This is a genomic window from Streptosporangium sp. NPDC023825, assembly GCF_040639575.1.
In the GTDB taxonomy this organism is placed as follows: Bacteria; Actinomycetota; Actinomycetes; order Streptosporangiales; family Streptosporangiaceae; genus Streptosporangium.
Window position 1 is genome coordinate 57,672 of sequence record NZ_JBFAAE010000015.1, and the last position, 56,888, is coordinate 114,559.

At 71.0% G+C, this 56,888-nt stretch carries 53 protein-coding genes (1 of these 53 only partly in view); 27 read left to right on the forward strand and 26 right to left on the reverse strand.

All coding sequences use genetic code 11. The annotated features are described in order from the left end of the window. From AB0G15_RS16040 to AB0G15_RS16055, 4 genes are all read left to right on the forward strand, one after another. A protein-coding gene (locus AB0G15_RS16040) for a hypothetical protein (RefSeq protein ID WP_362839796.1) crosses the window boundary here: on the forward strand, positions 1-293 show its 3' portion. The gene continues 244 nt to the left of window position 1, outside the view; 293 of the gene's 537 nt are visible here — the last part of the coding sequence; its start codon lies beyond the left edge, outside the window; its stop codon occupies positions 291-293. A 1,117-nt stretch (positions 294-1,410) separates the two neighbouring features. Further along, positions 1,411-2,232, forward strand: a complete 822-nt coding sequence (locus AB0G15_RS16045) for a helix-turn-helix transcriptional regulator (protein ID WP_362839798.1) — start codon at positions 1,411-1,413, stop codon at positions 2,230-2,232. Next, positions 2,223-2,435 carry a DUF397 domain-containing protein gene (locus AB0G15_RS16050; RefSeq protein WP_362839801.1) on the forward strand — a complete coding sequence of 71 codons (213 nt, stop codon included), beginning with the start codon at positions 2,223-2,225 and terminating at the stop codon, positions 2,433-2,435. Before AB0G15_RS16045 ends, AB0G15_RS16050 begins: the two co-directional genes overlap by 10 nt. A gap of 190 nt (positions 2,436-2,625) precedes the next feature. Next, positions 2,626-3,369 carry a MerR family transcriptional regulator gene (locus AB0G15_RS16055; RefSeq protein WP_362839803.1) on the forward strand — a complete coding sequence of 248 codons (744 nt, stop codon included), beginning with the start codon at positions 2,626-2,628 and terminating at the stop codon, positions 3,367-3,369. Positions 3,370-3,476: 107 nt separating this feature from the next. On the opposite strand, the gene AB0G15_RS16060 is transcribed toward AB0G15_RS16055, so the two are convergent. Together AB0G15_RS16060 and AB0G15_RS16065 are read right to left on the reverse strand one after the other, a co-directional pair. Beyond that, positions 3,477-5,168, reverse strand: coding sequence for a GMC family oxidoreductase (locus tag AB0G15_RS16060; RefSeq protein WP_362839806.1), 1,692 nt, complete (start codon positions 5,166-5,168; stop codon positions 3,477-3,479). A 91-nt stretch (positions 5,169-5,259) separates the two neighbouring features. Next, positions 5,260-6,840, reverse strand: coding sequence for a succinic semialdehyde dehydrogenase (locus AB0G15_RS16065; protein ID WP_362839809.1), 1,581 nt, complete (start codon positions 6,838-6,840; stop codon positions 5,260-5,262). 89 nt (positions 6,841-6,929) lie between these two features. Between AB0G15_RS16065 and AB0G15_RS16070 the strand changes: the two genes are divergently transcribed. Next, complete coding sequence (locus AB0G15_RS16070) at positions 6,930-9,185, forward strand: beta-propeller domain-containing protein (protein WP_362839812.1); 2,256 nt, start codon at positions 6,930-6,932, stop codon at positions 9,183-9,185. A 226-nt stretch (positions 9,186-9,411) separates the two neighbouring features. Continuing rightward, positions 9,412-12,324 carry a M36 family metallopeptidase gene (locus AB0G15_RS16075; RefSeq protein ID WP_362839814.1) on the forward strand — a complete coding sequence of 971 codons (2,913 nt, stop codon included), beginning with the start codon at positions 9,412-9,414 and terminating at the stop codon, positions 12,322-12,324. 191 nt (positions 12,325-12,515) lie between these two features. On the opposite strand, the gene AB0G15_RS16080 is transcribed toward AB0G15_RS16075, so the two are convergent. Both AB0G15_RS16080 and AB0G15_RS16085 read right to left on the reverse strand, forming a co-directional pair. Further along, entirely contained in the window at positions 12,516-14,258 is a 1,743-nt protein-coding gene (locus AB0G15_RS16080; RefSeq protein WP_362839817.1) for a glycerol-3-phosphate dehydrogenase/oxidase, read from the reverse strand. Positions 14,259-14,915: 657 nt separating this feature from the next. Then, entirely contained in the window at positions 14,916-15,431 is a 516-nt protein-coding gene (locus AB0G15_RS16085; RefSeq protein ID WP_362839820.1) for an ATP-binding protein, read from the reverse strand. 229 nt (positions 15,432-15,660) lie between these two features. On the opposite strand from AB0G15_RS16085, the gene AB0G15_RS16090 reads away from it, so the two are divergent. The 3 genes from AB0G15_RS16090 to nagA all read left to right on the forward strand — a co-directional run bounded on the left by AB0G15_RS16090 (position 15,661) and on the right by nagA (position 17,960). Next, on the forward strand, positions 15,661-16,494 hold the full coding sequence (locus AB0G15_RS16090; protein WP_362839822.1) for a helix-turn-helix transcriptional regulator: 834 nt from the start codon (positions 15,661-15,663) through the stop codon (positions 16,492-16,494). Beyond that, a complete protein-coding gene (locus tag AB0G15_RS16095; protein WP_362839825.1) occupies positions 16,482-16,694 on the forward strand; it encodes a DUF397 domain-containing protein in 213 nt (70 codons plus the stop codon). Before AB0G15_RS16090 ends, AB0G15_RS16095 begins: the two co-directional genes overlap by 13 nt. 129 nt (positions 16,695-16,823) lie before the next feature. Continuing rightward, positions 16,824-17,960, forward strand: coding sequence for an N-acetylglucosamine-6-phosphate deacetylase (gene nagA / locus AB0G15_RS16100; protein WP_362839827.1), 1,137 nt, complete (start codon positions 16,824-16,826; stop codon positions 17,958-17,960). Between the two features lie 22 nt (positions 17,961-17,982). Here nagA and AB0G15_RS16105 read toward each other — a convergent pair whose 3' ends face one another. From AB0G15_RS16105 to guaB, 3 genes are all read right to left on the reverse strand, one after another. After that, complete coding sequence (locus tag AB0G15_RS16105) at positions 17,983-18,915, reverse strand: hypothetical protein (RefSeq protein WP_362839830.1); 933 nt, start codon at positions 18,913-18,915, stop codon at positions 17,983-17,985. A gap of 102 nt (positions 18,916-19,017) precedes the next feature. Next, a complete protein-coding gene (locus AB0G15_RS16110; RefSeq protein WP_362839833.1) occupies positions 19,018-20,136 on the reverse strand; it encodes a GuaB3 family IMP dehydrogenase-related protein in 1,119 nt (372 codons plus the stop codon). Between the two features lie 155 nt (positions 20,137-20,291). Continuing rightward, a complete protein-coding gene (guaB, locus tag AB0G15_RS16115; protein WP_362839835.1) occupies positions 20,292-21,773 on the reverse strand; it encodes an IMP dehydrogenase in 1,482 nt (493 codons plus the stop codon). Positions 21,774-22,267: 494 nt separating this feature from the next. On the opposite strand from guaB, the gene AB0G15_RS16120 reads away from it, so the two are divergent. Together AB0G15_RS16120 and AB0G15_RS16125 are read left to right on the forward strand one after the other, a co-directional pair. Continuing rightward, the gene (locus AB0G15_RS16120; RefSeq protein ID WP_362839837.1) at positions 22,268-23,278 is read left to right on the forward strand and encodes a helix-turn-helix transcriptional regulator; all 1,011 of its coding nucleotides are present in this window, start codon (positions 22,268-22,270) and stop codon (positions 23,276-23,278) included. Positions 23,279-23,408: 130 nt separating this feature from the next. Beyond that, on the forward strand, positions 23,409-23,786 hold the full coding sequence (locus AB0G15_RS16125) for a DUF5319 family protein (RefSeq protein WP_326635634.1): 378 nt from the start codon (positions 23,409-23,411) through the stop codon (positions 23,784-23,786). On the opposite strand, the gene AB0G15_RS16130 is transcribed toward AB0G15_RS16125, so the two are convergent. The 4 genes from AB0G15_RS16130 to groES form a co-directional block, all read right to left on the reverse strand. Further along, a complete protein-coding gene (locus AB0G15_RS16130; protein ID WP_362678531.1) occupies positions 23,747-23,950 on the reverse strand; it encodes an anti-sigma-D factor RsdA in 204 nt (67 codons plus the stop codon). The two genes, AB0G15_RS16125 and AB0G15_RS16130, sit on opposite strands and share 40 nt — an antisense overlap. 82 nt (positions 23,951-24,032) lie before the next feature. After that, positions 24,033-24,671: a sigma-70 family RNA polymerase sigma factor gene (locus AB0G15_RS16135; RefSeq protein WP_329090055.1), complete on the reverse strand. Its 639-nt coding sequence runs from the start codon at positions 24,669-24,671 to the stop codon at positions 24,033-24,035. A gap of 303 nt (positions 24,672-24,974) precedes the next feature. Beyond that, complete coding sequence (groL, locus tag AB0G15_RS16140) at positions 24,975-26,597, reverse strand: chaperonin GroEL (RefSeq protein WP_362839840.1); 1,623 nt, start codon at positions 26,595-26,597, stop codon at positions 24,975-24,977. Positions 26,598-26,687: 90 nt separating this feature from the next. Then, complete coding sequence (gene groES / locus AB0G15_RS16145) at positions 26,688-26,999, reverse strand: co-chaperone GroES (protein ID WP_362678524.1); 312 nt, start codon at positions 26,997-26,999, stop codon at positions 26,688-26,690. Between the two features lie 243 nt (positions 27,000-27,242). Here groES and AB0G15_RS16150 point away from each other — a divergent pair, with 243 nt between their 5' ends. Both AB0G15_RS16150 and AB0G15_RS16155 read left to right on the forward strand, forming a co-directional pair. After that, positions 27,243-28,409, forward strand: coding sequence for a class I SAM-dependent methyltransferase (locus AB0G15_RS16150; protein ID WP_362839844.1), 1,167 nt, complete (start codon positions 27,243-27,245; stop codon positions 28,407-28,409). 239 nt (positions 28,410-28,648) lie between these two features. Then, positions 28,649-29,938 carry a hypothetical protein gene (locus AB0G15_RS16155; RefSeq protein ID WP_362839846.1) on the forward strand — a complete coding sequence of 430 codons (1,290 nt, stop codon included), beginning with the start codon at positions 28,649-28,651 and terminating at the stop codon, positions 29,936-29,938. An 81-nt stretch (positions 29,939-30,019) separates the two neighbouring features. Here the strand turns inward: AB0G15_RS16155 and AB0G15_RS16160 are convergent, their stop codons facing one another. Then, positions 30,020-30,613 carry a MarR family transcriptional regulator gene (locus tag AB0G15_RS16160; protein WP_362839849.1) on the reverse strand — a complete coding sequence of 198 codons (594 nt, stop codon included), beginning with the start codon at positions 30,611-30,613 and terminating at the stop codon, positions 30,020-30,022. Between the two features lie 108 nt (positions 30,614-30,721). Between AB0G15_RS16160 and AB0G15_RS16165 the strand changes: the two genes are divergently transcribed. Then, a complete protein-coding gene (locus AB0G15_RS16165) occupies positions 30,722-31,780 on the forward strand; it encodes an alkene reductase (protein ID WP_362839852.1) in 1,059 nt (352 codons plus the stop codon). 120 nt (positions 31,781-31,900) lie between these two features. Here AB0G15_RS16165 and tsaD read toward each other — a convergent pair whose 3' ends face one another. From tsaD to glmS, 12 genes are all read right to left on the reverse strand, one after another. Next, positions 31,901-32,932 (reverse strand): tRNA (adenosine(37)-N6)-threonylcarbamoyltransferase complex transferase subunit TsaD, encoded by a 1,032-nt coding sequence (tsaD, locus tag AB0G15_RS16170; protein ID WP_362839855.1) that lies wholly within the window; start codon positions 32,930-32,932, stop codon positions 31,901-31,903. Further along, a complete protein-coding gene (gene rimI, locus AB0G15_RS16175) occupies positions 32,925-33,377 on the reverse strand; it encodes a ribosomal protein S18-alanine N-acetyltransferase (RefSeq protein ID WP_362839858.1) in 453 nt (150 codons plus the stop codon). The genes tsaD and rimI overlap by 8 nt, the downstream gene beginning before the upstream one ends. Next, complete coding sequence (tsaB, locus tag AB0G15_RS16180; RefSeq protein WP_362678503.1) at positions 33,374-34,057, reverse strand: tRNA (adenosine(37)-N6)-threonylcarbamoyltransferase complex dimerization subunit type 1 TsaB; 684 nt, start codon at positions 34,055-34,057, stop codon at positions 33,374-33,376. Before tsaB ends, rimI begins: the two co-directional genes overlap by 4 nt. Positions 34,058-34,134: 77 nt before the next feature. After that, a complete protein-coding gene (locus AB0G15_RS16185) occupies positions 34,135-34,695 on the reverse strand; it encodes a class F sortase (protein ID WP_362839861.1) in 561 nt (186 codons plus the stop codon). Between the two features lie 6 nt (positions 34,696-34,701). Next, positions 34,702-35,367, reverse strand: a complete 666-nt coding sequence (locus tag AB0G15_RS16190) for a hypothetical protein (protein ID WP_362839864.1) — start codon at positions 35,365-35,367, stop codon at positions 34,702-34,704. A gap of 183 nt (positions 35,368-35,550) precedes the next feature. Further along, complete coding sequence (tsaE, locus tag AB0G15_RS16195; protein ID WP_362839867.1) at positions 35,551-36,003, reverse strand: tRNA (adenosine(37)-N6)-threonylcarbamoyltransferase complex ATPase subunit type 1 TsaE; 453 nt, start codon at positions 36,001-36,003, stop codon at positions 35,551-35,553. Between the two features lie 173 nt (positions 36,004-36,176). Next, entirely contained in the window at positions 36,177-37,268 is a 1,092-nt protein-coding gene (locus AB0G15_RS16200) for an alpha/beta hydrolase (RefSeq protein ID WP_362839869.1), read from the reverse strand. 20 nt (positions 37,269-37,288) lie between these two features. Then, positions 37,289-38,416, reverse strand: coding sequence for an alanine racemase (gene alr, locus AB0G15_RS16205; RefSeq protein WP_362839872.1), 1,128 nt, complete (start codon positions 38,414-38,416; stop codon positions 37,289-37,291). Continuing rightward, complete coding sequence (locus AB0G15_RS16210; RefSeq protein ID WP_362839875.1) at positions 38,413-39,933, reverse strand: NAD(P)H-hydrate dehydratase; 1,521 nt, start codon at positions 39,931-39,933, stop codon at positions 38,413-38,415. Before AB0G15_RS16210 ends, alr begins: the two co-directional genes overlap by 4 nt. A 10-nt stretch (positions 39,934-39,943) precedes the next feature. Next, entirely contained in the window at positions 39,944-40,294 is a 351-nt protein-coding gene (locus AB0G15_RS16215; protein ID WP_362678482.1) for a holo-ACP synthase, read from the reverse strand. A 46-nt stretch (positions 40,295-40,340) separates the two neighbouring features. Then, positions 40,341-41,756: an alkaline phosphatase PhoX gene (locus AB0G15_RS16220; RefSeq protein WP_362839878.1), complete on the reverse strand. Its 1,416-nt coding sequence runs from the start codon at positions 41,754-41,756 to the stop codon at positions 40,341-40,343. A gap of 189 nt (positions 41,757-41,945) precedes the next feature. Next, entirely contained in the window at positions 41,946-43,793 is a 1,848-nt protein-coding gene (gene glmS / locus AB0G15_RS16225; protein ID WP_362839881.1) for a glutamine--fructose-6-phosphate transaminase (isomerizing), read from the reverse strand. Positions 43,794-43,915: 122 nt separating this feature from the next. Here glmS and coaA point away from each other — a divergent pair, with 122 nt between their 5' ends. The 5 genes from coaA (at position 43,916) to AB0G15_RS16250 (ending at position 47,569) form a co-directional block, all read left to right on the forward strand. Further along, complete coding sequence (gene coaA / locus AB0G15_RS16230; protein WP_362839884.1) at positions 43,916-44,851, forward strand: type I pantothenate kinase; 936 nt, start codon at positions 43,916-43,918, stop codon at positions 44,849-44,851. A gap of 175 nt (positions 44,852-45,026) precedes the next feature. After that, a complete protein-coding gene (locus tag AB0G15_RS16235; protein ID WP_362839886.1) occupies positions 45,027-45,683 on the forward strand; it encodes a DUF2975 domain-containing protein in 657 nt (218 codons plus the stop codon). Continuing rightward, positions 45,683-45,916, forward strand: a complete 234-nt coding sequence (locus AB0G15_RS16240) for a helix-turn-helix transcriptional regulator (protein ID WP_362839888.1) — start codon at positions 45,683-45,685, stop codon at positions 45,914-45,916. Before AB0G15_RS16235 ends, AB0G15_RS16240 begins: the two co-directional genes overlap by 1 nt. A gap of 192 nt (positions 45,917-46,108) precedes the next feature. After that, positions 46,109-46,882, forward strand: a complete 774-nt coding sequence (locus AB0G15_RS16245; protein WP_362839890.1) for a MerR family transcriptional regulator — start codon at positions 46,109-46,111, stop codon at positions 46,880-46,882. Between the two features lie 108 nt (positions 46,883-46,990). Beyond that, positions 46,991-47,569 (forward strand): GNAT family N-acetyltransferase, encoded by a 579-nt coding sequence (locus AB0G15_RS16250; protein ID WP_362839893.1) that lies wholly within the window; start codon positions 46,991-46,993, stop codon positions 47,567-47,569. Here AB0G15_RS16250 and AB0G15_RS16255 read toward each other — a convergent pair. Together AB0G15_RS16255 and AB0G15_RS16260 are read right to left on the reverse strand one after the other, a co-directional pair. Beyond that, entirely contained in the window at positions 47,533-49,164 is a 1,632-nt protein-coding gene (locus AB0G15_RS16255; protein WP_362839896.1) for a hypothetical protein, read from the reverse strand. The genes AB0G15_RS16250 and AB0G15_RS16255 overlap by 37 nt on opposite strands. A 310-nt stretch (positions 49,165-49,474) precedes the next feature. Further along, positions 49,475-50,308 (reverse strand): NAD(P)H-binding protein, encoded by an 834-nt coding sequence (locus tag AB0G15_RS16260; RefSeq protein ID WP_362839899.1) that lies wholly within the window; start codon positions 50,306-50,308, stop codon positions 49,475-49,477. A gap of 86 nt (positions 50,309-50,394) precedes the next feature. Between AB0G15_RS16260 and AB0G15_RS16265 the strand changes: the two genes are divergently transcribed. From AB0G15_RS16265 to AB0G15_RS16300, 8 genes are all read left to right on the forward strand, one after another. Next, entirely contained in the window at positions 50,395-50,979 is a 585-nt protein-coding gene (locus AB0G15_RS16265; protein ID WP_362839902.1) for a TetR/AcrR family transcriptional regulator, read from the forward strand. Between the two features lie 175 nt (positions 50,980-51,154). Continuing rightward, a complete protein-coding gene (locus AB0G15_RS16270; protein WP_362839905.1) occupies positions 51,155-51,745 on the forward strand; it encodes a hypothetical protein in 591 nt (196 codons plus the stop codon). 159 nt (positions 51,746-51,904) lie between these two features. After that, positions 51,905-52,855 (forward strand): DUF389 domain-containing protein, encoded by a 951-nt coding sequence (locus AB0G15_RS16275; RefSeq protein WP_362839907.1) that lies wholly within the window; start codon positions 51,905-51,907, stop codon positions 52,853-52,855. Between the two features lie 84 nt (positions 52,856-52,939). Further along, the gene (locus AB0G15_RS16280; RefSeq protein WP_362678445.1) at positions 52,940-53,845 is read left to right on the forward strand and encodes an ABC transporter ATP-binding protein; all 906 of its coding nucleotides are present in this window, start codon (positions 52,940-52,942) and stop codon (positions 53,843-53,845) included. After that, on the forward strand, positions 53,838-54,716 hold the full coding sequence (locus AB0G15_RS16285) for an ABC transporter permease (RefSeq protein ID WP_362839910.1): 879 nt from the start codon (positions 53,838-53,840) through the stop codon (positions 54,714-54,716). Before AB0G15_RS16280 ends, AB0G15_RS16285 begins: the two co-directional genes overlap by 8 nt. After that, positions 54,713-55,627 (forward strand): ABC transporter ATP-binding protein, encoded by a 915-nt coding sequence (locus tag AB0G15_RS16290; RefSeq protein ID WP_362839913.1) that lies wholly within the window; start codon positions 54,713-54,715, stop codon positions 55,625-55,627. The genes AB0G15_RS16285 and AB0G15_RS16290 overlap by 4 nt, the downstream gene beginning before the upstream one ends. 2 nt (positions 55,628-55,629) lie before the next feature. Continuing rightward, positions 55,630-56,346, forward strand: coding sequence for an ABC transporter permease subunit (locus AB0G15_RS16295; protein WP_362839916.1), 717 nt, complete (start codon positions 55,630-55,632; stop codon positions 56,344-56,346). A 50-nt stretch (positions 56,347-56,396) separates the two neighbouring features. After that, positions 56,397-56,597 (forward strand): hypothetical protein, encoded by a 201-nt coding sequence (locus AB0G15_RS16300; RefSeq protein ID WP_362839919.1) that lies wholly within the window; start codon positions 56,397-56,399, stop codon positions 56,595-56,597. Positions 56,598-56,888: the final 291 nt, after the last annotated feature.

The following is a 56,888-nucleotide window of genomic DNA, read 5'->3' on the forward strand; positions in this document are numbered from 1 at the left end:
CCGAGATCGCCGACCGTACCGGCCGGGCCTTCGCCACGGCCGATCACTGGGCCGTCGGACGCCGCGGGCCGGGAGGCTTTCCCGAACCGAAGGTGCGGCGTCCCCGCGTGAGCCTGTGGTCGTGGGCGGAGGTGGCGACCTGGCTTCACAGGAATCGCCTCGCCGAGGTCTCGCCCATGGAGGTGGAGCTCGCCGAGGTGTGCGAGATCGCGGATTCGCTCATCCGCGCCCGACGCCTCCAGCAGCGGCTTCCGGAGAAGGACCGCGAGCGCCTCCACCATGCGGTGGCCTGACATCGGCCTTCGATCGTCGGCTCGCCACCCGCCTTCGCGTACCGTGTCGGACGAAGTACTTCCAAATGACGTGGACGACGGGAAGGCACTGGGCAGGTTCGAGCAGGTCGAGCTGCCGAGCGCGGGCCACGCTGGCCGCGTCCCAGCGCCGGGAAGCAGCCGGAGAGACGGGTGCGCCCCGCCGGTGCCGCCCGATCTGCCGCTCCCGACCTTCCCGCCCGCTCATACCGTCACCGGTGTGGTGCGGCTCGTGCTCACCGGACGCGAGCCTGAGAAGTTCGGCGGCCATCCGTGCCGGTGAGGAAAAGCCGCCGGTGTCACTGGCTGATCCTGTCGCCGGTGCCGCCCGGGTGAGTGAACCGGGAAATCGGGCCGCAGCGGAGGACGAACTGCACAGGGTTCGGCGTGCAGCAGCGGACGGGGGGCCGGAGGTTCGGGCCGAAGGACCGGTCGTGTCGATATGGCCATCGCCTGGGACCGACCGCCCAAGCCGAGACGCCTGCGCGCGGCCATCCGGGCGCGTACCTGCGCAGCGGTGGGCTGCTGCCAGTCGTGGGGGGTCCGGTGCGGCAGGCTCGTGGCCTCGTGGGCGTACGGAGGGTGCCCGCACCAGCGGCAACCGAGCAGCATCGGCGGTTGGTCGGCGTGCCAACGAACCCGGATCGGCCTGGGGTTCCCTCTAGGGTTGTACATCGGATCGGACCTCCTGAGTCCGGTCAAGGGGCTCGTCCTGGCGTGCGATGCCGCGACGGGCCCCGCTTTCGTCTGTCGTGGTGCGTGTTCCCGCCTCCGTTGGGGTGGCGAGAGAGTGACATGTCCATATCTCGCAGACGCAGGGATTCGCCGCCAGGAGATGCGGTTTCAATGGTTAAAAACCCATTCCCCACCCCTCTTTCTGGACATTTTCGGCGATTCAGAAGTTGGCTTCCGAGGGATCCCCTTGATGCGCACAAGAGAGCTTCTCCGATGGCGTTCCCTGCTCACGAAGTACTTCACCAGGTGCCCTCAAGAGGGCTACGTTGAGTAGCGAAACATCAGCACATTGCCAGGACAGTTTGTGCTCGACTGTGCTTTTCTGTGCTGTCAAAGTGGCCCCTCTTCGTGGGACGGAGATGAAATGACCGAATTCTCCGAGGCCAATCGAGCCGCGAAACCTCTGGTCGTCTTCGGCGCCGAAGTGCGCGAACATCGAAAGAAAGCCGGCCTGTCGCAAGATCGGCTGGCGGAGATCATCCAGTTCAGCCAGAGCTTGATCGGCTTCATCGAGAGGGGCGAGCGCACGCCCAGTCGCAATTTCGCCCAGCGCTGCGACGACGCCCTGGAAGCAGGCGGGAAGATCATCAACCTGTGGACGCGCGCCACCCGCGCGTCGAGCCCACAGTGGTTCCGAGGCTGGCTGGACATCGAGCAGCAGGCGCATGCCTTACATACCCGGCAACCGCTTGTCGTGCCCGGCCTCCTTCAAACGGAGCAGTACGCTCACGCGGTGATCAGCGGCGAGCCCGGCATAACAGGCGAGCAGATCGAGAAGGCAGTAAAGGCACGAATGGAACGAAAGGAGCTTTTTGCTCGATCAGTTCGCCCTATGCTCCGAGTCGTGTTAGACGAAACCATTCTGCTTCGCCCGATCGGTGGCAGGGATGTCATGCGCCGCCAACTCAAGCATCTTCTGGAAGCAGCCGATTCACCGCGTATCGGCATCCAAATTGTTCCCCTGGCACTCGGATCGACCACGGGAGCCTCGGGCGGTTTTGTCATCGCGCAACTTCAAGGAGGCGCGGACACGGCGTATATCGAGTCCGCCACCCATGGACATATAACAGAACGGGCAGAGGACGTTGAGGCGATCTATGCCCGATATGACGCTATTCGATCTGAGGCGCATCCTCAGCACGTCTCGATCGAGTTGATCAGAGAGGCAGAGAAGGCATGGACCTGAGCGACGAACTGAAGACGGCGGCCTGGCGCAAGGCCACAAAAAGTGCGTCCAACCAGGGCGACTGTCTTGAGGTGGCCCCGCTGTCCGGTGGCAGGGTCGGCCTACGTGACACCGAGGCCCCGGAGAAGGCGCCGTTCGTGGTGAGTGCCGGGGTATGGGACGCATTCGTCGACGGGGCCAAGAAAGGCGAGTTCGACTTCTAGCCCTGCCGGAAGGCACAAGAGCTCCCGGTCGTCGGCTGGGAGCCCATCGCATGAGACGAGCTGCGGTCTGCTCATGCGCGCTTGCCGGACGGGATCTCCTCGTTTCCGAGGCCCTATGACCGATGTCGGCTCGTACGGCGGCCCCAGCGGGCTTGACCTTGTCGCAAGGACAGGGGGTCTACTGTTCGCCATGTTGCTGATAAGCGAGATCGCCAAGCTCGCGGGCGTGACTCCGCGGACCGTACGTCACTATCACCGGATCGGGCTGCTCGCCGAGCCGGAGCGTACCGCCGGCGGTTATCGAAGTTACGGCATGAGCGCGTTGAGCCGCCTGCTCCAGATCCGCAAGCTCACCGCGCTCGGCATGGGACTCGGCGAGGTCGCCGACGCCCTGGCCGACACGGGCGGGGTGGACGTGAGGGAGATACTGACCGAGCTGGACACGGAGCTGGCCGGCAGGGAGTCGGAGATCCAGCGCCGCCGTGCCGTGATAGCGCGCCTCCTCGATCACGGGGACGATCCGACGCTGTCCCCCGAGCTCGCCGCGGCCGTCCGCGGCCTCGATCTGCCCCAGGACGAGATCGGCATCCTCCGGGCGGCGGAGGTGGCGCTGCCCGAACTCGTGGACTCCTACCTCGCCGGGGTCGGGCAGGACTCGCCGTGGCGGGCGTGGGACCTGAAGCTGGCCTCGCTGGCGGACGCCGGCGCGAACGACCCCCTCGTCGAGGAGATCGCGGGTGAGCTCTACGCGATGCTGCCGGGACTGCTGCCCACGGACATGCCCGCCGAGCTCACCGCGGACCAGACGGCCGCCGTCGCCGGCACGGCACGGTTCGGGCAGATGATGCTGACCGATATGAGCCCCGGCCAGCGGCGGGCTCTGGAACTCCTCGTCGAGTACGGGCGACGGGAGCCGGAGAAATGGGGACAGTGACCTCTTCCGCGACGGACCGGACCCGCTCGTGAACACCCCGCGACCGGCGGACGTACCCGCTCACCGGCGGCCGCCACGAGGAGATCGGCGGAACCCTGCGCCTGCCGTCAGGTGATCTCCACGATGGGCAGCCGCAGGGCCCCGGGGGCGGCGGCCGGGACGACGGGGTTGCGGGGGGCGACGGGCGCGAGGCGGGCGTACGGGGAGCCCGGGGCGGGGCGCGGGTCCGGCTCGCCCCGGTTGGGCCACAGCGCCATCGCCCGCTCGGCCTGGGCGGTGATGGTGAGGGAGGGGTTGACGCCCGGGTTGGCGGAGACCGCGGAGCCGTCGACGACGTGCAGGCCCTCGTGGCCGTGGACGCGGTGGTAGGGGTCGATCACCCCGGTGTCGTGCCCGGCGCCGATGGCGCATCCGCCCAGGAAGTGGGCGGTGGCCGGAATGTCGAACAGGTCGAGCCAGGAGCCGCCGGGGATGCCGCCGACCTCCTCTGCCGCGTGCCGGACGAACTCGTGACCGGCGGGCAGCCAGGTGGGGTTGGGCTCGCCGTGGCCCCGCTCCGAGCGCAGCCTCCGGCCGAACGGCCCCCTGCGCGCGGACAGGGTGATCGAGTTGTCCTTCGCCTGCATGACCAGCGCGATGATGCCGCGCTCGGACCAGCGGCGGTGGTTGAACATCCTCGCCACCCGGTGGGGCGCGCGCAGGGCCTCTCCGAGGAACTTCAGCCAGCGCGGGGCGCCGCCGCCGTCGACGAGCAGGGTGCGGAGCATGCCCATCGCGTTGGAACCGTCCCCGTAGCGGACCGGCTCGATGTGCGTGCGGGCGTCGGGGTGGATCGAGGAGGTGATCGCCACCCCCCGGTTGAGCTTCTCGCCCTCGGCCGACAGGCGCTCGAACCCGAGCAGCGCCTCGGAGTTGGTCCTGGTGAGGGTGCCCAGGCGGTCGGAGAGCCGGGGCAGCGTGCCCGCGGCCTTGAGCCGGTGCAGCAGGCGCTGGGTGCCGTACGTCCCCGCCGCGAAGATCACGTGCTCGGCGGTGAGCGCGCGGCGGCGCCAGGGCGTGCCCGTCCCGCGCGCCTCGACCCGGTAGCCGCCGTCCACCGGGACGACCGAGGTGACCGTGGTCTCGGGCAGGACCCTCGCCCCGGCCCTCTCCGCCAAATAGAGGTAGTTCTTGATCAGCATGTTCTTGGCCCCGTGGCGGCAGCCCGTCATGCACTCGCCGCACTCGGTGCAGCCCCGCCGGCGCGGCCCCGCGCCGCCGAAGTAGGGGTCGTCCACCTCCACGCCCGGGGTGCCGAAGAAGACGCCGACCGGCGCCAGGTGGAAGGTGTCGCCGACGCCCATCCGCTCGGCGACCGCGCGCACCACCTCGTCGGCCGGGGTGACCGTCGGGTTGAGCGTCACGCCCAGCATGCGCGAGGCCTGGTCGTAGTACGGGGCCAGCTCGGCCTTCCAGTCGGTGATGGACGACCACTGGGCGTCCTGGAAGAACGCGTCCGGCGGCTCGTAGAGGGTGTTGGCGTAGACCAGGGAGCCCCCGCCGACCCCTGCGCCCGCCAGGACCATCACGCCGGTGCCCTTCTCGCCCCGGAGCACGTGGATGCGCTGGATTCCCTTCAGGCCCAGCGCCGGGGCCCACAGGAAGTCGCGGACCCGCCAGGAGGTCTTCGGGAGCGTGGTCTCGTCGAAGCGGCGCCCGGCCTCCAGGACGGCGACCCGGTAGCCCTTCTCCGTCAGCCGCAGCGCCGAGACGCTCCCGCCGAACCCCGATCCGATCACCAGCACGTCGTAGTCGAACACGGCGGCTCCCTTCGAGCTCCCTTCGAGCGACCTTCGCCGACCCCGGCGGCCCCCGGTGACCTCGACGGCCTCCCGGCGGCCCCGGAGCCCCTCACTTCAGGTGGAGCGTCTTCATGACCTTGAAGGCGGTCGCGAGGGTGTCGGCGTACTTCTCGTACGCCATGCCGAGGATCGGCTCGAAGCCCAGCCAGGACGCCTGGCTGGAGACGGTCTGCCCCTCGGTGTACCTCAGCAGCCCCTCGGCCCCGTGGCGCCGGCCCAGGCCCGAGGCCTTCATGCCGCCCATGGGCGCGTCGTAGGAGGCGTAGGCCGAGCCGTACCCCTCGTTGATGTTGACCGAGCCCGCCCTGATCCGGGAGGCCAGCGCCCGCCCGCGCGGCACGTCGCGGGTCCACACGGAGGCGTTGAGGCCGTACGCGGTGTCGTTGGCCCGCTCGACCGCCTCGTCGTCGTCGCCGAAGCGGTAGATCGCGACGACGGGGCCGAAGGTCTCGGCCCGGCACATGTCCATGCTCTCGTCGACGTCGGCCAGGACGGTGGGCTCGTAGAACAGCGGGCCGAGGTCGGGGCGGGCCCGCCCCCCGGCGAGGACCCGGGCGCCCTTCGCGACGGCGTCGTCCACGTGGGCGGCGACCGCTTCCAGCTGCCTCTGGGAGGAGAGCGAGCCCATCTGCACGTTCCAGTCGAGCCCGGCGCCGAGCCTCATGTTCCCGACCTGCCGGACGAACCGCTCCAGGAAGGCGTCGTGCACGGAGTCGTGGACGTAGAGGCGCTCGACGGACAGGCACAGCTGCCCGGCGTTGGTGAAGCAGGCGCGCAGCGCGCCCTGGGTCGCCGCGTCCAGGTCGGCGTCGTCGAGCACGAGCATCGGGTTCTTGCCGCCGAGCTCCAGCGAGCAGCCGATCAGCCGCCGGGCCGCCTCCTCGGCGATCTTCCGGCCGGCCCGGGTGGAGCCGGTGAACGCCACGTAGTCGGCGCCGTCGAGCAGCGGTTCGCCCACCTCCGCGGGGTCGCCGAGGACCACCTGCCAGATCTCCCTGGGCATGCCGAGGGAGACCAGCAGGTCAATCGTCCACAGCGTGGACAGCGCGGTCTGGGTGTCGGGCTTGTGGACCACGGCGTTCCCCGCGAGCAGCGCGGGAACGGCGTCGGTGACGCCGAGCGAGAGCGGGTAGTTCCACGGCGAGATCAGGGCCACCGTCCCCCGGGGCCGGCGCGCCTCGACCGTCCTGGTGGCGACGGGCAGGATCCCGGCGCGCCTCCTCGGCTCCAGCAGGCCGGGGGCCCGCCGCGCGTGGTAGAGGGTGCAGCCGGCGACGTCGAGGACCTCCTCGAAGGCGTGCCTGCGGGCCTTGCCGGTCTCCCACTGGACCACGTCGAGGATCTCCTCGCGGCGGTCGAGGATGGCGTCGTGCAGGCGCAGGAAGGGCTCGGCACGCTCCCGCGCGGGCCGGGCCGCCCACGCCCGCTGCGCCTCCCGCGCCACGGCGTGGGCGGAGCGGACGTCGTCGGCGGTGGAGACGGGCATCTCGGCGAGGACCTCGCCGGTGAACGGCGCCGTGATCTCCCGCGTCTTGCCGTCGGAGGTCACGTGCCGCACGACGCGTTCGATCATGCGGGGAGCGAGGACCCGTGTCATCTCGGCCCGCGTCATTTCAGGGGGAACGGCCATGTTCGCAGCGTAATCGTGGGAGGCGTGCCGTGGCTACCGGCGGGTAGCGAGGTGTTGAACCGCACGTCCTCCCGATCCGTCGTAGGGGCATGAGGACATCGATTCGTACGGCCGGCGCGGTCACCCTCGCCGCCGCGCTGCTCGCCACGGCGTGCACTTCGACGGAGACGAGGACCGCCGCGGGCCGTACGACGGCGCCGGTCGACCTGGGGAACGTCAAGCTCGTCTCCTACGGCGGCTGCGACGACATGCTGGCCGGCCTGCGCGCGGCGACGGCGAGGAACGTCGGCCCCTGGGGCATCGGCGGCCCGGTCGTCATGTACGCGGAGACGCAGTCGGACGCCTCCGCCAAGCGCGCGTCCGGCGCGCCCGAGCACTCCACCACGAACACGCACGAGGCCGGGGTCGACGAGCCCGACCTGGTCAAGACCGACGGCAACCGGGTGATCACCGTGAACCGCGGCGTGCTGCGGGTGGTGGACACCGCGACCAGGAAGGTCACCGGCACGCTCAGGCTCGTGGACGCCGAGCAGGCGTGGGCCCCGGCCGACCTGCTGGTCAGCGGCGACCGGGCGCTGGTGCTGTTCTCCGGCGGCGGGATCATCCCGTACGGCGCGACGGCCAAGCGCGCGGCGAGCCCGGGACCGCGCTACGTCCTCGTCGACCTGTCGGGGAAGCCGGAGGTGATCGGCGCGCTCACCCCCGAAGGCGCCCACGTGGACGCCAGGATGGTCGGCTCGACCGTGCGGATCGTGGTCCGCAGCCAGCCGCGGATCGAGTTCCCCGACACCGGGACCCAAGGACTGTCGGACGAGGAGCGCACCCGGCGCAACGCGGAGGTCGTCGCCAAGGCGCCGATCGAGGCGTGGCTGCCGAAGTACGAGCTCACGACCGCGGACGGCGCGACCTCGGACCGCGCGGTCGACTGCGGGCAGGTCAGCCACCCCGCGCAGTACACCGGGACCTCGATGCTGACCGTGCACAGCCTCGACCTGTCGCGGGCGCTCGCCGAGACGGCCCCGATCGGCGTCGCGGCCGACGGCGACACCGTCTACGGGACGGGCACCAGCCTGTACGTGACCAGCAACCCGAGCTGGTGGTGGCCCCGGCCGATCGACCGGGTGATCGTCGAGGACGCCCCGGCTCCCACCCTCACCGCCACCACCACTCCCACTCCGGCGGCGCCCCCGCCGTCCGGGTCCGCGACCGTCACGCCCGCCCCCGGGACCTTGACGCCCACCCCCGCGGTCACCCCGGCGTCCGCCTCGGGGGCCGACCCGGCCCCGAGCCTGCTCCCGGAGCCGCCCGCCTCGCCGGTCCCGGACCCCACGACGACCGGCACCCCCGCCCCGACCTCCCCGACCGACACCCCCCTCCCGATGGAGACCGTCTCGCCGAGCGACACGACCTCACCGGCCCCGACGACCGTCCCGCCGACGGCCGCCCCGGAGCCGCCGCCGGAGGAGACCGAGATCCACCGGTTCGACATCACCGCGGCCGGGGCACCCCGCTACGTCGCCTCGGGCAAGGTCTCCGGCAGGCTGCTCAACCAGTACTCCCTGTCGGAGCACGAGGGGCACCTGCGGGTCGCCACCACCTCGACCGCCGCGCAGAACGCCCCCTCGACCCTCCCCCCGGCCGCCGCCCCGGACACCTCCAGCGCCGTCTACGTGCTCGACGCCGGCACCCTGGCCAAGACCGGCGAGGTCGGCGGGCTCGGACGGGGCGAGCGGATCTACTCGGTCCGCTTCATCGGCCCCGTCGGCTACGTGGTGACGTTCAGGCAGGTGGACCCGCTCTACACCCTCGACCTGCGTGACCCCGCGGCCCCGAGGAAGACGGGCGAGCTGAAGATCACCGGCTACTCGGCGTACCTGCACCCGGCGGGCGACGGGCGGTTGATCGGCGTGGGCCAGGAGGCCAGTGAGCAGGGCCGCACGCTCGGCACCCAGGTCTCCCTGTTCGACGTCGGTGACCCGGCCAACCCCCGCCGCCTGTCCCAGATGTTCCAGAAGGACTCGGGGTCGGAGGCCGAGTGGGACCCGCACGCCTTCCTGTACTGGGCCAAGACGGGGATGGCGGTCATCCCGGTGAGCTCGTGGACGGGAACCGAGCAGAGCAACGGGACCGCCCTGGTCCTCAAGATCGACGATTCCGCGGTCACCAGGACCGGCACGATCGTCCACCCCAGGCCCAAGCCGATGAAGCACGCCCGGATGGCCTACGACCCGGGCATCCGCCGCTCGGTCGTCGTCGGCGACAGCCTGTGGACGGTCTCCGACCTCGGCCTCAAGGTCAGCGACATGAAGGACCTGGCCGACCAGGCCTGGATCCCCTTCCCCTGACCCCTCGCGACCCGGCGAACCCCAAGAACCGGCGAACCTCGAGACCCGCGCCCCCGGCCCGACCGCCGGGGGCGCACCCGTTTGCACGGTCCAGACCGCCCTATAACACTGACATATACACCTTTACAAGATCTTGTCATGACACTTGAATCGGTGTTACCTCTTGCGCAACACACGTGATCCGCGTGTGCATGGCCGGCGACGGCCATCTTTCGCAGGAGGATCGGTGTCGACCAAACCCTGGTCACGCGTTACCGTCATCGCCGCCGCCACCGCGGCGCTCGTCATCCCCCTGCCGGGGGTCGCCCAGGGCGAACCCGGCGGCCGGCCCCCCAAGATCCACGACTTCCAGGCCGAACACGGCGCCAAGCCCGACCTGGACAACCGGCGCGGCAGCGTCGCACCCCCCACCTCGCTCTCCAGGTCGACGGCGGCGAGCGCCGCGACGATCCGGTGGAACGCCCTCGGCACCCCGGCCGTCGTCACCGGCTCCGCCCCCCTCGCCGAGGGTCTGGACGCCGACCCCGAGCGGGCCGCGCGGGCCTACCTCAAGGCGAACGAGAGCCTCTTCGGCCTCTCCGGCGAGGCCGTGGACGCGCTGGAGAAGATCGCCGCGAACCCCATCGGCGACGGGTACGCCGTGCTCCTGCGGCAGAGGTTCGGCAACCTGCCCGCGGGCGTGGACGGCCAGGTCGTGGTCGGCGTGAAGGGCGGCAAGGTCCTCCACGTCACCTCGACCCTCTCGCGCTCCTCCGAGGCGCCTCCCGCCGCCAGGCTCACCGAGCAGCAGGCGCTGGAGATCGCGGCCAGGGACGGCGGGATCGACCTGGCCACGGCCACCGTCAAGAAGGCCACCGCCACGGCGGTGCCCGCGCCCGACGGGACGCACAACGCGTTCCAGATCACCCTGATCGGCGGCGGTGAGGGCGAGCCCGCCGCGTACACGACGCACGTGGACGCGGTCAGCGGCGAGATCCTGACCCGCGAGAACCTGGTGGACCACCACAGCGCGCCGGACGACCCGCGCTGGGAGGCGTTCCCGGCCAATCCCCCGGCCGACTACTCCTCCACCGACACCCGCGCGACGTGGTGCGCCACGGCCGGGCCCGGCTGCGAGCTGGTCGGGGCCGACCCGGCCACCGGCAAGGCGTGGGACGTCGACCACGCCACGGACACCCCGACGAACACGAGCGTCGGCAACGCCGCCAAGACCGTGGAGAACCGCGCCAGCGGCGACGCGTTCTCCGTCGGCACCCGCAGCAACGTGGCCACGCCGAACCGCGAGTACGTCTACCCGTGGACCAACAAGTGGTACACGGCCAAGTGCGACCCGGCCGTCCTCGACCAGCCCGGTGAGGCCGACCTCGAGGCCGCCATCTCCAACCTGCACGTCATGCACAACCGCATGCACGACTGGTCCTACCGGCTCGGCTTCACCGAGACCGCCTGGAACATGCAGAACGACAACGGCGAGCGCGGCGGCCTCGGCGGCGACCCCGAGCAGGGCAACGCCCAGGCGGGCGCCCGGGTGCTCAGCGTGCGCGACAACGCCAACCAGATCACCGGCCCCGACGGGGTCGCGCCCATCACCAACATGTACATGTGGCAGCCGATCGCGGGCGCGTTCTACTCGCCCTGCGTGGACGGCGACTACGACATGTCGGTGATCGGGCACGAGTACACCCACGCGATCTCCGGCCGCATGATCGGCGGCCCGAACGCCGGGTGGAGCGGCGCCCAGGCCGGGGCGATGAACGAGAGCACCTCCGACCTGTTCGCGATGGAGTACCTCTCCGAGTACGGCTTCCGCCCCGCGGGCGACACCCCGTACGTCACCGGCGGCTACGTCACCGGCGACAAGAAGGCGGGCATCCGCAACTACGACATGTCCAACTCCCCGCTGAACTACAGCGACATCGCGTACGACATCGTCGGCCAGCAGGTGCACGCCGACGGTGAGATCTGGTCGGCGACCCAGTACGACGTGCGCAAGGCCTTCGTCCAGAAGTACGGCCAGGGCACCCCGGCCAGGCAGAAGGCGTGCGCCGACGGCAAGACCCCGCTTCAGGAGTGCCCCGGCAACCGCCGCTGGGCGCAGGTCTCCTTCGACGCGCTGCTGCTGATGGCCTCCGGCGCGGTCAGCTACGTCGACCACCGCGACGCGCTGCTCGCGGCCGACGCCATCCGCTTCGGCGGCGCGAACCAGGCCATCATGTGGCGCGCGTTCGCCGAGCACGGCCTCGGCCAGGGCGCGGCGAGCGCCGGGGCAGGCGACCCCGACCCGACGCCGAGCTTCGTCGACCCGGCCGGCAAGAACGGGAAGATCCAGCTCAAGCCGCTGCTCGAGGCCAAGGACGCCGCGCTGCGGCTGTACGTCGGCGACTACGAGGGCCGCGTCGTGCCGGTGGCCGACACCGACCCGGCGACCGAGCTCGGCGACACCGTCGAGATGACCCCGGGGATCTACGACTTCGTGGTCGCGGGCAACGGGTTCGGGCACACCCGGGTGAAGTTCGCGGTGCTGCCCGGCCTCAAGCTGCCGCTGCCGCTCGCGATCCCGAAGAACCTCGCCTCGGCAGCCCTGGGCGCCACCGCGACCGGCGACGGCGTCAACCACGCCAAGCTGATCGACGAGACGGAGGCCACGAACTGGGCCTCGCTCACCGGGCCGGTCAAGGGCAAGGCCGTCACCGTGGACCTGGCCGGGACCAAGCCGGAGAAGATCCGCCGCGTGCAGGTCAGCGCCATGCTCAGGCCCCCCGCCGCCACCGACCCGGCCGACCCCGGCACCCAGAACCGCTTCAGCGCCCTGCGCGCCTTCGAGGTCCTGGCCTGCGACGCCACCAAGAAGGACTGCTCCTCACCCGCGTCCTTCTCGGTCGTCTACACCAGCCCGTCCAACGCCTTCGAGACGCGCCGGCCGCGTCCTCGCGGCGCCGACCTGCTCATCGAGTCCTTCAAGATCCCCACGACCACCGCGACCCACCTGACCCTGCGGGCCGTCTCCACCCAGTGCACCGGCAACCCGGTCTACGCCGGCGAGCAGGACGCCGACCCCAACTCCGCCACCGACTGCGCCACCGCCAGCCCCGCCAGGGACCACCTGCGCGCGGCCGAGTTCCAGGCCTTCACCCGCTAGTCCCTCCGGAGTCCCGTCAGTCCCTCCGGAGGAGTCCCCGGGTCCCGAGTCTCTCGGGGCCCGGGGACCTTCCGCATCCGGCCCCGTACTCCGTGTCCGGCCCCGCACGGCGTGGAACGTCCGCGCGGCGTGAGGACACGATCCACACCGGCTCCACCGGCTCCACCGGCTCCGCCGACGGGCCGGCGGCGCTACACCGGGTTGGTCTCGGGACTGGCCACCGGCACGATCTCCGGGGCGCCGAGGCGGATGGCGTCGGCCTCCTGGTCGGTGTCCTGCTCCTGGGAGAGGCGCTCGGACTCGACGCGCTTGGTGTAGTACTCCACCTCGCGCTTGATCTGCTCGGCGTCCCAGCCCAGCGGCTCGGCGAGCAGCCGGGCCGTCTCCTCGACCACGCCCACACCCCGGTGGAAGGTCTCGATCGAGATGTGCGTACGCCGGGTCAGCACGTCGTTCACGTGCCGGGCGCCCTCGTGGGTCGCCGCGTAGACCACCTCCGCCCGGAGGTAGTCGTCGGCCCCCGTGAGCGGCTTGGCCAGCGACGGATCCTGCTCGATCAGCGCCAGAACCTCGTCGATCATCGACCCGTACCGCTGGAGCAGGTGTTCGATCCTGGCCACGTGCAGCCCGGAGGACTGGGCCAGCCGCTGCCGGGAGTTCCACATCGCCTGGTAGCCCTCGGCTCCGACCAGCGGGACCCGGTCGGTGCAGGAGGGCGGGACCCGCTGGTCCAGGCCGTGCGCCACGGCGTCGACCGCGTCCTTCGCCATAACGCGATATGTCGTGTACTTTCCCCCAGCCACCATGACCAGACCCGGGACCGGGTGGGCCACCACGTGCTCGCGGGAGAGCTTGGACGTCTCCTCCGACTCCCCCGACAGCAGCGGGCGGAGCCCGGCGTAGACGCCCTCGACGTCCTCGCGGGTGAGCGGGACCGAGAGCACCTCGTTCACGTGGTCGAGGACGTAGTCGATGTCCGACCGCGACGCCGCCGGGTGGGCCCGGTCCAGCTTCCACGCGGTGTCGGTGGTGCCGATGATCCAGTGACGGCCCCAGGGGATGACGAACAGCACCGACTTCTCGGTGCGCAGGATGATCCCGGTGAGCGAGTGGATCCTGTCGCGCGGTACCACCAGGTGGATCCCCTTGGAGGCGCGCACGTGGATCTGCCCGCGCCCGCCGACCATTTCCTGGATGTCGTCCGTCCACACCCCGGTGGCGTTCACCACCTGGCGGGCCCGCACCTCCAGTTCCCTGCCGCCCTCCAGGTCGCGCACCCGGACGCCGGTGACCCGCTCCCCCTCGCGCAGGAAACCCACCACCTGCGCCCGCGAGGCGACGTTGGCCCCGTACATGGCCGCCGTCCGCAGCGTGGTCATCACGTGGCGGGCGTCGTCGACCTGGGCGTCCCAGTACTGCACCGCGCCGGAGAACGCCGTCTTGCGCAGCGCGGGGGCGAGCCGCAGCGCCCTCGTGCGCGACAGGTGCCTGTGGCCCGGCACGCCCCGGGCGAGCCCGGTGGAGAAGCCCATCGTGTCGTACAGCACCAGTCCCGCGCCCACGTAGGGCCGCTCCCAGCCGACATGCGTCAGCGGGAACAGGAACGGCACCGGCCGCACCAGGTGCGGGGCGATCCGCTGCAGCAGCAGGGCCCGTTCCTGGAGCGCCTCCCTGACCAGCTCGAAGTTGAGCTGTTCCAGATAGCGCAGGCCGCCGTGGATCAGCTTGGACGACCTGGACGAGGTGCCCGAGGCGAAGTCGCGCGCCTCCAGCAGCCCGACGGACAGGCCTCGGGTCACCGCGTCCAGCGCGACTCCCGCTCCGACGACCCCGCCTCCGATCACCACCACGTCGAGTTCCTCGGCGCTCATCTGCGCCAGTGCGGCGGACCGCTCGGCAGGACCGAGCCGTCCGGTGCCCATTCGCGCCGTCATGTGCAACCCCCTGGGGTGCGGCTTGTCGCCTTACGTGAGGTATTTACCCATCTACCCTAGGCACCATTACCGACCAGTAGGAAACGGCGGCGGTGATTCACGCCATACCCCGGTGAACAGCGCGAAGACAACGATAGACCCACGGGAGGGCAACGCCGTGGGAACGCCTCGGCGCGACCGGTGAACCCCGGGTCCGGCACCCGCCAGCCGAGCACCCGAGGTAAGAAAAGTGAGCCTCGCTCATAGAGCACTCACCGGGCATGACCCTGCCCTCACCTCCGATGACCGAGCGGGCCCCCTGCCCCCGCGCCCGGCCGCCGAACCACCTCTCGAAGACGACTCCCCCTACCACCTTCCTCACCCTCGTGAACGCCGGCCGGTGGACGCCACCCGCAACCAGCGAACGCCCCAAGCCACCCCACCCACCCCTTTCGTCAAGCAGGTGGCCACACCTTCACAATGATTAAAGGGCCGTACGGCCGGCGAAAACACCCGCCGCCACGTAAATGATAGGGATAAATCCGCGACCGTTTTTGAACGGCGTTTTGATGGCCCCCGGCAGAGGCTCTCATTGTGGGGGGAGAGCGAGGACATGCGTCAACGGGGGAAGTTCGCATGCCACTTTCCTGCCGGGGGCGGTTCGGTGGTCGGCCCTTTTCACATGGATTTCGGTCGCCCGGTGGCCGCGACCGGGGTGGAAGGGCCCAGGAAAGGCCGATCGGTGGCGCCCGGCCCCTCGGGAAGCCCGGAAACCTTGGGGATCTCGGAGAAGGGGTCGGCGGGCAGCTCGCACCACACGGTCCGGCCACGGCCCCGGCCGTGGCCGCGGCTCCCCCAGTTGCCCTGTGACAACTCGTCGACGATCACCAGGCCGCGCCCGAACTCGGCCCTGGCGTTCTGGACCTCCGTAAAGGGAACCTCACGACGCGGCGCGTCGAATGCCGCCCCCTGGTCGGTGACCTCTATCCGGATGATCGGACCCCGCCGGAACAGGGCGAGCCGGATCGACTTGCCGACCCGGCCCCGGTCGGCGTGCTTGAAGGCGTTGGTGACCAGCTCGGAGACGACCAGCCTCACGGCCTCGTAGGCGTGGTGGTCGGCACCGAGCAGATCGCCCGCCACGCCACGGGCGCGGGAAACCGATTCGGCCGTACGCGGCAGGAAAACGTCCACGAGTTTCTTTGACTGCGATTGCACGATGGTGGCCTTTCACCCGATGTCCGCACCGGTCCGGCGGTTTCTCCTCGATGTGTCGACCGGGAATCCGCCGTCTGTTGACTCGCACATCGACCGTCCCAAACAATGACTACCGCGAGTAGCCGATTCGTCGCACAGCCGACACACGGATGCCGCACCACATCGCACACGCGCCGTGCATTTCCCGTGCAATGAAGGGAGGAGCATGACCGAGAGAACAGCGGACCAGGAGCCCCTGGTTCCACCCGACCTAAAATTCGGTGTAATACTTCGCGAGCACCGCAAAGCGGCTGGGATGCGACAAAAAGACCTGGCAGACAAACTGGGATGGTCGATTTCCCACGTCAGCATGGTCGAACGGGGCGAACGCCCCGCCAAGGAGGATTTCGCGAGCAGTGTCGACCCGGCCCTCAACGCCGGCGGCGCGCTGCTGGCGGCCTGGCGCAAGGCGCAGGAGCAGGCCGCCCGCCTGCCGCTGTGGTTCCGGCGCTGGGTGGAGATCGAGCAGAGTGCCGACGCGCTGCGGACCTGGCAACCGCTCATCATCCCCGGCCTGCTCCAGACGGTCGATTACGCGCGGGCGCTCCTCGGCGGCAAGCCGGGCGTCAACCTCGACAGGGTGGAAGCAAGTCTGGCCGCGCGGATAGACAGGCAGCACATCCTCGGCCGCGAGGACCCGCCTATGCTGTGGGTGATCCTGGACGAAGGCGTCCTCACCCGCCCCGTCGGCGACAAGGCGGTGATGGCCGGACAGATGGACCACCTTCTCGCGATGGCGGAGCGCCCGCGCATCGTCATCCGGGTGCTCCCCCGCGACTCGTGGAACACCACGGGGCTCCTGGGAGCGTTCGTGATCGCGAGGGGCCGCGACATGCCGGACATGGCCTACGTCGAGTCCGCCGCGCACGGCCAGGTCACCGGTGATCCGGACGACGTGACGGAGATCACGGCAAGATACGAGATGATCCACGGCGAGGCCCAGAGCCAGCGGGCCTCCTGCGACCTGATCAGGGAGGCAAGGAAACAGTGGACGACGTAACCAGGGAACTCGGCGCCGCGGTGTGGCACAAGTCCTCACTCTCCGGCGACAACGGCGGCGACTGCGTGGAGGTCGCCGAGCTGTCCGGCGGGCGCCGGGGCGTCCGCGACAGCAAGAACCCGACCGTCCCGGCACTGGTCTTCACCCCCGCCCAGTGGACCACCTTCACCAACGGCGTGAAGAACGGCGAATTCGGCTGACGCGCGAGACCCGACGAACGCGGACTCCTCGGTGACCGGGGAGCCCGCGCCTGTCCTGCCCTTGGGCGAACCCATGCCCCCGGGAGTGCCGGGAGCCGGTTCTCCCAGGAACCCGCGAGGATGGGGAGCATGAGCATCACACTCGCCGACGCCCGCGTCGTGACCCCCGAAGGTGTCCACGAAGGCTGGCTCACCATCGAAGACGGCCGCATCACCCACGTGGGCCAGGGCGCGGCCCCCGGCGCCGGGCTCGGGCTCGGCGGCCGGTACGTCGTGCCGGGCTTCGTCGACATCCACAACCACGGCGGGGCGGGCGGTTCCTTCCCCACCGGCGACCCGGACCAGGCGAGCCGGGCCGTCGACCTGCACGCCCGCCACGGCACCACCACGCTCATGGCCAGCCTGGTCACCGCGTCCCCGGACGACCTGGCCAGGGCCGCCGCCTCCCTCGCCGACCTGTGCGAGGACGGGCTGCTGGCCGGGATCCACTTCGAGGGCCCCTACATCTCCGCCGCCCGCTGCGGGGCGCACAACCCGGCGCTGCTGCGCGAGCCCTCACCCGGCGAGCTCGGCGCGCTGCTCAAGGCCGGACGCGGCCACGTACGGATGATCACCATCGCCGCCGAGCTGCCCGGCGCGCTGGACACCGTACGGGAGGCGACGGCCAACGGCGTGATCGCCGCCCTCGGCCACAGCGACGCCACCTACGAGCAGACGATCTCCGGCATCGAGGCGGGCGGCAGCGTCGCCACCCACCTCTACAACGCGATGCCGCCGCTGCACCACCGCGACCCCGGGCCGATCGCCGCGCTGCTCCAGGACGAGCGCGTCACGGTCGAGCTGATCAACGACGGCGTGCACCTGCACCCGGCCATGACGCGCCTGGCCTTCGAGGTCGCGGGTCCCGGCAGGACCGCGCTGATCACCGACGCCATGGCGGCCGCGGGCATGGGCGACGGCGTCTACGGGCTCGGCGCGATGTCGGTGAACGTCGTGGACGGGGTGGCCCGGCTGGCCGAGGGCGGCAGCATCGCGGGCAGCACCCTGACCATGGACGTCGCGTTCCGCCGCGCCGTGCGCGAGGTGGGCCTGTCGCTGGCCGAGGCGTCCGAGATCGCCTCCCTCACCCCCGCGAGGGTTCTCGGTCTCGCCGACAGCCTGGGGTCCGTCTCGGTCGGCAAGCGGGCCGACCTGGTGGTGCTCACCGACGACCTGGAGGTCTCCGGCGTCATGCGCGGGGGCACCTGGATCACCGAACCGCGCTGACGCGGAAACGGACGCGGGCGGCTCAGGACCAGTCCCAGCGGATGCCGACCAGGCCGGGTTCCAGCGACCCGGCCACCAGGTGCACGGCGTTGTGGGCGTTGAGGGAGAGCTCGCCGAGGTCCTGCTCGCCGGTGCCGGAGCCCTGCCGGGCGAACCGCCGGACGCGCGCCGGGAGGACTTCCGGCGCGAAGTTCACCCGGAGCACGTACTGCCCGGCCGGGTGCCGGAAGCCCCGCTCGTACTCGACGGTCTCCACGCCGCTCGGGTCGGCCAGCTCGTAGCGGATGATCTGCGTCTCGCCGGGCCGCAGCACCTGGTCGAACAGCAGTTCCGCCACGACCAGGGCGGTCGGCCCGTCGCGGCGGACCCGGCCGACCCGGCAGTCCTCCAGGGCCCGGACGCGCACGCGCTCCACGTCGCATCCCAGGTCGCCCCGGTAGACCATGATGTAGCGGTCGGTGGCCTCCTCGTGCGCCTGCACCACCTGGAGCGTCTCGCGCCGCACGGTGCTGCGGTCGGGACCGATCTGCAGCGCCTCGTACATCCCGGCGATGTGCAGGCGCCGGTCGTCGGCCACCCCGTTCAGGTCGTGGATCATCGCCGACAGCGTCCGCGAGGACTCCATGATCGCGGAGTAGGGCAGGGCGCCCACCGGCAGCTTCCCCGCGTCCCGCCCGCGCGGCCGGGGCGGGCCGAGAAGGGCCATGAGGGAGCGCGGCGGCAGGACGAGGATCTCCTCCAGGGCGCGCACGGCGCGCAGCGACTCGGGGCGCTCAGGGCGCCGCAACCCCTGTTGCCAGTAACTCAGGCTCGTCATCCCGACCCGGAGACCGCGTTCCCCGAGATGCCGGTGAAGCCCGTTCAGGGTCAGCCCGCGAGTCTCCACCGCGGCACGCAGCGCGACGTGGAAGGGCCCTTTCTTGAGGGCGACCCGGAGCTCCCGATCAGTTGGCACGTACGAATGCTCACAGATTTCTTCGAGCACGTCATTTCAGTTAACGGCCTCACGGGGGGGCGGCCCGGGCCGAGGTCCCGCCCCGCCCCGCCCCGCGAGATGTCAGCCGATCTGCGGAGCGACGACGACCTCGACCCGCTGGAACTCCTTGAGGTCGGAGTATCCGGCGGTGGCCATCGTGCGCCTGAGCGCGCCCATCAGGTTCATCGAGCCGTCGGCGACCGAGGAGGGGCCGTGCAGGATCTGCTCCAGCGTGCCGACCGTGCCGAACTCGACCCGCTTGCCCCTGGGCAGCTCGGGGTGCTGCGCCTCGGAGCCCCAGTGGAAGCCCCGGCCGGGAGCCTCGACGGCCCGCGCCAGCGGCGAACCGACCATGACCGCGTCCGCGCCCACGGCGATCGCCTTGGCGATGTCGCCGGAGGTGCCCATGCCTCCGTCGGCGATGACGTGGACGTAACGGCCACCGGACTCGTCCATGTAGTCGCGGCGGGCGGCGGCCACGTCGGAGATCGCGGTGGCCATCGGCACCACCACGCCCAGCACCGTGCGGGTGGTGTGCGAGGCGCCGCCGCCGAAGCCGACGAGCACCCCGGCCGCGCCGGTCCGCATCAGGTGCAGCGCCGCGGTGTAGGTGGCGCACCCCCCGACGACCACGGGGACGTCGAGCTCGTAGATGAACTGCTTGAGGTTGAGCGGCTCGGCCCTGCCGGAGACGTGCTCGGCGGAGACCGTGGTGCCGCGGATCACGAAGATGTCCACGCCCGCGTCGATGACGGCCTTGTGGTACTGGACCGTGCGCTGCGGGGACAGCCGCACGGCCGTCGCCACCCCGGCGGCGCGGATCTCCTCGATGCGGCGGCCGATCAGCTCCTCCTTGATCGGCGCGTCGTAGATCTGCTGCAGCCGCTTCGTGGCGGGCTCGCCCTTGAGCTCGGCCACCTCCTCCAGCAGCGGCATCGGGTCGTCGTACCGGGTCCACAGCCCTTCGAGGTCGAGCACGGCGAGACCGCCGAGCCTGCCGACCTCGATGGCGGTCTTCGGCGAGACCACGCTGTCCATCGGGCTCACCACGACGGGCAGCTCGAAGCGGTAGGCGTCGATCTGCCAGGCGATCGAGACCTCCTCCGGGTCGCGGGTGCGACGGGACGGAACGATGCCGATCTCGTCGAGCGCGTAGGCACGACGGCCGTTCTTGCCGCGGCCGATCTCCACCTGAGTCATATGTCTGTCTTTCCCGTTCCGTGCGTGCACAGCGCACGCCGCGTTCCATGCGTGCGCCATGCACGCCGCGTTCCATGCGGCACGGCCGTGCGCGCGGCGTCTCGCGCGTGCGCGGGCGCACGCCACGTCCGCCCGCGCGCCCGGCGCGGGCCGCCCTAGCGACCGTGGTAGTTGGGAGCCTCGACCGTCATCTGGATGTCGTGCGGGTGGCTCTCCTTGAGGCCCGCCGCCGTGATCGGCATCAGCTCGCACCGCACGTGCATCTCGGCGACCGTGCGGCACCCGGCGTACCACATGCCCTGGCGCAGGCCGCCGATGAGCTGGTGGGCCACCGCGGCGACCGGGCCGCGGTAGGGGACCTGCCCCTCGATGCCCTCGGGGATGAACTTGTCCTCGTTGCCGACGTCGCCCTGGGCGTAGCGGTCCTTGCTGAAGGAGGCGCCGCCGCGCTCGCGGTTGCGGACCGCGCCGAGCGAGCCCATGCCCCGGTACGACTTGAACTGCTTGCCGTTGATGAAGATCAGCTCACCCGGGGACTCCTCGCAGCCCGCCAGGAGGGAGCCGAGCATGACCGTGTCGGCCCCGGCCGCGATGGCCTTGACGATGTCGCCCGAATACTGCAGGCCGCCGTCGCCGATCACCGGGACCCCGGCGGGGCCGGCGGCCAGCGAGGCCTCGTGGATCGCCGTCACCTGCGGGGCGCCGACGCCGGCGACCACGCGGGTGGTGCAGATGGAGCCGGGCCCGACACCGACCTTGACCGCGTCGACCCCGGCGTCGACCAGCATCTGGGCCCCCGCGCGGGTGGCGATGTTGCCGCCGATCACGTCGACCCGGCTGTTGGACTTGATCTTGGCGATCATGTCGGCGAGGCCCTTGGAGTGGCCGTGCGCGACGTCCACCACGATCACGTCGACCCCGGCCTCGATCAGCGCGATCGCCCGCTTCTCCGCGTCGCCGCCGACGCCGACGGCCGCCCCCACGACGAGCCGGCCGTCGGCGTCCTTGGTGGCGAGGGGATACTGCTCGCTCTTGGTGAAGTCCTTGACGGTGATGAGCCCGCGCAGCCGCCCCCCGGCGTCGACCAGCGGAAGCTTCTCGATCTTGTTCTGCTTGAGCAGGGCGAACGCGTCGTCGGTGGAGACCCCGACCGGCGCGGTGACCAGCGGCATCGGGGTCATGACCTCGCGCACCGGACGGTTCTCGTCGGTCTCGAAGCGCATGTCGCGGTTGGTGACGATGCCGACGAGCACGCCGGTCTCGTCGGTCACCGGGACGCCGGAGATCCGGTACGTCGCGCAGAGGCGCTCGACGTCGGCCAGCGTCTCGTCCGGGGAGCAGGTGACCGGGTTGGTGACCATCCCGGCCTCGGAGCGCTTGACGAGGTCGGCCTGCTGGGCCTGGTCCTCGATCGACAGGTTGCGGTGCAGGACGCCGATGCCGCCCTGGCGGGCCATCGCCACCGCCATGCGGGCCTCGGTCACCGTGTCCATCGCCGCGGAGACCAGCGGGATCCGCAGGGTGATGCCCCGCGACAGCCGCGTGGTGGTGTCGGCCTGCCCCGGCTGCAGGTCCGAATACGCGGGAACCAGCAACACGTCGTCGAACGTGAGCCCCGGCTCGGTGAACTTGGCCATCTGCGATCCTCCTGCCGCGGCGCTCTCATGACGGGGAAAGGCGCCGACCCCCGGGTCACAGTTTAGAGTCTGGCGCCGAAGCCGGTGGACCCGGGGGAAAAGGCGCGGCGCGCAGGGCCCGGGGAGGCGGCGCGCAGGACCCGGGAGAGACGGGCCCCGGGGGGCCCGGAGGAAGGACGGGCCCCCGGAGGACCGGGGAAAAGCGGGGGACCGAGCGGTCGGTGACCCGCTCGGTCCCCCGGATCACCGGCATCGGCGCGGAGATGCCTTGACGCCAACCGAACCCCCCTCCGCATCCGGCTGGCGGCGTGATCCGCGCCTTCGCCGACGCTGCGTCAAGAGTGCGTCACGATGCGTTCGTCTCGCAATGTCCAAACGTGCAATTGCACGAAGCTGCACACGGCGGCATACCGGTAGGAGCAACGCCCGGACAGGGACTATTCGCCGGGTTATTCTCGCCAGACCCTCGTGTCACTTGCAGGAGTCCCTCGCCGATGAGTACCGACACACCCACACTGCCCGACCCGCTGGAGAGCCTGGGGCTCACCCCGGCCCAGACGGCCCTGTACAACGCGGTCCTGCGCCTGCACCGCGCCACCTGCGCCGAGCTCGCCCAGGCCACCAACCGCTCGCCCGAGCCGCTCGGCCACGAGCTGGCCACCCTGGTGCGGCTGGGCGTGGTCGACGAGCAGGGGGGCGAATACCTGGCCCGCCACCCGGCCGCGGCCCTCGGCCATCTGATCGCGGAGAGGCTGGACCGGCTGGCCGCCGAGAGCCGCCGGATCGACACCGTGCTCGGCTCGATCCGCGGCTTCATCCACCAGTACGACGCCGGCCGCGACTACCAGACCGGCCAGTTCCCGGTGGACCTGGTCGGAGGCGCCGACGAGCTCTACGAGAGCGTGATCGGCATGGCGGTCCAGGCCCCGCCGCTGAGGCTGCTGTCGAGCATCCCCGACCGGCGGACGATGAGCGACTTCGCGCACCGCTACGCCGACCAGTGGATCGGCGCCCAGCGCGCCGGCCTGCTCGCCTGCCGGGTCACCATCCCGGTGCACACCCTGGAGATCCCCGGCCTGCGCGACAAGCTGGACCAGTTCGAGCGGGCGGGGGCCGAGGTGCGCACCCTCGACACGGTGCCCAGCTGGTTCCTCGTCGCGGGGGACGACGCCGCGGGCATGCCCGCCCAGTGGGGCGGCGCGCTCGCCGAGAACGCCTACAACTTCCACCTGGTCAGGGCTCCGGTCGTGGTGGCCGCGCTGCGCTCGCTCTTCGAGGAGCTGTGGGCCCGCGGGGCCCGCCTGCCCGGGACCCACCGCGACGACGGGGTGGTCCGGGTGCTGCGGCTGGCCGGTCAGGGCGTCCCCGACGAGATGATCGCCCGGCAGCTGGGCGTCTCCGTCCGCACGGTGCGCGCCAGGTTCGCCGACGCCATGGCCGAGCTGGGGGCGCAGTCCCGGTTCCAGGCGGGGGTGGAGGCCTCCCGGCGCGGCTGGCTCGTCTAGGCCCTCTCGCCTCGGGCAGGCCCTCCGGGGCGCCGAGGGTCCGAGCCTCTGACCTGCCCGTACCGCCCCGGAGCGTCCTACTCGTGCAGTTCGGAACCTGTCTGTCACATCCAGGCCATAAGGTGGGATCGTGCTCGACGATGTCCCTCGCGACCCGTTCGCGGATGACCCCGACGACCCGGCGGCGGCGCTGGGCGATCCCGACGATCCCGAGCCGCTGACGACGGACGAGCGCGACGAGGCCATGACCGACCTCGCCGACGTGGAGGTCTTCCGCTCGTTGCTGGAGCCCCAGGGCGTGCTCGGCCTGGTGCTCGACTGCCCCGAATGCGGGGAGCAGCACTACTTCGACTGGGAGCTGCTGCGCGGCAACCTGCGCCAGATGATCGAGAACGGCCAGCCCCAGGTGCACGAGCCCGCCTACCAGCCCAATCCCACCGACTACGTGAGCTGGGAATACGCCCGTGGTTACGTGGACGGCGTGATCGACACCGAGGAACACCGCTGATCCACGTCGTCGATCAGGGCCGCCAGCAGGGCGACCGCGGCGTCTGAGCCGGAGACGGGCCTCCTGCCGGAGAGCGCCTCCAGGAGTTCGTCGGTCTCGGCGACCGCCGGGTCCTCGTCCGGCCCGTATCTCCGAGCCGGACGTCGCGGGTGAACCGTTGTCATGATCGTTCTCGCTCCGGGTCGTCGCGAGCCCCGCCCCGCGGTTCGGGCCTTCGCTCGCGCCCCCTGCTCGACGGCTCCGCGATCAAGCTATCGACTCCAGCTCCGCCATCGCTCGTAGCCGGGCCAGCGCCCTGTGCTGGGCCACACGAACCGCACCTGGTGACATGCCAAGTACATTACCGGTCTCCTCGGCGGAAAGGCCCGACACCACTCGAAGCATGAGCAGTTCGCGCTGGTTGTCCGGCAGCCTCGACAGCAGCCGGCGGGCGTGTTCGGCCTCGATGTAACGCACCACGGTCTCCTCCGGCCCCGGACCCTCGTCGGGCCCGTCAGGAAGGTCCTGGGTGGGCACGGCGGATCGTACGGAGCTGCGCAGCGCGTCGGCCACCTTGTGAGACGCGATGCCGAAGACGAAGGACGCGAACGGGCGTCCCATGTCACGGTAGCGGGGCAGTGCGGACAGCACCGCTATGCATACTTCCTGGGCCACGTCGTCCGCGATGTGATACTGACCGGAAACCCGGCCCAGACGACCACGGCAATATCGGACGACCATCGGCCGCAGTTGCGCGATCAGAGATTCGATCGCGGTGCGATCCCCCTGAACGGCGAGGCTCGTCAGATCCTTGAGATCATCCCTGTGGGCGACCCCATCAGACCTCGTCGCAAGCCTCACCCCATTTTTGGCGTCGGCGACGCATCCCTCGGTCACGTTAGGCATGATGCCCGCCCTGGTAGTGACTGTCGTCATCGCAAACGGCTACGGATTGGTCACATTGAGGCGGAGATAACGGCGCGTAATCAAACGGCGACCGCAACGACTACAGAATGTGCAAATATTCCATTCGATTGCCAAATACGTCGCCTATTCGCTAGAACCGCGTTTGGTCTTCTGTCCGGCGCGACGCTTGAGATCGTTTTTCGGTTTACCGCGAAACGCGAACGGCTCGCGCCTCCGGGGAGACGCGAGCCGTTCGGAACCGATGATCGGCCGGGGGCCGACCGGGGGTCGTTCAGTGACCGATCAGTGGCCGTGACCGTGGCCGTGACCCTGGCCGGCGGCGGCCGGGGCCTCCTCCTCGGGCTTGTCCACCACGAGGGCCTCGGTCGTCAGCAGCATGCCGGCGATGGAGGCGGCGTTCTGGACGGCCGAGCGGGTGACCTTGACCGGGTCGATGACGCCCTGGGCGATCAGGTCGCCGTACTCGCCGGTGGCGGCGTTGAAGCCCTGGCCGACGGGCAGCTCGGTGACCTTCGCCGTCACGACGTACCCCTCGAGGCCGGCGTTCTCGGCGATCCAGCGGGCCGGCTCGACGAGCGCCTTGCGGACGATGGAGACACCGGTCGCCTCGTCGCCGGTCAGGCCCAGGTCGTCGAGGACCTTGGAGACGTGGATGAGCGCGGAGCCACCGCCGGAGACGATGCCCTCCTCGATCGCCGCGCGCGTCGCCGAGATGGCGTCCTCAAGGCGGTGCTTCTTCTCCTTGAGCTCCACCTCGGTGGCCGCGCCGACCTTGAGCACGCAGACGCCGCCGGAGAGCTTGGCGAGGCGCTCCTGGAGCTTCTCGCGGTCCCAGTCGGAGTCGGACTGCTCGATGGCGAGCTTGATCTCCTTGACGCGGTCGGCGATCGCCGCGGCCTCACCGGCACCGTCGACGACGGTGGTGGAGTCCTTGGTGATGACGACGCGCCGGGCGGTGCCCAGCACCTCCAGGCCGACGTGCTCCAGCTTGAGGCCGATCTCCTCGCTGACGACCTGGCCACCGGTGAGGATGGCGATGTCCTGCAGCATGGCCTTGCGGCGGTCGCCGAAGCCCGGCGCCTTGACGGCGACGGAGGTGAAGGTGCCACGGATCTTGTTCGTGACGAGGACCGCGAGGGCCTCGCCCTCGACGTCCTCGGCGATGACCAGCAGGGCCTTCTTCGTCTGCGCGATCTTCTCGAGCAGCGGCAGGAAGTCCGCGACCGAGCCGATCTTGCCCTGGGTGATCAGGATGTAGGGGTCTTCCAGGATCGCCTCCATGCGCTCCTGGTCGGTCACCATGTAGGGCGACAGGTAACCCTTGTCGAACTGGAGGCCCTCGGTGAACTCGAGCTCCAGGCCCATGCTGTTGGACTCTTCGACGGTGATGACACCGTCCTTGCCCACCTTGTCGAACGCCTCGGCGATCAGCTCGCCGATCCTGGCGTCCTGCGCGGAGATCGTCGCGACGTTGGCGATCTCCTTCTTGTCCTCGACCGGGCGGGCCGACTCGATCAGCCGGTCGCTGACGGCCTTGGCCGCGATGTCGATGCCGCGCTTGAGGGAGAGCGGCTGCGCTCCGGCGGCCACGTTGCGCAGGCCCTCGCGGACCATGGCCTGGGCCAGGACGGTCGCGGTGGTGGTGCCGTCACCGGCGACGTCGTTGGTCTTGGTCGCCACTTCCTTGGCCAGCTGGGCGCCCAGGTTCTCGTACGGCGTCTCCAGCTCGACCTCGCGGGCGATGGTGACACCGTCGTTGGTGATGGTGGGCGCACCGAACTTCTTGTCGATGACGACATTGCGGCCACGCGGGCCCAGCGTCACCTTGACCGCGTCCGCGAGAGCGTTCACGCCGCGCTCGAGAGCTCGGCGCGCGTCCTCCTCGAACGACAGGATCTTCGGCATGACAATCCTCTCCATAAGTACGTCGGCGCATCAAAGCCCCGGGCGCTCTCGCGACCCGGGGCTCGATACGTCATCTTTGTGAAGCGAGAACTACTTCTCGATGATGGCGAGCACGTCACGAGCGGAGAGCACGAGATACTCCTCGCCGTTGTACTTCACCTCGGTGCCGCCGTACTTGCTGTAGAGGACCACGTCGCCCTCCTTGACGTCGAGCGGAATCCGCTTCTCGCCGTCCTCATCCCAGTTGCCGGGGCCCACCGCGAGGACCTTGCCCTCTTGCGGCTTCTCCTTGGCGGTGTCCGGGATGACCAGACCGGAAGCGGTGGTCTGCTCGGCCTCAAGCGGCTGGACCACAATGCGGTCGCCGAGCGGCTTAACGGGAACCTTGGTGGCGGTCGTCACGTCGGACCTCCCCTTCAGATTTGAATGATCTAGAAGAGGCGACCAGCGGTCTGCCGTCGCGGGTGTCAGACCTGCCTCGTCGCATGTATTTGGCACTCTCACCGGGAGAGTGCCAATACGGAACAGTATGCAAGGTGGCCTTGACAGTCAACACGAAGCACCCCTTCTGCGCTTCACGCGAACGTCAAGCCAGGTGGAAGCCCCTCGCGAAGCCCTGCGGCCGAGGCGGTAGCGTCGGCTGGTGTGAATCTCGACGCATTCCGGGAACTCCTGACCCCGCGCGGCCAGGAGGCCCTGGGCGCGGCGGCCGGGATCGTCGGCGACGACCCGGTGGCGGCGGTGACCAGGCTGAGGAAGACCTACGACGCGGACCTGACCTCGGCGGCGTTCACGCAGGCCACGCTCCGGCTGCGCGCCAGGGAGAAGTTCGGGGCCGACGCCGATCTCATGTACTTCACCAGGACGGGCCTGGAGCAGGCCACCCGCCGGGAGGTCGCCGACCATCGGGCGCGGCGCGTCCCCGCGGGCTCGCGGGTCGCCGACGTCTGCTGCGGCATCGGCGGCGACCTCCTCGCCCTGGCCAGGGCCGGGTGCTCGGTCGAGGCCGTCGACACCGACCCGCTCACCGCGGCGATCGCCCAGGCCAACGCGGACGCCCTGGGCTTCGGCGACCGGGTCTCGGTCCGCGCCGCCGACGCCTCCGCCCTGGACCCGGCCGCCTTCGACGTCCTGTTCGCCGACCCGGCGCGCCGTACGGCGCGGGGCAGGACCTTCGACCCGATGGGCTACTCGCCGCCCTGGCCCGCCGTGCTGGAGATGGTGGCCCGGGCCGGGGCCGCCTGCCTGAAGGTCGCCCCCGGGATCCCGTACGAGTTCGTCCCCGAGGGCGCGGAGGCCGAGTGGGTCTCCTACAAGGGCGACGTCAAGGAGGCCGTGATCTGGTGCGGCGCGCTGGCGGGCGAGACGGCGCGCAGGGCGACGATCCTGCCCTCGGGCGCCACGATGACGCCCGACCCGGCCCTCGGCGCCCCCGGCACCGGCCCCGCCGGCCGCTACATCTACGAGCCGGACGGCGCGGCCATCCGGGCCCACCTGGTGGCGGAGATCGCCGCGGCGGTCGGCGGGCGCCTGCTCGACCCGCAGATCGCCTACATCACCGGCGACGTCGCGACGCCGACGCCGTGGGCGTCCCGGTACGAGGTCCACGAGACGCTGCCGTTCTCGCTCAAGCGGCTGCGGGCGGCGCTCCGCGAGCGCGGCGCGGGCAATGTGACGATCAAGAAGCGCGGCTCCGCGGTGGACGTCGACCGCCTCAGGAAAGACCTCCGGCTTTCCGGTGAGGAATCCGCGGTCGTCATTCTCACCCGAATCGGCGAGCGGCCTTTCGCCTTCGTGTGCGGCCCCGGCTGACCGGCCGGATCGAACCCGTTCGACCAGCTGCGGTAAGCCCTGTTTGACCAGCCAAAATAGTCAATTCTTCCAGCCAACCGGCAATTCCTCTCTTTTAATCTCGCTGCCGGAAAACCTTGATCCAGAGGCTAAGGTTGCCAGGCGGGAGTTCTCTCTCGCCTGCGGTTTCATATCGTTCATCGGCAAATCCCATCAAATCCAACCGCGCGGCTGAGCGTCGGCGAGTGAAGGAGCTCTCGGTGGATCACTCCGACCACACCCTGCTCCAGGCAGGCAGCCAGACCGCCATCTCCGACCGGATGCGCGAGCTCCTCGCCCGCGCGGCGCAGGACCACGTCTACGAGCAGCGGACCCAGGGCGCGGTGCTCGACGAGATCCGGCAGCGCCTGGAGGGCATGGAGTGGCTGCTGCGCGAGGTCAGGGAGCGCGAGATCGGCGGGCTGAACGGCACGCTGGAGTCCGTCCACGGGCGCCTGGACGACATCGCCGCCAAACCGCCCTCCTGGGCCGAGGGCCTGGCCCAGCACGTCGAGGCGGTGCGTGACCACGTCGACGCCGTCGGCGAGCGGGTCGACTCCCTCGGCCGCCGGGTCGAGACCGTCCGCGACCGGGTCACCCCCCTCGGCGAGCTGCCGAGCCTGTGGACCGATCTCGGCACCGTGGGCGAGAGCATGGACGAGGCGCTCGCCCGCCTGCGGGCGATCTCGGAGGGCACCCTGGGCCTCGACGAGCAGGTGCGCCAGCTGGCCGAGCACCTCGGCAGGCTCCAGGCCGACATGGGCATCGCGGCGCACCGGTTCAGCCGCCTGGACAGGGCCCTGGCCGACCTCTCCCAGCGCACCGGGCGTATCGAGGCGGGGATGCTCGACCTGTCGGCGAGCGTCCAGCAGGCCGTCGGCACCGCCGCCGACCGGATGCTCGCCGCCGTCGAGCAGGTCAACGGCAAGGTGGACCTGGTGAGCGGCAGGGTCGAGCAGGTGGGCGCCAGGGTCGACCTGGTCGTGCCCAGGATCGACGAGCGCGCCGCCGCCGTCGAGAACCGCATCGACAGCCGCGTCGACCGGCTGGAGGGCCATCGCATGGCGGCCGGTGGCCGCTTCGACACCCTCGACGAGCGCCTCGACGACATCGAGGGCCGCCTCACCGGCCGGATGGACGTCATCGACTCCCGGCTGTCCACGCTGGACGGGCACGCGGAGAAGTCCGCCGAGCGCCTGGAGAGCCTGGACGAGCGCCTGGAGGTCCTGCCCGCCGTCCTCGGCGTCGGCGCGCTCATCGGCGTTCAGACCGACGAGCAGCGCGAGCGCTTCGACTCCCTGGACGAGCGCGTCATCCGGGCCGAGGCCGCGCTGGCCCCGCTGGCCGAGACGCTCCGCGCCCTGCCCGACCGCGACCAGCTCTCCGAGGCGCTGAGCGAGACCGTGGAGCCCGCGCACACCGACCTCACCCGCCGCCTGGGCGCCCTGGAGGAGACCATGCTGGCCCTCGCCGAGGCGCTGCTCCGCCCCACCAGGACCGACCAGGACTGACTCCCGGGCCGGGGCTTCGCCCCCGGGCGCGACCCGCCCCCGGCGGCTCTCAGCGGCCCGCCCGGTCCCGTACGGACGCCGTCAGCCGGCGCGCGCGACATCGGCCGGGTGACCCTCCAGGCTCTTCACGGCCCTCACCTCGGGGCACAGGTTGTTCCTGACCACGGAGAGCAGGACCAACAGCTCGTCGGTCTGCTCGGCCGTCAGCCCCCGGGTCATCCGGCGGTGCATCTCGGCGAGGACCCGGTCGACCTCGGGGCGGAGCGCGTGCCCCCTGGGCGTGACGTCGACGATGCTGATCCGCCGGTTGGCGGGATGGGGCCTGCGGCTGACGAACCCGCTGCGCTCCAGACGCTGCAGGGTCTTGGTCATGGTGGAGACGTCGACGCCGACGATTCTCGCCAGGCTGTTCTGCGACTGGGGGCCGTTGTCCCACAGGGCGCCCATCACGCGCTCCTGGCCCGGGTAGAGGTCGATCTCCCCGAGGAGGCTGGCCAGCAGCACGCGGTGGCCGCGGGTCGCGTTGGCCATCAGGCAGTTGAGATCGCTGTCGTACTCACCGCAGCCCGGGGTGGCGCCGCACGCCTCGGCCGGGTCCCCGTCCGCGGCGCCCTCACGGGCCGCGGCGCGCTCGCCGGTCGCGTCGCGCTCTTCGTCGATCAGCGGCTCCGCCATGTCAGGTCCTTCCGTTCTCCCCCGACACTACCGCTTGCATGTTGGCCGACCAAGTTGTAGAACTGCTTATTGGCTAGCCAAGTTGGCCAGCCAACAAAGGAGGTCGTCATGCCTTTCTCACCGTTCTCGCTCGCCGGTCTCCAGCTGCCCAACCGGCTGGTGATGGCGCCCATGACCCGGTCACGGTCCTACGTCGACGGGATCCCCTCGTCGCTGACCGCCCTCTACTACGCGCAGCGGGCCTCCGCGGGCTTGATCATCACCGAGGGGGTGCAGCCCAGCCAGGCGGGGAAGGGCTACATGAACACCCCCGGGCTGCACAGCGACGAGCAGGTGGCCGGGTGGCGCGAGGTCACCGACTCCGTCCACGCGGCGGGCGGCAGGATCTTCGCCCAGATCATGCACTCCGGCCGGATCGGCCACCCCGACAACACCGGCGCGCTGCCCGTCGGACCGTCCGCCGTACGACCGGCGGGCCAGATCTTCACCCCGTCGGGCCTGCAGGACTACCGGACCCCGATCGAGCTGACGACCGCCCAGGTGGAGGCGACCGTCCAGGACTTCGCCGACGCCGCCGAGCGCGCCGTAAACGCGGGCTTCGACGGGATCGAGCTGCACGGCGCCAACGGCTATCTCATCCACCAGTTCCTGTCGCGGAACGCCAACCTGCGCGAGGACCACTTCGGCGGTTCGGTGGCCAACAGGATCCGCTTCGGCGTGGAGGTCGCGCGGGCGGCCGCCGACCGGATCGGCGCCTCCAGGGTCGGCATCCGGCTCTCGCCCGGCAACGGCGCGGGGGACCTGGTCGAGGACGACCTGCACGAGGTCTACCCGGCGCTGGTCTCCGAGCTCGCCGGGCTCGACCTCGCCTACCTGCACCTGGTGGCCGGTCCCTCCGACGACGTCAACCAGGAGATCCTCAAGTCCTGGCCGAACGCCCTGATCGTCAACGACCCGTCGATCGGCGACCCGTCGGCCCGGACCGCGCACTGGCTGGAGCGCGGCGCCCACCTGGTCTCGCTGGGCCAGTCGTTCCTCGCCAACCCCGACCTGCCGCTCCGCCTGCGCCTCGGCGCCGAGCTCAACCAGGCCGACCTCAGCTCGGCCTTCGGCGGCGACCACCGCGGCTACACCGACTACCCGGTGCTGGCCCTGCACTCCGCCTAGGGCACCCCGCGGGGAAGGGCCCGCACCGCCGCCGCCCGACGGGGGCGCGACGGCCGGGCGGGCACGCGTGAGCGGCGCACCCCCCGGTCCGGCGACACCCGCGGGCGCGGGCCGGGTCCGTCAGACGTGGACGGTGGTGATGGGCATCGAGGAGTCGGCGGGGATGTCCAGCCCCGACGGCGTGATGCCGGCCGCCACCAGGTCGGAGCCCAGGGCCGCCACCATGGCGCCGTTGTCCGTGCACAGCCCGGGGCTGGGGACCCGCAGCCGAACCCCGGCCGCGTCACAGCGCTCCTGGGCCAGCGCGCGCAGCCGGGAGTTGGCCGCCACCCCGCCGCCGATCAGCAGGTCCTGGACGCCGTACTTGGCGCACGCGCGCAGCGCCTTGCGGGTCAGCACGTCGACGACGGCCTCCTGGAACGACGCCGCCACGTCGGGCACGTGGACCCGCTCGCCCGCCTTCTCCCTGGCCTCCACCCACCGGGCCACGGCCGTCTTCAGGCCGGAGAAGGAGAAGTCGAGCGTCCCGTCGTCGTACTTGCCGCGCGGGAACGCGATGGCCGCGCCGGAACCCTCACGGGCCGCCCTGTCGATGTGCGGCCCGCCGGGGAACGGCAGGCCGAGCACCCTGGCGACCTTGTCGAACGCCTCGCCCGCGGCGTCGTCCACCGTGGAACCCAGCGAGACGACGTCCCTGGCGACGTCGGGCACCAGCAGCAGGGACGAGTGCCCGCCGGAGACCAGCAGGGCGATGCAGGGCTTGGGCAGGGCCCCGTGCTCCAGCTGGTCGACCGCGACGTGGGCGGCCAGGTGGTTGACGCCGTACAGCGGCACGCCCAGGCCCAGCGAGTACGCCTTGGCCGCGGCGACGCCGACCAGCAGCGCCCCGGACAGGCCGGGCCCGGCCGTGACCGCGATCGCGTCGACGTCGGCGAGGCGCAGCCCCGCCCGCCCCAGTGCCAGCTCGACGGTCGGGGTCATCGCCTCCAGGTGCGCCCGGGAGGCGACCTCGGGCACCACCCCGCCGAAGCGGGCGTGCTGCTCGACGCTGGAGGCGATGGCGTTGGCCAGCATGGTGTGCCCCCTGACGATGCCGATCCCCGTCTCGTCGCAGGAGGTCTCGATTCCCAGGACCACCGGTTCGTCACGCATGGAGATCCTTCCTCATCATGATCGCGTCAGTGCCGTCCTCGTAGTAGCGGCGGCGCAGGCCGATCCGCTCGAACCCGAACCTGTCGTAGACGGCCTGCGCGCCCGGGTTGTCGGCGCGCACCTCCAGGAAGACCGACACCGCGCCCCGGCGGGCGGCCTCGGCCAGCAGCTCGGCCAGCATGGCGCCGCCGACGCCGGTCCGGCGCCACTCGGCCAGCACGGCGATGGTCTGCACGTCGGCCTGGTCCCCCGCCGCGGCGAGGCCCGCGTAGCCGACGATCACGCCGTCGGCCAGGGCCACCACGTAGTGCCTCGTCCTCGGCTGGTCGTCGAGCTCGCCACGGAGCATGCCCTCGCTCCAGGCGTCGGCCGGAAAGGTCTTCCGCTCCACCTCCATGACCGCGGGCAGGTCGTCGACGGTCATCCGGCGCAGCACGACGGTCATGCCGTGACCCTCTTGGGCGCCGAGGGTTCCTTGGCGTCGGGGCGGCGCAGGTAGATCGGGCGGGGCGGGCCGAGCACGGGATGGGTGCCGCTCTCCACGGCCTCGCGGACGCCCGGCTCGCCGAGCAGCCCGGCGGCGAGCGCCGCCATCGCGCCCGCGTGGGGGTACTCCGGCACGTCGAGAAGCCGGGAGGCGCCGACGACCTCGGCGTACATCCGCGCGCCCGCGCCGGCCAGCGGGAGCTCCCCGGGCAGGTCTTGAGGCCGGTCCACGGCGGGACCCGACAGCCGGGTGCGCGCGTCCCGGTAGTGGCCCCAGAACACCTCCTTGCGCCGGGCGTCGGTGGCCACCAGGAACGGCTCGGCCAGCTCACTGCCGTACGCGAGCGCGTCGAGGGTGCACACGCCGTACGCCGGGACCCCCAGCGTCGTCGCGAGGGCCTGGGCGGTCACCAGACCGACCCGGAGCCCGGTGTAGGGGCCGGGGCCCGAGCCCGCGACGACGGCGGTGACGTCGCCGAGCGAGGCTCCGGCCTCCCGGAGGACCGTCTCAATCGTGGGGACGAGCAGCTCGCCGTGACGGCGCGCGTCGACCGTCGTCGACTCGGCGAGGACCCTCTCACCGTCGTGCAGAGCTGCGGTGACGGCGGGGGTGGCAGTGTCAAAGGCCAGGACCAGCACGAACAGTTAGCCTATCCCGTCCCGCGAGGGCTCAGGGGCACTCCCCCCGAGTGAGCCGCGCGGAAAGGCGGGACGACTCAGGTCTTGACCAGGGTGGCGTAGACGATGAGGTTGTCCTCGTACTCGTTGCTGTCCCAGTCGAAGTCCCCGCCGCAGGTGATCAGCCGCAGGCCGTCCTCGAGATAGACCTTGTCGGCGGGGAACCGGTGCTTGCTGATCTGCTCGATCGTGTCCACCCGGTACTGGGCCACCTTGCCGTCGCTGCGCACGACCTTGATGACCTGCCCCTCCCGCATGTCCTTGAGCTTGTAGAAGACCGCGGGCGCGGTCTTGGTGTCCACGTGCCCGAGGATCACCGCGGAACCCTCGTCGCCGGGGACCGCGCTGTCCTTGACCCACCCCGCGACGTTCGGCTTCTCGTACGGCGGCAGGTCGACCCGGCCGCCCGTCACGCCGAGCTTCATCAGGGGCGCCTTGATCCCCAGGGACGGGATGTCGATGCGGCTGGGCACGATCGAGGTGCGGGCGGGCGCCTTCTCCTTCTCGACGTCGCCGCCCCTGTTGCCGAACGCGACCATGACGACACCGGTGATCACTCCGGCCAGGACGATCCTGGACCAGCGGGTGGAATCGGCCATCGGGGACTACGAACGGCGGCGACGCACGACCGCGATGCCGATGCCGCCCGCCAGGGCGAGGGCGAGCAGGACACCCGTCGTGCCGATCGGGGCACTCGAGTCGTCAGGACCTCCGGCCGCGGTGCCGCCACCGCCCGTACCCGGCGCCTCGGTACTGATGATCGTCCGGGTCGGCCTGGAGGTGGGGTCGGTGGGGGTGGGGCTCGGCTCGGTGTCGGGCACGATCCTGAGGTTGGCGCTGCCGGTGTCGTTGGTCCCCTCGCACCTGGCGTTGACCTCGTGGACCCCGGCGGCGGTGCCCTCGGCGACGGTGGCCTGGCCACGAACCCACGGGCGCGGCGTCGGGGTCGCGGTCGAGGCGGGGTCGGGCGTGGGCGTCGCGAGGATCGGGTCGAGGGTCACCGGGGTGCGGAAGATCCGGGAGGACGCGGTACCGCGATGCTCGGGACCGCCCTGCGGGATCGGGCAGTTCGCCAGGACCCACACCTTCTGCCCGGCCTTGGCGCGGGCCGGCTGGAGCTGGACCTCGATGTCCTGCCGGCTGATGCCGGAATCAGGCAGGGTTGGGGTGGGAGTGCCCGTGGGGTTGCCCGAGTCGGCGTCAGCCGAGCACCCGAGCAGTCCGAAAAGGACGATGGCTCCCAGAACCGCGACACGCTTGACGCTTGGCACCGTCGAACTCCACTTCGCCCTCCGGCCGACGACCCTCGCCCGGCACGATTTCCCACCTGTTCCCCATTAAACATGGGCAAACCCGCCAGAGTCGATCATCAGGCCTGACGATCTAGACCAATGGTGCGTAGTGCCAGCGTGCCAGGATTTCCCCGGCTTCGTAGGCACATCAGTGGACACCGTTCAGATGACGCCGTGCCAGCGCGGCCCGACCCCCCGGAGGGTCACGGTCCGCTCCTCGCCCGGCTCGCCGGACGCGCCCCTGCCGATGAGGATCTCCAGCCGGTCGTCGGCGAGCCCTTCCACCAGGCCCTCGCCCCACTCCACCACCGTCACCGACTCCTCCAGCGAGGCGTCTAGGTCCAGGTCGTCGACCTCCAGGTCGCCCCCGAGGCGGTAGGCGTCGACGTGGACCAGCGGCGGGCCCCCCGAGAGCGAGGGATGCACCCGGGCGATGACGAAGGTCGGCGAGGTGATCGGGCCGCGCACCTTGAGCCCTTCGGCCATCCCCTGCACCAGGGTCGTCTTGCCCGCGCCGAGCGGGCCCGACAGCACCGCCAGGTCTCCGGGGCGCAGCAGCGCCGCCAGCTCCTCGCCCAGCTCCCGCATCTCCTCGGCGGTCGCCACGATTCTCACCGCTTCGTCACTCCTGTCGATGCCTCTCGGTGTCCCACCGCGCTTTTCGGGTGTCCCACCGCGCTTCTCGGGGTCCGTCGACCCCCCATGGCGCCGTGCGGCGCCCTCTCGAACCCCGGGTCCCGGTTCGGCCGGACCTCGGGCTCACCGTACGCCGTGCGCGTGCCCCCGGCTCACCCGCCCATGTCACCGGCGTCGGCGGCGTCGGCGTCGTCGCCCGCGTCCACCCGCTTGAGCAGCTCGTGCAGGGCTTCGTTGACCACGGTAGGCCGCTCCAGCTGGACCAGGTGCGAACTTTCCGAGACCTCGGTGAACCGGGCACTCGGCAGTGCCGCCGCCATCGCCCTGCTGTGCTCGACGGGCGTCAGCCAGTCCTTGTCGCCGACCACGATGGAGGTCGGGACCTCGTCCAGCACGCGCAGCGCGCTCAGCTTGTCGTGCGACATCAGCGCCGGGTAGAACTCGGCGATCACCTCGAAGGGGGTGGACCGGATCATCGACTCGGCGAAGTCGACGACCGTGGGGCTAACGTTCCTGGAGTCGCCGAAACCCAGGTGGCGCAGGGCCAGGAAGGCCACGTCGTTGCCGACCTGGCGGCTCTTGTCGACCAGCGAGCCGCCGCGCCTCAGGATCGACACCGTGCCCGGCGTGACCTTGTGCACCGCCTTCGACAGCAGCGCGGGCAGGCCCAGGGAGATCTCGCCGAGCTTGCCGGTGGAGGTGGAGATCAGCGCGACGCCCCTGATCTTGTCGCCGAACAGCTCCGGGTGCCGGTCGGCCAGCGCCATGACCGTCATGCCGCCCATGGAGTGGCCGACGAGCACGCACGGGCCGGGGACCAGCGCCTCGATGACCTCGGCCAGGTCGTCGCCGAGCCGGTCGATCGAGCAGTCCTTCATCGGGATGCGCGGCGAGCGGCCGTGGGAGCGCTGGTCCCACAGGACCAGGCGGTGCGTGCCGCCCAGGTCGCGCCGCTGGTAGTGCCAGGAGTCGAGGTTGAGCGTGTAGCCGTGGCAGAACACCACGGTCAGCGGGGCCTCCTCCTGCCCGTCGACCTCGGCGTACAGGGGAACGCCGTCGGAGGTGGTGACCGTGGTGGGGCGGCCGCGCAGCTCTCCGAGCGGCTCGCTCGCCTCCAGGTCCGGACGGAGCCTGATGCGTCCGACGGCGTACCGCTTGGCGAGGGCCCCGGCGGCCACTCCCGCCGACGCGACACCGACGATCGCGCCCGCGATACCGACCCTGCGCCGTCTGGTACTACTCATGCGACCCCCTGAGCTGCCTTTCACCGGTAAACGCGCGGGACCCGCGAACCGATCCTGGTCACGATCTCATGCGTGATCGTGCCGAGGGAATCCGCCCACTCCTGAGCGGTGGGCTCGCCTCGCGATCCGTCACCGAACAGGATCACCTCGTCACCTTCCGCCAACGGGTCGTCCCCTACGTCGATCATGAACTGGTCCATGCAGACCCTGCCCGCGATCCGCCGCCTGCGGCCACCGGCCAGCACCTCCGCCAGGTTGGTGGCGTGCCGCAGAACCCCGTCCGCATACCCGAGCGGGACGAGGCCAAGCGTCGTTTCCCGATCCGTGACGTACAGGTGCCCGTAGGACACGCCCGTTCCGGCGGGAACCCGCTTGACCAGCGCGATCCGCGCGGTGAGCGTCATCGCCGGGCGCAGCCCGAAGTCTCCGAGCCCGGGCACCGGGCTCAGCCCGAAGGCCGCGATCCCCGGGCGGACCAGGTCGTAGCGCGCCTGCGGCAGCGTCAGGATGGCCGCCGAGTTGGCGATGTGCCTGATGACGTGGGAGCCGCCCGCGCCCGCCTTCTCCGCGATGAGCAGCGCCTCCTCGAAGGCGGCCAGCTGGGCCGCGATGGACGGGTCTCCCGGGATGTCGGCGCAGGCGAAGTGGGACCAGAGCCCGACGATCTCGATCGTGCCCTCGGCCCGGTGCCGCAGCGCCCGCTCGACCAGGGCCGACCAGTCCGCCGCCGCCGCGCCGCCGCGCGACATGCCGGTGTCGGCCTTCAGGTGCACCCCGGCCGTGCGGCCGGCCCCGGCGGCGGCGCCGGCGATCGCGTCGACCGTCGCGACGGAGCCCGCCGACAGCTCGACGCCGTGCCCGACGGCCTGCTCCAGCGGCTCGCCGGGCGGGATGATCCACGCCAGGACCGGCGCGGTGATCCCGGCGGCCCGCAGCTCCAGGGCCTCGCGGACGTAGGCGGTGCCCAGCCGCCCCGCCCCGGCCTCCAGGCAGGCGCGCGCGACGGGGACCAGCCCGTGCCCGTAGGCGTCGGCCTTGACCGCGACCATCATCTCGGCGCCGCGCGCGTGGCTCGCGAGAAGCGCCAGGTTCTCACGGATCGCCGAGAGGTCCACCCGTGCCTCGGCGGGAGTCATCGGGAAACTCATGACCCCAGTTTGGCAGGTGAGCCGGTGTGCCGGGGGCCGTTGACCAGGGAACGAACCGTCTCCGGCAGCGCCTCGGCGACGTCCCAGGCGGTGAGAGGGCCTTCCCCGCCGGCGATCCCGTGCAGGTAGGCGGCGCAGGAGGCCGCGTCGTACCCGCTCAGCCCGGCGGCCAGCAGCGCGCCCGCCAGGCCGGCCAGCACGTCGCCGGTGCCGCCGGTCGCGAGCCAGGGGCTGCCGGTGGGGTTGATCCTGACCGGCCGCCCCTCCTCGGCGACCAGCGTGGTCGAGCCCTTGAGCAGCACCGTCACGCCCAGCTCCGTCACCGCCCTGCGCACGTTCTCCAGGCGCCGCGCCTCGATCCGCTCCCTCGGCACGCCGATCAGGCGGGAGAGCTCGCCCGCGTGCGGGGTGATCAGCACCGGCGCGCCCCGGCGGAGCAGGGACCTGTCCTGGGCCGCCAGGGTCAGCGCGTCGGCGTCGACGAGCACGGGTACCTCGCTCGACAGCACCGAGCGGGCGATGGCGCGCGCCTCGTCGCCGGTGCCGAGGCCGGGGCCGAGCACCCACGCCTGTACGCGGCCCGCCTCCTCGACCCCCTCGCCCGGCGCGAGCGTGGTGATCACGGCCTCGGGCCAGCGGGCCCGCACCTGGGCCACCGGCTCCGCGAGCCCCGCGTAGCGGACCATGCCCACCCCGGCCCGCAGCGCCCCGGCCACGGCCAGCACCGCGGCGCCGGTGTAGCGCTCGCTGCCGGCCGCGATCCCGACGACGCCCCTGCGGTACTTGTCGGACGACGCGCCGGGCCTGGGCAGCAGCGCGGCCACGTCGGGGTCGGTGAGCACGGCCGCGTCGGGGTCGGGCAGGTGGGGGCCGAGGCCGATGTCGACGAGTTCCGTCCGGCCCGCGTGCCCGGAGCCGGGATCGACGAGCAGCCCGATCTTCCACGCCCCGAACGTGACGGTGGCGTCCGCGAGGATCGCGGGGCCCTCCACCCGGCCGCTGCTCGCGTCCACGCCGCTCGGCACGTCCACCGCGAGGACCTCGCCGGGCGCGTCGTTCGCGAGCCCGGCCAGGGTCGCGTACGGCTCCCTGAGCGCTCCGGTCCCGCCGATCCCGAGCATCCCGTCCACGATCAGGTCCGCCGCGCCGAGCAGGCCGCGGACGCGCGCTCCCGCCGGGTCTTCGGCGGGGCCGTGCTCGGGGCGCAGGCCGGTCACCCGGCCGCCCGCGCGGCGCAGGGCCGCCAGGCCCGCAGCGTGGACGCGCGTCCCGGCGAGGAGCGCGTCGACCCTGGCCCCCCTGGCCGCCAGGCGGGCCCCGGCGTACAGGGCGTCGCCGCCGTTGTCGCCGCCGCCGACGAGCAGCACGACGCGGGAGCCGTACACGGCGCCGAGCATCCTGGCGCAGACCACCGCGAGCCCGGTGGCGGCCCGCTCCATCAGGGCGCCCTCGGGCAGCGTCGCCATCAGCGCCGCCTCGGCCGCCCTGATCTGGTCGGAGGTGTACGCGATCCGCATTCCACCGAATCTATCCCTCGGCGATCACGTAGGCGATGGCGACGCCCCCGTCATGGCTCAGGGAGATGTGCCACCGGGTCACGCCCAGCGCCCCGGCGACCTCCGCCGCCCGCCCGGTCACCCGCAGTTCGGGCCGCCCGTGCTCCCCGCCGATCACCTCGGCGTCCAGGTGCCGCAGCCCGGGAGGCGCGCCCAGGGCCTTGGCGACGGCCTCCTTGGCCGCGAACCTGGCGGCCAGGGAGGCCGTGCCCAGCGCGCTCTCCCCCTCGGTGAACAGCCGGCCCCGCAGCGCGGGCGTCCGCGCCAGCGTCGCCTCGAACCTGGCCGTGTCCACGACGTCGACGCCGATACCAACGATCACTTTTCCAGGCTAGCGGCGTCACACCACCGGCCCGCGATCCCGCGGGTCAGAAGCCGCCGCGCTGCCAGGGGCCCCAGATGGCGAAGCTCATCCCCTTGGCCGACTGGACGTTGACGTAGAGGGTGTGGCCGCCGGGGCCGAACGTCGAGCCGGCGAACTCGGCGCCGGAGTCGCCGTCGACGGGGACCAGCCGGGAGAAGTCGAAGATCTCGCCCCGGCGGGTGAGGCCGCGCAGGTAGTTGTCGCCCGAGCCGTCCTCGCAGAGGACCAGGGTGCCCCGGGGGCTGGCGGTGACGTTGTCGGGCAGGTCGAGGGTGACCGCGCCCGGCGACTCGTAGACGAGCCTGAGCCGCCCGCTCCACGTCTCGTACGCCCACACCTGGCCGCGCCCCTTGCCGAAGCCGCTGGGCGGGGTGTCGCCGGACGCGGTCGCGCCGCCCTGGGTGGAGACGAAGTAGATCGTGCCGTGGTGGTTGATCGCCCCCTCCAGCCGGGAGAAGAGCGCCGCCCCCTTGGCCCTGCCCTGGTTGCCGACGGCCTGGACGGCGACGTCGTTGGCGGGGGTGCCGATGAAGGCGGGGTCGGGGTCGTCGATGTCCACCCAGGTGGTCGCGTACGAGGCTCCCCTGGGCTGGCCGAGCGAGAGGTCCTTGCCCGGGGCGCCGCGCACGGCCAGCATCTGGAGCCTGCCGCCGTCGAGGATGCGGCGGGCCTCCAGCGGGTTCTTCGGGGGCAGGTAGCGGTAGAAGCCGGAGGCGAAGCCGAAGTTGTCCTCGGTGAGGTAGATCGCGCCGGTGAAGCCGTCGAACGCGGCCGACTCGTGGGCGAACCGCCCGGCGTTCCTGATCGGCCCTCCGGCCTTGCCGTCGAGCGGGACCTCGAAGATGTAGCCGTGCTTCTGCGTGAGCTTGCCGTTGTCCTGGCCGGTGAAGTCGTTGCCCACGTCCGGCCCGTTCACGGTCTCCTCGCAGGTCACCCAGGCGCCCCAGGGCATCGGGCCGCCGGAGCAGTTCATCTGGGTGCCGGTCAGGCTGGGGGCGGACTTGAGCACCTTGCCGTAGCGGGTGACCCGGAGGGTCGAGGTGCCGCCGCCCGCCGCCGGGTCGTAGGCCCTGTCCGGGTCGCCGAACGCGCCGACCGGGCCGTTTACCTCGTGGTTGCGGATGAGGATCGCGCTGCCGGCCGGTCCCCGGAACGCGGCCATCCCGTCGTGCCGGGAGGGGACGACGGACCCGTCGCTGAACTTGTCGCCGGCGGCGTTGAAGGACCGGTAGTGGAAGCCGCCGGGCAGGTGGAGCCGCACCACGCCGTCCCGCTCGTCCTTGACCGGCTTCAGCGGCCCGTACCCGGCGCCCGGGAGGATCTCCCCGTTCGCTCCCGCCCGTGCGACACCGGCGAACGGCCCGGCCACCCCCAGTGCGGCCAGCGCACCACCTCGGGCGAGGAAACGACGACGATCCATCTTGCGGCTCCCTTGGGTCCGGTGGATTGTCCGGTGGATTCACGCCACGTTAATCCGTCCCAGTAAACCGCTATATGGCATATATCGACAATTAATCAGGCAATGAGGCGGGCACCCCCTATACCCACTTCCGGCCGTGGATAATCCATAGACTTTGTCCACAGGCTGTGGAGAACCCCCTGGCCGGGCTTACTCCACCGTGACCGACTTGGCGAGGTTGCGGGGCTGGTCGACGTCGTGCCCCTTGGCCGTGGCCAGCTCGCAGGCGAAGACCTGGAGCGGCACCGTGGCGACCAGCGGCTGGAGCAGGGTCGGCACGGCCGGGATGTGGATCAGCGTGTCGGCGTACCGCGCGACCGCGACGTCCCCCTCCTCGGCGATGACGAGGGTCCTCGCGCCCCTGGCCCGGATCTCCTGGATGTTGGACACGATCTTGTCGTGGATCACCCGCTGGCCGGACGGCGAGGGGACGACGACCACCACCGGAAGCCCCTTGTCGATCAGCGCGATCGGGCCGTGCTTCAGCTCCCCCGCCGCGAAGCCCTCGGCGTGCATGTACGCCAGCTCCTTGAGCTTCAGCGCCCCCTCGAGCGCGACGGGGAAGCCCACGTGCCGCCCCAGGAAGAGCACGCACCGCTCGCCGGCCAGCGACCTGGCCAGCGCGCGGACCGGCTCGACGGTCGCGAGGACCTCGCTCACCTTGGACGGCATCTGCGCCAGCCGCTCGACGATCTGGGTGATCTCGTCGCCGAACTTCACCCCCCTGACCTGGGCGAGATAGAGCGCCACCAGATAGCACGCCACCAGCTGGGTGAGGAACGCCTTGGTGGAGGCCACCGCGACCTCGGGGCCCGCGTGCGTGTAGAGGACGGCGTCGGACTCGCGGGAGATCGTGGAACCGTTGACATTGCAGACCGCCAGCACCCGCGACCGCTGCCCGCGCGCGTGCCGTACCGCCATGAGGGTGTCCATGGTCTCGCCCGACTGGCTGATCACGATCACCAGCGTGTCGCGGTTGAGGATCGGGTCGCGGTAGCGGAACTCGCTGGCCAGCTCGACCTCGCAGGGCAGCTGGGCCCAGTGCTCGATGGCGTACTTGGCGATGAGCCCGGCGTGGTACGAGGTCCCGCAGGCGACCAGAATGATCTTGTTGATGTCGCGCATCTCCTGGTCGGACAGCCGCATCTCGTCCAGCGCCAGCCGCCCGTCCTGGCCGATCCTGCCGAGCAGCGTGTCGGCGACGGCCCGGGGCTGCTCGGCGATCTCCTTGAGCATGAAGTGGTCGTAGCCGTCCTTCTCGGCGGCGGAGGCGTCCCAGTCGACGTGGTAGTCACGCGTCACGGCCGGGAGGCCCTGGAAGTCGACGACCGTGATCTTCGAGGGGCGCAGCTCGACCACCTGGTCCTGGCCCAGCTCCACCGCCTCGCGCGTGTACGCGATGAACGCCGCCACGTCCGAGCCGAGGAAGTTCTCCCCGTCCCCCCTGCCGACCACCAGGGGCGAGTTGCGCCGCGCCCCCACCACCACGTCGGGCTCGTCGGCCGAGACCGCGAGCAGGGTGAACGCCCCCTCCAGCCGCAGGCATACCCTGCGCATCGCCTCCATGAGCCCCCCGGCGGCGAACTCCTCCAGCAGGTGCGCCACCACCTCCGTGTCGGTCTCGGAGACGATCCGGTGCCCCGCGCCCTCCAGCTCGGTCCTGAGCGCGGCGAAGTTCTCGATGATCCCGTTGTGGATGACCGCGATCCGACCGTCGCAGTCGGTGTGCGGGTGGGCGTTGCGGTCGGTCGGGGCCCCGTGGGTGGCCCACCGGGTGTGCCCGATCCCCGTCGTCGCGTCGGACGGCGGCACGGGCCGCGAGACCAGCGCCGAGCGGAGGTTGGCCAGCTTCCCCGCCCGCTTCTCCACGGCGAGGCCGTCCGCCCCCACCAGGGCGATCCCCGCCGAGTCGTACCCCCGGTACTCCAGCCGGCCCAGCCCCTCGACCGCGACCTCGACCGCCGACCGCTGTCCTGTATATCCCACTATTCCGCACATTGTCCTACCTCCTCCCTGAGAGATCGTCCGGCGCGTCTATGGAGAACCCCCCGGACAGCCCAAGAATCCCGCCCGGCACCCGGAGAGGGCCCGTTCCCCGCGGATCAGTAGGCTCTCTGAGCATGGCCAACGGTTTGGACACCGCGACACCGTACGTGCAGCTGAGCCGGGCACAGTGGAGCGAACTCCGGAAGAACACCCCCCTCACGCTCACCGTGGACGAACTGGAGGAGCTGCGCGGCGTCGACGATCCGATCGACCTGGCCGAGGTCACCGACATCTACCTGCCGCTCACCCGGCTGCTCAACCTCCACTTCACCGGGGCCAGGCAGCGCAGCGCGGCGCTCAACACCTTCCTCGGCGGCGGGAGGCGGGAAGCGCCGTACGTGCTGGGCATCGCCGGAAGCGTCGCGGTCGGCAAGTCGACCACGGCCAGGCTGCTGCACACCCTGCTGGCCCGCTGGCCCGAGCACCCCCGGGTGGACCTGATCACCACCGACAGCTTCCTCCTTCCCAACGAGGTCCTCACCGCCAGGGACATCATGCACAGGAAGGGCTTCCCCGAGAGCTACGACCGGCGGGCCCTGGTCAGGTTCGTCGCCGACGTCAAGGCGGGCCTGCCGGAGGTGACGGCCCCGGTCTACAGCCACCTGGAGTACGACATCGTGCCCGGCGCGACCCAGACCGTGCGCCGCCCCGACATCCTCATCGTCGAGGGCCTCAACGTCCTGCAGCCCGCCCCGCCCACCGCCCTGGCGATCAACGACTACTTCGACTTCTCCATCTACGTGGACGCCAAGGTCGAGCACATCCGCGACTGGTACGTCGACCGCTTCCACAAGCTCCGGCGCACGGCCTTCGAGGACCCGAAGTCCTACTTCAGGTATCTCGCCGACCTGTCGGAGGAGGAGGCGACCGACTTCGCCAAGAACGTCTGGCGCGACATCAACGAGCGCAACCTCGTGGAGAACATCGCCCCCACCAGGGGCCGGGCCGACCTGGTGCTGCACAAGGGCGCCAACCACTCCATCCAGCGCGTCCGCCTCCGCCGCATCTGACCCTCCTCGCCCCGGCAACGCGGCGGCTCGCCGACTCTCACGGAGAAACGCCGGGAACCGGCGAACGGCGCGGGGCTCGAACGCGCCTCGTGCCGGGAGAACCTCGGGGGTTGTCCCGGACCCCACGGCGAGTTATCGTTTTTCGATAATATCGATATTCGATAGGGAGGTTGGTATGGAACCACCCACGTCCACCCCCGAATCAGAGCCGGCACCCCTGGGGACACGCCGCAACTTCTGGCTGAAGTGGCTGTACGGGGCACTTCTCCTGGCGGTTCTCGCCGTCGCTCTCCTGTCGATACGGCAACTCGTCGTCAGCGTCATGCTGGCGCTCGGCCAGGGAGGGACGGTTCCCGTGTCGATCCCGGCCGACAGCGTCGACCTCGGCACCTCACTGCCCCCGGGCGTCGAGCTCGCCGGCGATCATCTGCGGGCCACGGTCCGCGTGGCGAGTGGAGGCCTCACCGCGGGGCTCTACCATCTGCTGACCTGGCTTCCCCTGGCCGTGGTGAACCTTCTGTCCTTCTGGTGGATGGCGCGGCTTCTCGCCGGCGGGCTCAGGAGCGACCGCTCCCTGTTCTCCGTCCGGACGACCCGCAACCTCCGCCTGATCGGCGTGACCCAGCTCGTCGGCACGCTGGTGATCTGGCTCACCGCGGGCATGGTCCAGAGCACGCTCTCGATCCATGTGCTCGGCACCGGCGCTTACTACGACGAGCTGTCCCCACCCGCTTTCACCGGTGCCGCTCTCATCGGCCTCTGCGCGCTGGCCGTGTCCGAGGTCGTTCGGAAGGGGCGGCACATGCTTGAGGACCTTGAGGGAACCGTGTGATGAAGGACGAGGTCCTGGAGCACGGCATCGAGGTCGCGCTCGGCGAGATACTCGCCGAGCGCGGCATCACTCTCACGGATCTGTCTCTCCGGGTGGGGATAACGCTGGCGAACCTGTCGATCCTCAAGAACGGGCACGCGAAGGCGATCCGCTTCAGCACGCTCTCCCGGATATGCGAGGAACTCGACTGCCAGCCCGGCGAACTGCTGCGGTACAGACCTTCACCGTCCTGACGACACGGATGTCCCGCACCGTCCGGGCCACCGCCTTCCCCGCCGTTTCGGGCGAGGCCGCGCGGATGGTTCCCGGTACGGGAGCCGGTGAGGAAGGCGGGTGCCGTGGGCGGCCGGGGAGCCTTGTCCCGCGCGTCGCCACGCCTCCAGGGGCTTGAACCTGCCGCGACGGCAGGTCCTAACGTGGCGGACGTGATCGGGAAAGACGACACCGGACGCCGGTGGAGCATCGGCGAGGTGGCGCGGGCGAGCGGGGTGACCGTGCGCGCGCTGCACCACTACGACGAGATCGGCCTGCTGCGCGCGAGCGAACGCACCGCGTCGGGGCACCGCCGCTACACCGGGGGCGACGTGCGGCGGCTGTATCGGGTGCGGGCTCTGCGAACGCTCGGGCTGTCCCTGGAGGAGATCGCGGACGTGCTCGCGAACTCCACGGACGATCTGGCGGCGATGCGCGACCTGCTGACGGCCCAGCTCCGCGAGCTGGAGGCGCACGGCGCACGGATCCAGCGGCTCACACAGCGGCTGCACGGCCTGCTGGGACAGATCGACAGCGCGTCGATGCCCGATCCTGACCAGTTCATGACGACCCTGGAGATGATCTCTATGTTCGAGAGCTCGTTCACGACGGAGCAGCGGGAGCGACTGGCCCGGCGCAGGGCCGGCCTTGGCCCGGAGGCCGTCGAGACGGCCAGGACCGAATGGGCCGGGCTCGTCGAGGAGCTCCTGCGGCACGTACGGGACGACACCCCCGTCGACGACCCCCGGGTGCGGGCCCTGGTCCAGCGCTGGGACGCATTGGGGAACCTGTTCCACGACGACGGCGACGACGGAGAACCGACCAAGGCCGCGGCGCGGCGGATGTGGCGGGAGAACAGCGAGGAGATCGGCCGGAGCCTGCCCTGGCCCGCGGACCGGATGCGCGACCTGGTCCTCTACCTGGAGCGCTCCCGGCAGGCCGGCTGACCACGGTGACCCGATCGCGGCCGTCGCGGCAGCGGCCTTCCCCGCCTGTTTCGGGCGAGGCGCCGCGGATAATTCTCGAGACGAGAGCGGGTGAGGAGGGCGGGTGCCGTGGGCAGGACAGCGAGCGGTCGTGTGATCGTGGAGGTTTTGGGCCCGGAGGAGGGCGAGACGATCACCGAGGAGGTCGGTGCGGCCTACCGGGAGGCGTTCGGTGCCCCGCCCAACAGCGAGGGGCCCGCCGAGTTCGAACACCAGCGAGCCTCCTACGCCGATCTGCTCAGGCGGCGGGGGTTTCGGCTGTCGGTCGCCCGGCAGGACGGGCTGCTGGTCGGCTTCGCCTACGGGGCGTTCCTGCGGGAGGGGGGCCGCTGGTGGAACGGCGTACGCGACCCGCTCCCGGCCGGGTTCACCGACGAGTCCGGTTCCCGCACCTGGCACCTGGTGGATCTGGGCGTACTGCCGGGCCACCGCGGGCGCGGCATCGCCGGACGGCTGACCGAGGCGGTGCTGGCGGGGTGCGGGGCGCAGCGGGCGGTGCTGGCCGTGGAGCCGCGGTTGAAGGGCAACCAGCGCCTCTACCGATCATGGGGCTGGCGGCAGGTCGGGAGCGTGGACGCCCCGGCGTCGTCCGTCAACGACGTCTACGACATCTACGTCCTGGAAGACCTTCCCGCGGGCAGGCCATAGGAGCGCAGCCGCTCGTCCAGGCGCACCACGGGGTCGGTGCGGTTCCAGGGTGACAGGGCCTGGCGGGCGTCGGCGGTGGCCGCGACCAGTCGCGGGGACCGGTTGCGGCCGGTGAACTCGGCGGCCAGGGCCAGCTCCGTGCAGGCCTGGCCGATCTCACGTTTCTGGGCGAACGCGCGGCTGAGATACAGGTGACCGAACGCCAGGTTGCGGGAGAAGGCCGTCCCTATCGAGGTCATCGCCTCGCGCGCGCAGGCGATCGCGTCGTCGGGTTCACGCATGTCGAGGTGGCACAGGGCGCGGGTCAGCGTGAGCATGGCCGGACCGAAGAAGTACGTCAGTCTCCGGCCGGGGTCGTCCTGCGTGGAGTCGTCCAGCCCCGAGCGGGCGGCCGACAGCGCGGTACGGCACCGCGCGTGGTCCCTGGCCCGGTTCTTGCCGTTCTCGCGACGCGCGATTCCCGCATAGGCGCGGGCGCCGACGTCGTTGGCATAGGCGATCAGTATGGGACTGCCGCCCCGCTGCGCCCAGGCGAGTGCCCCGAGGGCGTGCTCGACGCCGAGACGTGGGTCGCCGGACCAGGTGGCCAGGTGACTCCACTGGGCGAGCACGTAACTGGACATGAGGTCGTCGTCGGCTTCGTGAGCGGCGCGCCGGGCCTGGCCGTAATAGTGCTCGGCTCCGGCGAAGTCACCGGAGTTGAACAGCAGCCACCCGATGAAACGGGATATGTCGGCGAGCAGCGACATCAGTCGCCGGCGCAGGTCCTCGTCGGCGGCGCCCCCCAGGAGCCGGCGGACCAGCCCGTGCTGTGCCAGAGCCGTCTCCAGCACGGCCTGGGGACCCAGGATGTCCTCCTGCCTGATGGCGTGACGAAGGATCGTCTCCACATGCCCGACCACCTCGCCGTCGACCCGGGAGGGCGCCTGGGAGGCCGACGTCAGGCGTTCGAGGGCGTCGCGGTCCAGGTGGGCGAGAAGGGGGGAGGCGTGCGCCGCGGCGGCCGCGGAGGCGACCACGGCCAGTAGGTCGCGGCGTTTCATCCCGTCCGCCCACTGGGTGAGAGCGGCGACCAGATAGCCGAACTCCTGCTCCCGCAGAGCCGCGACCGTGAGAACCCGATCGGCCTCGTGGCCGGGCGGCTGTGTCGGCAACCCGTCCAGAAATGAGGCGATATCGGTAACAGTGAGTACGGGCCGGGGAACGGGCCGGTCCTTGGCCGCCGGGTGCCTGCCGGCGCGGTCGTCGTCACGGCTGTGGTCCTCCCCATGGACCAGGTCCCCGGCCCGGCACCGGTAGATGCGGGCCAGGCGTTCCAGTCCGGAGATGGGAGGCTCGTTGCCGGTCGCCGAAGGCCAGGCCTCCCACGCCCCGAGCCGGCGTTCGCTGAGCACGTCGTCTGGCCAGCGCAGGTTCCATAGTCGGACCACCTCGGACTGCGTGTATCGGTGTGCCTCGCGGAAGCCGCGCAGCGGATTGAGCTTGAAACGGAGCTGGTAGTCCGCGGCGATCTGGCTCCACGTGGCCCCGTGCTCGCGCATCTGGGTCGTGAGAACGTCCATCTGCCGCTTGAGGCTGCGGGGTCTGGGTGGCATCGCTCGCCCCTTCCGGGCGTCACTCCCCCGAGGCGGTTGTTGTTTTCCAAACGCTACGGCATTGGTTACGCCAAGTGACGGCCGATTCAAAAACCGGCGACCAGATCGCCGATTTTGGTCACGGATCACGCCGGTGGCCGGTGGCCGCGTCATCCGGACCCGCGAAACCCCCGTTTTGACCGCGTTCTTCGCGGGTCCGCGGTAGCGGACGGTGACAGCGGGGCCGCCGGAGCAGCGGCACATCAGGAACCCGGCGCCTCCGCCCGAGGAGCGCGGATGCGCCTTCCCCGTCGCCGACGTCGCGGGCGGGTCATCTGAAGGCGTCGGCGTTGCGCCGCGCCCACTCCGCGAAGGCTCGGGGGGCGCGGCCGAGGATCCGTTCCACGTCGGGGCTCACCCGCCGCTCGGCGGCCGACGGCTCGCCCAGGATGGCGAGGGTGCCGTCCACGACCGGCTCGGGCATGAACCGCAGCATCTGCTCCCTGGCCTCCTCGCGGCTCTGCTCGACGAACCGCACCGGCGTGCCCAGCGCCTCCCCGATCGCCCGGGCCCGCAGGCGCGGGGTGATCGGCGCCGGGCCGGTGAGCTCGTACGTGTGACCGGCGTGCTCCCCCTTGCGCAGGACCACGGCCGCGACCTCGGCGATGTCGGCCGGGTCGACGACCGGCAGCCCGACGTCGCCGAACGGCGCGGCGGCGGTCCGCCGCGAGCGGATCGTCTCCGCCCACGCGAACGCGTTGGAGGCGAAGCCTCCCGGCCGCAGGACGGTCCACTCCAGACCCGACCCCCGGACGGCGTCCTCCAGCACCCGGAGGGGAGCGTGGGAGCCGGACTCCGGTCGCGTCCCGGCGGCCTGGGAGGACTGCAGGACGACCCGCCGGACCCCGGCCGCCCTCGCGACGTCGAGGATGTCTCGCGGGTTCAGGTGCTCTCCGGCACCGGCGACGAGGAGGAACAGCGCGTCGGCCCCGTCGAGCGCGGGCCGGAGGCTTCGCGGGTCGGCCAGGTCGGCCCGGTGGTGCGTCACGCCCTCCGGCATGTCGGAAGGCCGCCGCGAAACCGCCGCCACCCGCTCCCCGGCCTCGGCGAGCACCCGTACCAGCACCCGTCCGACGTTGCCGGTCGATCCCGTAACCACGATCACGAAAGCCGTCCTCATAAGTAAGTTAGTTGACTGACTAAATGGACCATAGCGAGCTCTCGCCCCGGCTGTCTACACTTGTGAGTGAGATGACTGACTCAGTGAGAAACGACCGCGCCACGAAGCGGGGCAAGCGGGAACGGCTCGTGGCCGCCGCGTCCCAGGTCCTGCACGAGCAGGGCGTCGAGAAGACGACGCTGGCCGACATCGCCCGCGTGGCCGAGGTCCCCCTGGGCAACGTCTACTACTACTTCAAGACCAAGGACCAGCTCGTCGAGGCGGCGATCGAGGCGCACGCGCTCGGCTTCCGGGCAATGACCGCCTCGCTCGACCTGCACACCGGCCCCCGCGACCGCCTGAAGGCGCTCCTGCGCGGCTGGATCGACCAACGCGAACTCACCGCGCGATACGGCTGTCCCACCGGGAGCCTGTGCTCGGAGCTCGACAAGCGCACCGACGGCCTCGACCGCGCCGCGGCCGAGGTCATGCGGTTGCTGATCGACTATGCCGAGCGGCAGTTCCGGGAGATGGGCCGACCCGACTCCCGCGAGCTCGCGGTCGCCCTGGTCGCCGCCTACCAGGGCGTCGCGCTCCTCACGAACACCTTCCGGGACCCCGAGCTCATGGCCGGGGAGGGCCGCCGCCTGGAACGCTGGATCGACTCGCTCACCTGATCGCCCGCGCCGACGACGGGACGTCCTTCCCCGCCGGACGGCTCCACGGGGGAAGGCGCCGTTCCGGCCGCCGCGAAACCAACACCTGCCGGAGGTAAAGCTTTCATCCGCGTGCGTTCATATATCCCGAAATAATGCCAAAGACCCGCTAGTTAAGGGGGTTAGTATCCAATACGTGAGCATCCCATCCCATGGGCCGCTGAAGTTGAGCGTTGGCGCGAGCACCGGTATGAAGATCGGCGCCATCCTCCTGACCGTCCCTTTCGTCGGCCTCCCGCTGTCCGCGATCTCGGAGCTCGAACGGGCCGTTCAGCTGTCCACCGGAGGCTCCGCTCTCGGCTTCCAGCTCCTGATGGTGCCCTTCGTCGTGGCCCTGATGGTCTTCCTCGTTGTCCTCCTCGGCATCTTCCGCTTCCGGGCGGTGCTGGAGGGAGGCGTCGTGGAGGTCCACGGCGCGTTCACGACGCGCAGGGTGGACCTCGCGCGGGCCCGCGTCTGGCTGGACTCCTTCCCCGAGTGCTCGAGGGCCCGCGACCTGACCGGCCGCAGGCTCCCGTACCTGTACATGTACGCCCAGGAGCCGGGAGGCCGCAAAGTCCTGCTGCGGCTGCGCGCGGCGCGCGCCTTCCTGCCGTCGCACGAGCTGGCGGCCCTCGCTGACGCCATCGAGTCGGGCCGCCGGACCGGGCAGGACGCCGAGGGGGCCTCCCGGACGGCCGGCCTGCTCCGGCGCCTGAGTGCCGATCCCGCCGTCAGGGTGCCCTGAGAAGTCCCCGGGAGAATCCGCTCCCGCGCCGGCAGGACGGCGCCCGGCGAGACGACATCCGGTGAAAGCCCGGGTACGACCAGGGCGAGGCGACCTCCGGGAGACGGCCCTCCGCTTTCAGGCTTCAGCGGACCGGGACACAGGTCCTAGGGTTGGCCCGTGCTGCATCTACGCGTGATCAGTCCACCGGAGCTGTCGGACAAGGTGCTGGAGGTGCTCGACGGGTGCGTCGGCGTCGTCAACATCGTGGTGTTCCCCGGTGCCGCGCGCTCCCCCGCCGGTGACCTCGTCCAGTTCGACATCGCCCGCGAGGCCGCCAACGAGGTGATCGACCGGCTCCAGGAACTCGGCCTGCACACGGAGGGCTCGATCGCGGCCGAGCAGGTCGACCTGTCGATCTCGGAGGTAGCCGAACGCGCCCAGGAGGAGGCGCCTGGCGACAGCGACGACGCGGTGGTCTGGGCGGAGTTCGCCCAGCGGGTCGACGAGGACACCCGGCTCACCTGGGCCTTCCTCGTATTCCTCACGATCGCCACGCTGCTCGCGGCGATCGGCGTGATCGTCAACTCGCCGATCCTCATCGTCGGCGCGATGGTGCTGGGACCGGAGTTCGGCGCGATCGCGGCCGTCTGCTTCGGCCTGCTCCGTACCGACCGGGACCTCATCGGCCGCGCGGCCAGGACCCTGGTCCTGGGTTTCACCGTCGCCGTCGTGATCACCTTCGTCTGCGCGCTGGTCACACGGGGACTCGGCTGGATCGGCGTGGGCACCCTGGCGACCGGGCACGAGGAGATCGAGTTCATCGTCAAGTACGACAGGTGGTCGTTCATCGTCGCGCTGCTCGCAGGCGCCGCCGGGGTGCTCTCGGTCACCGCGGGCAAGTCCTCGGCCCTGGTCGGCGTCTTCATCTCGGTCACCACGGTCCCCGCCGCCGGATACTTCGCGGTCGCCGCCGCGCTGGCCCGCTGGGGCGACATGGCCGCCTCGGCCGTCCAGCTCGGGGTGAACGTCGCGGGGATGGTCATCTCCGGCGTGGTGACGCTCCTCGTCCAGAAGGCCTACTGGTCCCGGTTCGGGATGAGGCTGCCGGCCCGCCCGGGTAGGGGTTGACGGCTGAGAATTGCCCATTCGGACGAGGCGAGACTCCTTCCCGTGACGGAGGTGCGCGCCTGTGGCGACGGATAGTGTCCGAGCATGACTATCCTCGCCACCGAGGGACTAACCAGACGTTTCCCCCGGGTGACGGCGCTCGACCAGCTCACCGTCACCGTCGGCCCCGGTGTGACCGGCCTGGTCGGCGCCAACGGCGCGGGCAAATCCACGCTGATCAAGATCCTGCTCGGTCTGCTCGAACCCAGCGCGGGAAGCGCCCAGGTCCTGGGCATGGACGCGACGACCAGGGGGGCGGAGATCCGCCGGGTCGTGGGTTACATGCCGGAGCACGACTGCCTGCCGCCCGACCTGTCCGCCACCGAGTTCACCGTGCACATGGCCCAGATGTCGGGCCTGCCGCGCACCGCGGCCCGCGAGCGCGCCGCCGACGTCCTGCGCCACGTCGGGCTGTACGAGGAGCGCTACCGGGCGATGGGCGGCTACTCCACCGGCATGAAGCAGCGCGTCAAGCTGGCCCAGGCCCTGGTGCACGACCCGCGCCTGATCCTGCTGGACGAGCCCACCAACGGCCTCGACCCGCGGGGCCGCGACGAGATGCTCGCGCTGATCCGCAGGATCGGCTCCGAGTTCGGCATCAGCGTGCTGGTCACCTCCCACCTGCTGGGCGAGCTGGAGCGGGTCTGCGACCACGTCATCGTGATCGACGGCGGCAAGCTGCTGCGCTCCTCGTCCATCGGGGAGTTCACCCAGATCACCCAGACCGTGACCGTCGAGGTCGAGGAGGGGCAGGACGCGCTGGCGGCCCGGCTGACCGAGCTGGGCGAGACCGTCACCCCGCACGGCAGGCTGCTGCTCGTCCACGTCCGCGCGCCGGAGACCTTCGACGCGCTCCGCGACGCCGTCTGCGAGCTCGACCTCTGCCTCGTGCGCGTGGAGCAGGGCCGTCAGCGCATCGAGGACGTCTTCAGGGAGCCGGTCAATGTCTGAACCCACGGGTGTCATCCACGACATCGGATACCGCCACTACGAGGGGCCGCGGCTCGGCCGCGGCCACGCCACCGCCGCGCTGACCGTGCACAGCCTGCGCGGGATCTTCGGGCTCGGCCGCACCGCCCGGTCGAAGATCATCCCTTTCGCGCTCCTGGGCGTCATGCTCCTGCCCGCGGTCGTCTCCATCGCGATCATGGCGCTGGCCAAGCAGGAGGGGATGCGCTACACCGAGTACGCCGTCGTCATGCAGGCCGTGCTCGCGATCTTCCTGGCCTCGCAGTCGCCGTACGCCGTCGCGCCCGACCTGCGCTTCCGGGTGCTGCCGCTCTACCTGTCGCGCCCGGTGACGATCCGGGACTACGTCGGGGCGAAGCTCGCGGCGATGACGACCGCCATGTTCCTGCTGCTGGCGGCACCCCTCACCGTGCTCTACATCGGCGAGGTGGTCATCGACCTGCCCGGCGACACGCACACCGCCGAATACCTCACCTCCATGGCCGGCGCGGTCTGCTACGCGCTGCTGCTGGCCTGCCTCGGCGTGGCCATCGCCTCGTTCACCCCCAGGCGCGGCCTGGGCGTGGCCGCGGTCATCGCCTTCTACCTGCTCGCCTCCGCCGTGTCGACCGTGCTGTTCGCGACGCTGGAGTCGATGGGCGACGACACCACCGCCGCGTGGGCGTGGCTGATCAACCCGTTCTTCCTGGTGGACGCCGCCGTGCACGTCGGGATCTTCGGGGCGACGCCCACCGCGGGCGTCATCTACCCGCCGGACGGCGGATCCCTGGTCGCGGGAGTGATCATGATCGCGCTGATCGCCCTGTCCGTCACGGCCCTGATCGCGCGCTACCGTAAGGCGGCCTCCCGATGAAGATCGAACTGGCCCAGGTGTCCCGCTGGTACGGCAACGTGGTCGCGGTCAACGACATCACCATGACCGTCGGCCCCGGCGTCACCGGGCTGCTCGGCCCGAACGGCGCGGGAAAGTCCACGCTGCTGCACATGATGGCCGGGTTCCTCGCCCCCTCGGGCGGCACCGTCACCCTCGACGGCGACCGCATCTGGCGCAACCACGAGATCTACCGCTCCATCGGCCTGGTCCCCGAGCGCGAGGCCGTCTACGGCTTCCTCACCGGCTGGCAGTTCGTGCTGTCCAGCGCGAGGCTGCACCGCCTGCCCAACCCCGACGACGCCGCGCGCAAGGCGCTCGCCCTGGTGGAGATGGAGAGCGCCAAGGACCGCAGGATCGAGACGTACTCCAAGGGCATGCGCCAGCGCGTCAAGGTGGCCGCGGCCCTCGTCCACGACCCGCAGGTCCTGCTGCTCGACGAGCCGTTCAACGGCATGGACCCGCGCCAGCGCCTGCACCTGATGGACCTGGTCCGCGCCATGGGCACCGCGGGCAAGACCATCCTGTTCAGCTCGCACATCCTGGAGGAGGTGGAGCGGGTCGCCCAGCAGATCGAGGTGCTGGTGGCCGGGCGCCACGCCGCCTCCGGGGACTTCCGCGAGATCCGCCGCCGGATGACCGACCGCCCGCACCTGTTCAGGGTCCGCTCCAGCGACGACCGCCGCCTGGCGTCCGCGCTGATCGCCGACGCCTCCTCGGGCTCGGTCTCGCTGACCGAGGCCGGCCTGGAGGTGCACGCCGTCGACTTCCGGCGCTTCACCCGGCTGCTGCCCAGGGTGGCCAAGGACGCGGACATCCGGATCCTGCAGGTCTCCCCCGCCGACGAAGACCTGGAGAGCGTCTTCTCCTACCTGATCAACAGGAGCAGCTGACCATGAACGGTGTCATCGCCGGAATCTCCTACCGGGCGCTCCTCGGCCGCCGCCGGATCTGGCTGCTGATCATGCTGCCCTTGGTGCTGGTCGCCATGGCCGCCCTGCTGAGGTTCATCGGCGCCGCCGACGAGCGGACCGCGGTCACGCTCATGCAGACCTTCGCCATCGGCACCATGCTGCCGCTGCTCGGCCTGATCGCGGGGACCGGGGTGATCGCCCCCGAGATCGACGACGGCACGATCATTCACCTGCTGTCCAAGCCGATCTCCCGCCCGGTGATCGCCCGGACCAAGTTCGTGGTCGCCGCCTCGATGCTCGCGCTGTTCGCCGCCGTGCCGACCTTCGTCGCGGCCTACCTGCTGGTCAACCTCGAATCCGGCATCGCGTACGGCTTCGCGCTCGGCTCCCTCATCGGCGGGATCGCGTACGCGGCGGTGTTCATGCTGCTGGGCGTGCTGACCCGGCACGCGGTCACGATCGGCATCGTCTACGCGCTCGTCTGGGAGGGCGTGGTCGGCAACTTCGTCCCCGGCGCCCGCAGGTTCTCCATCCAGCAGTGGGCCCAGACGATCGCCGACCAGCTGTCGTCCTCCGCGTTCTTCTCCACCGAGATCACCCTCGGCTTCGCCGTCCCCGCCCTCGCCGTCGTCACCGTCGGCGCGGTCGTCTGGGCGGGCGTGCGCCTGCGGAGCTTCTCCCTCACCGGCGACGAGTAGGACCTCACGTGCGTCCTCTCTGGCAGGGGGCGCACGTGTACCGTTCGAATATGAAGCCGTACCTGCATGGGCTGCGCCTCACGGAGTTCAAGACGTTTCGCGACGCGACACTCCCGCTGGGCGGCATGACGGCACTCATCGGCCGCAACAGCAGCGGAAGGTCGAACGCGCTCGACGGGCTTGAGGTTCTCTCCCGGCTGGCGGCCGGTACGGACATCGTGGACGCGCTCGACAGCAGGCGCGGCGACTAGGGGCCCCTCCGCGGGGGCATCGAAGGATGTCCCCCGCACGGGACGGACCGGTTCAGCCTGGGCTGCACGGTCTTCCCCCTCAGAGGCGAGCCGAGCAGCTATCGGATCGTGCGGCTCGACGTCACGATCCAGGTCCGCCCCGAGCCGGAGATCGTCAGCGAAACGCTCTGGGGAATATCAGGCCACAAACGATCCACAAAGAACTGGCCGGAGCGGTTCCGTCACAAGCTACTCGCGACCGAAAGCACCTCGCCGGGGTCGGGCGGTATCGACGCCACCTGGTACAACGGC

Coding starts and splice junctions, on each gene's coding strand:
- AB0G15_RS16045 (WP_362839798.1), top strand. CDS start 1,411: ATGACCGAATTCTCCGAGGCCAATCGAGCCGCGAAACCTCTGGTCGTC.
- AB0G15_RS16050 (WP_362839801.1), top strand. CDS start 2,223: ATGGACCTGAGCGACGAACTGAAGACGGCGGCCTGGCGCAAGGCCACA.
- AB0G15_RS16055 (WP_362839803.1), top strand. CDS start 2,626: ATGTTGCTGATAAGCGAGATCGCCAAGCTCGCGGGCGTGACTCCGCGG.
- AB0G15_RS16065 (WP_362839809.1), bottom strand. CDS start 6,840: ATGGCCGTTCCCCCTGAAATGACGCGGGCCGAGATGACACGGGTCCTC.
- AB0G15_RS16070 (WP_362839812.1), top strand. CDS start 6,930: ATGAGGACATCGATTCGTACGGCCGGCGCGGTCACCCTCGCCGCCGCG.
- AB0G15_RS16080 (WP_362839817.1), bottom strand. CDS start 14,258: ATGACGGCGCGAATGGGCACCGGACGGCTCGGTCCTGCCGAGCGGTCC.
- AB0G15_RS16090 (WP_362839822.1), top strand. CDS start 15,661: ATGACCGAGAGAACAGCGGACCAGGAGCCCCTGGTTCCACCCGACCTA.
- nagA (WP_362839827.1), top strand. CDS start 16,824: ATGAGCATCACACTCGCCGACGCCCGCGTCGTGACCCCCGAAGGTGTC.
- AB0G15_RS16110 (WP_362839833.1), bottom strand. CDS start 20,136: ATGACTCAGGTGGAGATCGGCCGCGGCAAGAACGGCCGTCGTGCCTAC.
- guaB (WP_362839835.1), bottom strand. CDS start 21,773: ATGGCCAAGTTCACCGAGCCGGGGCTCACGTTCGACGACGTGTTGCTG.
- AB0G15_RS16120 (WP_362839837.1), top strand. CDS start 22,268: ATGAGTACCGACACACCCACACTGCCCGACCCGCTGGAGAGCCTGGGG.
- AB0G15_RS16130 (WP_362678531.1), bottom strand. CDS start 23,950: ATGACAACGGTTCACCCGCGACGTCCGGCTCGGAGATACGGGCCGGAC.
- AB0G15_RS16135 (WP_329090055.1), bottom strand. CDS start 24,671: ATGCCTAACGTGACCGAGGGATGCGTCGCCGACGCCAAAAATGGGGTG.
- groL (WP_362839840.1), bottom strand. CDS start 26,597: ATGCCGAAGATCCTGTCGTTCGAGGAGGACGCGCGCCGAGCTCTCGAG.
- AB0G15_RS16160 (WP_362839849.1), bottom strand. CDS start 30,613: ATGGCGGAGCCGCTGATCGACGAAGAGCGCGACGCGACCGGCGAGCGC.
- AB0G15_RS16165 (WP_362839852.1), top strand. CDS start 30,722: ATGCCTTTCTCACCGTTCTCGCTCGCCGGTCTCCAGCTGCCCAACCGG.
- tsaD (WP_362839855.1), bottom strand. CDS start 32,932: ATGCGTGACGAACCGGTGGTCCTGGGAATCGAGACCTCCTGCGACGAG.
- rimI (WP_362839858.1), bottom strand. CDS start 33,377: ATGACCGTCGTGCTGCGCCGGATGACCGTCGACGACCTGCCCGCGGTC.
- AB0G15_RS16185 (WP_362839861.1), bottom strand. CDS start 34,695: ATGGCCGATTCCACCCGCTGGTCCAGGATCGTCCTGGCCGGAGTGATC.
- AB0G15_RS16200 (WP_362839869.1), bottom strand. CDS start 37,268: ATGAGTAGTACCAGACGGCGCAGGGTCGGTATCGCGGGCGCGATCGTC.
- alr (WP_362839872.1), bottom strand. CDS start 38,416: ATGAGTTTCCCGATGACTCCCGCCGAGGCACGGGTGGACCTCTCGGCG.
- AB0G15_RS16210 (WP_362839875.1), bottom strand. CDS start 39,933: ATGCGGATCGCGTACACCTCCGACCAGATCAGGGCGGCCGAGGCGGCG.
- AB0G15_RS16220 (WP_362839878.1), bottom strand. CDS start 41,756: ATGGATCGTCGTCGTTTCCTCGCCCGAGGTGGTGCGCTGGCCGCACTG.
- glmS (WP_362839881.1), bottom strand. CDS start 43,793: ATGTGCGGAATAGTGGGATATACAGGACAGCGGTCGGCGGTCGAGGTC.
- coaA (WP_362839884.1), top strand. CDS start 43,916: ATGGCCAACGGTTTGGACACCGCGACACCGTACGTGCAGCTGAGCCGG.
- AB0G15_RS16235 (WP_362839886.1), top strand. CDS start 45,027: ATGGAACCACCCACGTCCACCCCCGAATCAGAGCCGGCACCCCTGGGG.
- AB0G15_RS16240 (WP_362839888.1), top strand. CDS start 45,683: ATGAAGGACGAGGTCCTGGAGCACGGCATCGAGGTCGCGCTCGGCGAG.
- AB0G15_RS16255 (WP_362839896.1), bottom strand. CDS start 49,164: ATGCCACCCAGACCCCGCAGCCTCAAGCGGCAGATGGACGTTCTCACG.
- AB0G15_RS16265 (WP_362839902.1), top strand. CDS start 50,395: ATGACTGACTCAGTGAGAAACGACCGCGCCACGAAGCGGGGCAAGCGG.
- AB0G15_RS16280 (WP_362678445.1), top strand. CDS start 52,940: ATGACTATCCTCGCCACCGAGGGACTAACCAGACGTTTCCCCCGGGTG.
- AB0G15_RS16285 (WP_362839910.1), top strand. CDS start 53,838: ATGTCTGAACCCACGGGTGTCATCCACGACATCGGATACCGCCACTAC.
- AB0G15_RS16290 (WP_362839913.1), top strand. CDS start 54,713: ATGAAGATCGAACTGGCCCAGGTGTCCCGCTGGTACGGCAACGTGGTC.
- AB0G15_RS16295 (WP_362839916.1), top strand. CDS start 55,630: ATGAACGGTGTCATCGCCGGAATCTCCTACCGGGCGCTCCTCGGCCGC.
- AB0G15_RS16300 (WP_362839919.1), top strand. CDS start 56,397: ATGAAGCCGTACCTGCATGGGCTGCGCCTCACGGAGTTCAAGACGTTT.